This is a genomic window from Cellulomonas sp. PhB143 (genome assembly GCF_003752595.1).
Classification (GTDB): Bacteria; Actinomycetota; Actinomycetes; order Actinomycetales; family Cellulomonadaceae; genus Paraoerskovia.
This window is the reverse complement of record NZ_RKIJ01000012.1, coordinates 171,227-227,069: the sequence shown is the minus strand read 5'-3', so window position 1 is coordinate 227,069 and position 55,843 is coordinate 171,227. Positions and strand designations below refer to the sequence as shown.

Below are 55,843 nucleotides of genomic sequence, written 5' to 3'. Positions count from 1 at the left end.
TCGATCGCGGCGAGCTCGGCGACGGTGAGCTCGAAGTCGAAGACGTCGAAGTTCTCCGCGATGCGGTGCGGCGTGACGGACTTGGGGATGGCGGAGCGCCCCTGCTGCAGGTGCCAGCGGAGCATGACCTGCGCCGCGCTCTTGCCGTGCTCCTCGGCGATCGCGACGATCGTCGGGTCCTTCAGGGTGCTGGTGTGCTCGCCGTCGCGGTAGAATGTGATGCCGCCGATCGGCGACCAGGCCTGCGTCAGGATCCCGTTGCGCTCGTTCGCCGCGAGGACGTCGGGCTGGCGGAAGTAGGGGTGCACCTCGACCTGGTTGACCGCGGGGACGGTCGCGGTGGACTCGAGCAGGCGGTCGAGGTGGTCGGGCATGAAGTTGCTGACGCCGATGGCGCGGACCTTCCCGTCGGCGACGAGCGTCTCCAGGGCCCGGTAGGCCTCGATGGTGAGGTCGAACCGGCTGGGCAGCGCCTGGTGCAGGATGAGCAGGTCGATCGTCTCGACGCCGAGCTTGGCGGCGGACTTGTCGAAGGCGTGCCGGGTCGCGTCGAAGCCGTAGTCGCTGATCCACACCTTGGTCTCGAGGAAGACGTCGTCGCGGTCGAGCCCGGAGCGGCGCAGCGCCTCGCCGACGCCGGCCTCGTTGCCGTAGGCGGCGGCCGTGTCGATGTGCCGGTAGCCGGCCTCGAGCGCCGCCTCGACGGCGGGCACCGTCTCGTCCGGCGGCGTCTGGAAGACGCCGTACCCGAGGGCGGGCAGCTCGACGCCGTTGTTCAGGGTCAGGAAGGGGATCTCGTGTGTGGTCATGCCCTCCACGCTAGGCACGGTCCGCGGAACTCGGGAGGTTCTGCTGGTACCCCGCTGGGCGGTAACGCCAGTACCTCCCGCCGCGACCGGCTCGGACGTACCGTCACAGGCATGGACATGAAGGCCGAGACCCGCGAGTTCCTCGCCACGCGTCGTGCCCGGATCACGCCGGACAAGGCGGGTCTGCCCGCCTACGGGGGCAACGGCCGCGTTCCGGGCCTGCGTCGCGAGGAGGTCGCGATGCTCGCGGGGGTGAGCGTCGACTACTACACGCGCCTGGAGCGCGGGAACCTCGGCGGGGTGTCCGAGGAGGTGCTCGAGGCGCTGGCCGAGGCGCTGCAGCTCGACGAGGCGGAGCGCGGCCACCTGTTCGACCTGGCCCGCGCCGCGAACGCCTCCGGTGCCGCGCGGTCCCGGGCCCGGCGCGCCGCCGCCCCGGCGCTGCGCCCGGTGGTCCAGCGGATCCGGGACTCGATGGACGCCATGCCGGCGTTCGTGCGCAACGGCCGGCTCGACGTCCTCGGCGCGAACGCGCTCGGCCACGCCCTGTACGCGCCGCTGTACGACTCGCCCGAGCGGATAGCGAAGAAGCCGGTGAACACGGCCCGGTTCCAGTTCCTCGACCCGGCGGCGGCGCGGGCGTTCTGGGGCGCGAAGACGGACCGCCTGGCACACGATGCCGTCGCGATCCTGCGCGCCGAGGCGGGCAGGAACCCGTACGACAAGCAGCTCACCGCCCTCGTCGGCGAGCTGTCCACGCGCAGCGAGGACTTCCGCCGGCTGTGGGCGTCGCACGACGTGCGCTACCACCGCACCGGGACGAAGGTCTTCCACCATCCCGTCGTCGGCACCCTCGAGCTCGACTACGAGGCGCTGCTCCTGCCTGCCGACGCCGGGCTCCAGCTCAACGTCTACACGGCCGTGCCCGGGTCGCCGTCGGAGGACGGGCTGAAGGTGCTCGCGTCCTGGGCCGCGACTGCGGCCGCCGAAGCGCTCGAGCTATGACCTGCTGCGGGCCACGCGCCGTCGTCGGTCCAGCCGGGCCCATTCGCGAGCGGCGAGCACCTGGAACGCCACAGTGATCAGAATCAGCAGGACCAGCACGATGGTCGGCGGGGCCGGGGTCACCAGAGTGATCACCACGGACCCGAGCACCATCGCCTGGTGCGCGACTGCGCGGCCGAGCGCTGGTGCAGGGTGCGCGTTCGCCATGATCGCACCGTAGGACGTCAAGGCTTCGATCTCCAGTACGTCGGGGCGTCGATCGGCACCACTGATCCAGCGGTTGCCCGCCGGCCGTGCGCTGCTACCGTCGCCGTGACAACGCTGTCAGCCGCGCGACCGGCCCCGGGCCTGGTCGGCGCGGCGAACGAGAGGACCAGAGGTGTGCCGATGACGCCGCATCATGCTCGCCGGGCGCTGCTCGCGCTCCTGACCACCGCGTGCCTGGTGGCGGGGCTCGGAGCGACCGCCGCCCTTGGCGACCCGCCCGAGCGCGACGGCTGGCACACGAGCTGGTCGCAGTCGCAGCAGCGCGTCTCGACGAAGAGCTTCGACGACCAGTCGATGCGGATGGTCACGCACCTGACCCAGGGCGGGGACGCCGTCCGGATCCGGCTGCAGAACCAGTTCGGGACCGGCCCGGTGATCATCGACCAGACGTCGCTCGCCAGGAGCGCCGGGGGTCCGGCGATCGTCGCCGGGACCGACCGGGTGCTGACCTTCGGCGGCAAGGAGAGCGTCACGATCCCGGTGGGCGGCGAGGTCTGGAGCGACCCGACGTCCCTGGCGACCGGCGCGCAGGACGACGTCGCGGTCACCTTCTACCTGGCCAGGCCGACGGTCACGAGCCTGCACGACCGGGCCGGGCGCACCAACTACGGGGCGCCGGCCCGCTCGGGGAACCGCAACGCGGAGGTCTCGGGCGCGTCGTTCACGGAGGCGCTCCCGTGGACGTACTTCGTCAGCGCCGTCGACGTGATGAATGCCGACCTCGCGGGCACGATCGTTGCCTACGGCAGCTCGGTGGTCGACGGCGTCGGCAGCGAGAACTGCGGTCCCGGCTGCGACGCGTTCGGCAAGGACCGGCGCTGGACGGACGACCTCGCGCGGCGCGTGGCCACGGAGCTGCCCGCGTCGCAGCAGGTCGCCGTCGTGAACGAGGGGATCAGCGGGACGACCAGCGCGCCGGAGTGCAACCGTGACGGGCTCGACGGCGTCTCCCGGCTCGACCGTGACGTCCTCGCGCTGCACGGCGTGACCGGGGTGATCTTCTACTACGGCACCAACGACATCGCGAACGGCTGCTCCGACGCGACGATCCTGGCCAGCTACCGCACGATCTTCCAGCGGCTGCACGACGCGGGCATCAAGGTCTTCGTCACGCCGATCACGCCGCGTCCTGGGTACACGGCCCGGATGAACGACTACCGCGACGCGGTGAACGCGTTCGTCCGGACGGGCGGCGACTGCAGCGGGACCTGCGACGGCGTCCTCGACCTCGACGCCGTGCTCCAGGACCCGGCGAACCCGGACTCGATCGACCCGCGGTACGACAACGGCGACGGCATCCACGCCAACGTCGCCGGCCAGCAGGCGATCGCCGACTCGATCCCGCTGGAGCTGCTCGCCGCCGCGGGCGCGCCGGCGGACCCCGCGATCACCGCGCAGGTGGTTCCGCGCTGCGTCGGGGACCGGCCCTACCTCGCCGTCCGGGCGCTGAACGGCTCGGGCGGACCGCGCGACGTCGAGATCGTCACCGCGTACGGGTCGAAGAGCTTCTCCTCGGTGGCGCCGGGCACGAGCGCCTACCAGTCGTTCGCCGTCCGTGGCACGACGGTCGGTGGCACCGTGCAGGTCCGCAGCGGCGCGCCCGGCGACGTCCACGACGGTGCGACGTCGACGCTCCCCTACGAGGCGCCCGACTGCTGAGGAGGCGTCGACGCGCAACCGGGCGCCGCGTCAGTCCCGCGAGACGACGACGCTCGCGCTGTGGCCGCCGAACCCGAACGCGTCGACGAGGGCGTGCCGCGCCGTCGTCGGCCGCGCGGACCCGGTGACGACGTCGAGGTCGATCGCCGCGTCCTGCGCGTCGAGGTTGAGCGTCGGCGGGACGAGGCCCTCGCGCAGCGCGTGCAGGGCGACGAGCACGCCCAGCGCCCCGGACGCGCCGAGCAGGTGCCCGGTGGCGCCCTTGGTCGCGGTGACGGCCGGCGGGTCGCCGAGCGCCGCCCGGAGGGCCAGCGCCTCGTTGCGGTCGCCCACGGGGGTCGAGGTCGCGTGCGCGTGCACGAGGCCGACGTCGGCGGGGGAGAGTCCCGCGTCGCGCAGGGCGAGGCCGATGGTGCGCGCCTGGTTCACGGGGTCCCCGGCGACGATGTCGAAGGCGTCCGACGTGACGGCCGCGCCCGCCACCGCGCCGTAGACGGTGGCCCCGCGCGCACGGGCGTGCTCCTCGGACTCCAGCACCAGGAGCGCCGCGCCCTCGCCCATGACGAATCCGTCGCGGCCGGCGTCGAACGGGCGCGACGCGCGGTGCGGCTCGGCGTTGCGCCGCGACAGCGCCCGCGCCTGACCGAACGCGGCGAGCGGGAACCGCGCCACGCCCGCCTCGGCGCCCCCGCAGACGACGACGTCCGCCCGCCCGTCGAGGATCATCGCCCGCCCGGCCGCGATCGCCTCCGATCCGGCGGCGCACGCGCTGACCGGGGCGAGGGCGCCCGCCCGCGCGCCGAGGGCGATCGACAGCCAGGCCGCGGGGCCGTTGGCCATGAGCATGGTCACCGCGTGCGGCGAGACGCCGCGGTGCCCGCCCTCGTCGAGGGCGCGGGCCTGCGCGAGCGTGCTGGTGATGCCGGCGTTCGCGGAGCCGACGGCGACCGCGAGGCGGTCCCGGTCGACGTCGGGCGCGCCGGCGTGCTGCCACGCCTCGCGCCCGGCGACGAGCGCCAGCTGCTCGGCGCGGTCGGTGCGGCGCAGCTCGCGCACGGGCAGCGACTCCGCGAACGCGTCGTCGACGCGCGCCGCGATGCGCACCGGCAGGTCGCGGGCCCACGCGTCCTCGATGCCGCGGCCGCCACCCTCGCCGCGCACGAGCGCCCGGCAGGTCGCGCTTGCGGTCAGCCCCGTCGGCGTCACCGCGCCGTACCCCGTCACGACCGCCCGTGTCATGGGCACCCCTCGCGATCGGTCCCGCCGTCGTGCGCGGGAGACCTGCCAAAGGACCATCCCACCCGAATGATGGTGCTTTGTCCTGCGCACGGCGGCTACCCGCCGAGACGTCGAATTCCGCCCCGGTTTTTCCGGTTCCAGGGGCGGAACTCGACATCTCGGCGGACGCGGGACGGCGAGCGGCGGGCGCGGGTCGGAGGACCCGGCATCGATGCCCCATGATGTGCTGGCCGCACACCTGGAGAACCCGGAGAGATGATGATCGTCGCGTACTGGATCCTTGCCGTCCTGCTCTGCGTGTTCTACCTGTATGCCGGCGGGAAGAAGCTCACCCAGAGCCGCGACCGGCTGCGCCCGATGATGGGCTGGGTCGACGACCTGCCGCTCGGGCTCACGCGCACGATCGGGGCCCTCGAGGTGCTCGGCGCGATCGGTCTCGTGCTGCCGCCGCTCGTCGGCGTGCTGCCGCGGCTCGCGGTCGCCGCCGCGGTCGGGTTCGCGCTCCTGCAGGTCGCCGCCGCGACGCTGCACCTCTCGCGCGGCGAGCGGCAGGACGTCTGGCTCAACGTGGTGCTCCTCGTGCTCGCCGCCGCGGCGGCCTGGACGGGCACGGCGGTCTAGCGGCGGACACCGGGAGCCGGCCGGGACCAGGCGCTCCTGCGCCTGTCGCCCGTGCTGTCCCGCAGCGCCACGCCGGCGCATGATGGCCCGATGGAGCTCGAGGTCACCGGGGCGGTCTGGTACTGGCGCGGACCGTCCCCGTACCACTTCGTCACGGTGCCCGACGACGCGGCCGAGCGCATCGGCGAGGTCGCCGGCCTGGTCTCGTACGGCTGGGGCGTGATCCCGGTGACCGCTCGGTGCGGCGGTGCGACGTTCACCACGTCGCTGTTCCCGAAGGACGGTGGGTATGCCGTCCCGCTCAAGGCCGCGGTGCGGCGCGCCGAGGGGATCGAGCTCGACGACGTCGTGACCTTGCGCCTGGAGATCGCGGGCCCCTGACCGCGCTGGCGATCCTGACCGCCGAGAAGTCGATTTCGGCCCCCGATTCTTCGAATCTGGGGGCCGAAATCGACTTCTCGGCGGGTGCGGCGGGTGCCGGGGGACCGCCGGGGACTCAGCCGGCGAGCGCGGCCTCCTCGAGGGAAGCCACGTCGTCGTGCGCCCGGTCCGGGGTGCCCTGGCTGCCCGCCCGGCGGGGGATGAGCAGCACGATCACCGCGCCGACGGCGGCCGCGGCCGCCCCGATGACGAAGCAGAGCGAGAACGCGCCCTCCGTCGGCACGGCGGGCGTGCCCGGCGCGAGGGTCATGGTGCGGCTCGTGAGCACGACCGCCATCACGGCCCCCGCGACCGTCGTCCCGACGGACCGCATGAGGGTGTTCACGCCGACGCTCGACGCGCCCTCGCGCGCGGGCACGTTCGTGAGGATCAGCGTGGGCATGGCGGCGTAGCCGATCCCGACGCCCGCGGACGCGACGCACGAGGCGACCATGAGCTGCCAGGGCGCGCTCATCATGAACAGCGCCACCACGTAGCCGAGCGAGATGACGAAGGCGCCGAGCGCGAGGGTGACCCGGCCGCCGAACCCGGTGAGCAGACGGGCGGAGACCGGCGCGAAGGCCATCATCATGAGGCCGGCGGGCGCCATCCACAGGCCTGCGGCGAGGATGCTCTGGCCCAGACCGTAGCCCGTGGCCTCGGGCAGCTGCAGCAGCTGGGGGACCACGATCGACTGCGCCATCATCCCGAAGCCGATGAGCACGGCGGCGAGGTTGGTGAGCAGCACGGGCCGGCGGGCCGTCGTGCGCAGGTCGACGAGGGGGTCGTGGTGGCGCAGCTCGTACCAGCCCCAGACCAGGAGCACGACGACGCCGCCGGCGATCATCGCGACCGTCGAGGCCGCGCCCCAGCCCCAGTCGTTGCCCTTCGAGACGCCGACGAGCAGGGAGACGAGCCCGACGGCGAGCCCGAGGGCGCCGAGCCAGTCGATGCGTGCCGGGTGGGCGTCGTGCACGTTCGGCAGCACGGTGGCGGACAGGACCGTCACGACCGCGGCGAGGACGACGGAGACCCAGAAGAGCAGGTGCCAGTCGAAGTCCTGCGCGAGCCAGGCCGCGAGCGGCAGGCCGAGCGCGCCGCCCACGCCGAGCGTCGCGCTGACCCCGGCGACCGCCGTGTTGCGCATGTTCTCGGGCGCGATCTCGCGGACCATGCTGATGGCGACCGGGATGTAGCCCATCGCGACGCCCTGCAGCGCGCGGCCGACGAGCACCGGCCCCGCCGTGTCCGAGACCGCGCAGACCAGCGAGCCGACGAGGAGGATCGCGGCGGAGGCGACCAGCACGGGCTTCTTGCCGAGCACGTCGGCGAGCCGGCCGGTGACCGGCATCGCGACCGCGCCGCCGAGCAGCGTGGCCGTGACGACCCACGAGGCGGTGCTGATCGAGGTGTTCAGCAGCTCGGGCAGCTCGCTCTGGATCGGGATGACGAGGGACTGCATGAGGGCGGCGCAGAGGCTCGCGAAGCAGAGCACCGCGATGACGGGCACGGCCCGCGTCGCGGCGACGACCCCCGAGGGCGGGGTCGGCTGGCTGGTGTTCATCGTGGTCCTGTCCGGTGGGAGATGTGTAACCTACACAAGTACCTGTGTATACTACACACTCGGGGACGGCTGCGTCCAGGTCGACGAGGAGGATGACGGTGACGAGCACCCAGCCGAGGGGCGAGGCCGGCACGGACGGGACGGGCGCGGACGAGGCGTGGACCGCTCCGGGCACCGGGAGGGACCGCGCCGTCGCGGGGATGCTCATGGTCCTCGGCCAGCATCAGCGGGTCTCCGAGCAGAACGCCGCGCTCGGGACGGCCGACCTGCGGCTGCTGTGGATGTTCGCCGACCGCCGGCCCCGCACGCTGCGCGAGATCTCCGAGACGCTCCGGCTCGAGCAGTCGACCGTGAACCGGCAGGTGCACGTCGCGCTGGCCGAGGGGATCCTGCGCCGCTACCGGGAGCCGGGCCGCGCGGCCTGGCTGATCGAGCCCACCGACGACGGGCTGCGCACCTTCGAGACGGACATCGTCAGCGCGCTCGGGGCCTTCGAGCAGGGCCTCGCGGCGCTGGGCGACGACGGCGCCGGGCAGTTCCTCGAGCTCCTCGAGGGGTTCGTGACGGCCTACGGCGCGGCGGTGCAGGAGCGTCGGCCGGGGACGGCGTCGTCGGCCGACGCCTGACGCCCGCCCTCGCCCGCCCTCGCCCGCGCTCGCCCGCCGAGACGTCGAATTCCGCCCCGAGATCTGCCAGTTCAGGGGCATAGCTCGACGTCTCGGCGGATCTCCCGGTGGGAGACTGGTGCCGTGCGCATCACCGCGAAGGTCGACTACGCCGTCCGGCTCTGCGTCGAGCTCGCCGCCCGCGGCGAGGGCGGCTACGTCAAGGCCGACGAGCTCTCGAGCGCCCAGGGCGTCTCCCTCGCGTACGTGCTGGGCATCCTCAACACCCTCAAGCAGGCGGGCATCGTGGAGAGCCGGCGCGGGGCCGACGGCGGCACCCGGCTCGCGGCCCCGGCGTCCGAGATCGTGGTGGCGGACGTGATCCGGGCGATCGACGGGCCGCTCGCCACGGTCGGCGGCCGGCTGGTGGAGTCCGTCGAGTACGAGGGTCGCGCCACCGCCGTCCGGGACGTGTGGGTCGCGCTGCGCGCGTCCCTGCGCAGCGTCCTGGACACCGTCACCCTCGAGGACGTCGCGTCCGGCCGGCTCCCCGAGCCCGCCGCGTCGCTCCTGGCGGACGACGGCGCGTGGGCCACCCGGCCGCACGGGCGCGACACGGAGCGGGCGGGCGTGCGCCGCCCCTCCTGACCTCGCCGGCGCCCCGCTAGCCCCCGCTGACCCCCCGCTGACACCTCACGCGTTACATCGGGTCGCTGGACGGAACGCTTCTTGAGCAAAGCACTCAACAAACCTACAGTCGAGCCATGACACCGATCACGGACACCTCGCCGACCTCCCGGACCCCCCGCACGGCGCCCGCCGCCGGCGTCCGCACCCTGCGCGCCGTCGCGGCCTCCGCGGCCGCCGTCGCCCTCGCCGCCGGCCTCTCCGCCTGCGGGACGGCCGACGCCGCGACCACCTCCGGCTCCGGCGCCGACGGGACCACCACCCTGCGCTACCAGGGCTCCGCCGGCTCCGTGACCTACCCCGAGCTCGCCCAGGACCTCGGCTACTTCACCGACGTCGACCTCGAATGGGTCGGGGACTCGACGAGCGGGCCGGCGTCCATCCAGGCCGCCGTCACGGGGGACACCGACTACGGCAACGCGTTCAACGGCGCGATCGCCAACCTCGCGGCCTCGGGCGCCAAGATCACGTCCGTCGTCTCCTACTACGGCGCCGACGACAAGACGGCGACCGGCTACTACACGCTCGCCGGCAGCCCGATCACGGAGCCGAAGGACCTCATCGGCACGAAGGTCGGCGTCAACACCCTCGGCGGGGAGTACGAGTTCGTCCTGCGCGAGTGGCTCGCCCGCGGCGGCCTGACCCGCGACGAGATCGACAAGGTCCAGCTCGTCGTCGTCCCGCCCGCCAACACCGAGCAGGCGCTGCGCCAGAAGCAGATCGACGTGGCCGCGCTGCCCAACGTCCTGCAGGACATCGCCGTCGACCACGGTGGCGTGACCCCGCTGTTCACGGAGGACGAGCTCTTCGACTCGTTCGCTCTCGGCTCGATCGTCTTCCGGGACGACTTCGTCGCGGAGCACGAGGACGCGGTGCGCGACTTCGTGCAAGGCACGGCGCGCGCGATCCGCTGGGCCCAGACCACACCGGTCGACGAGGTCCAGGACCGCTTCCGCACGATCCTCACCGAGCGCGGTCGCGGCGAGCCGACCACGTACGTCGACTACTGGAAGTCCTCCTCGATCCCCGCCGCGGGTGGTGTCATCGACCCGGACGAGATCAGCATCTGGGTCGACTGGCTCGTCAAGGACGGCCAGCTCACGAAGGGGCAGATCGACCCGGACGACCTCTTCACGAACGACTTCAACCCGTACGCGAACGGCACCTATCCGGCGGACTCCGGGCCCGACGGCGAGAAGGTCGCCTCGTGAGCGCGCTCGCGCCCACCACGTCCGGGCTCCGGTTCGCCTCGGTCACCAAGGAGTTCCCCGTCCGGGGCGGGGGAACGCTGACCGCGCTGAGCGAGCTGGACCTCGACGTCGGTGCCGGAGAGCTGCTGACCGTCGTCGGGCCCTCGGGGTGCGGCAAGTCGACCCTGCTCGACATGGTCGCGGGACTCAGCACCCCGACCAGCGGCACGATCGAGGTGCACGGGCGCGAGATCCGCGGCCCCGGTCTCGATCGCGGCATCGTCTTCCAGCAGTACGCGCTCCTGCCGTGGCGCACCGCGCAGGCGAACGTCGAGCTCGGGCTGGAGGCCAAGGGCGTCCCGCGCAGGCGGCGGGGCGCGATCGCCCGGGAGCACCTGGACCTGGTCGGCCTGACCGGCTTCGAGAGCCGCTACCCCCACGAGCTCTCGGGCGGCATGAAGCAGCGGGTCGCGATCGCCCGCAGCCTCGCGTACGACCCGGAGGTCCTGCTGATGGACGAGCCGTTCGCCGCGCTCGACGCCCAGACCCGCGAGTCGCTGCAGGACGAGCTCCTGCGCATCTGGCGCGCGACCGACAAGACGATCGTCTTCATCACGCACGGCATCGACGAGGCCGTCTACCTCGGTCAGCGCGTCGTCGTGCTCACCCCGCGGCCGGGCCGGATCCGCGCCGTCGTCGACGCGGACCTCCCGGCGCCCGACGGCGTCACGGACCTGCGCTCGACGCCCGAGTTCGTCGCGCTGCGCCACCGCGTGTGGGAGGCGCTGCACGCCGCGGACCCGGCGGACCAGGTCCCGGACCCCGCTCCCGCCGGCCCGGCCGCACCGACCCGCACCCTGGAGGTGGCCCATGTCTAGCGCCCTCGAGACCCGCCCGGCCGTCGCGCCGCCCGATGCCCCCGCCTTCGCCGACCCGCCCACGCTGGGGCGGCGCTCGGTGCACGACGTGGCGCGGCTGGCCCCGGCCGGCCGGCGGCTGCGCTCCGGGGCGGCGCGGGCGGCACGCGCCTCCGTCGCGCTCCTCGCGTTCCTGGTCCTGTGGGAGCTCGCGCCCCGCCTCGGGTGGGTCGACCCCGTGTTCCTCCCGCCGTTCACCCAGGTCGCGCAGACCTTCGCCGGTCTCGTGGCCGACGGGACGCTCGCGACGAACGCCGGCGCCAGCCTGGTGCGGGCTGGCGCGGGGTTCTCGATCGCGCTCGCGGTCGGCATCCCGCTCGGCCTGGTCATCGGCTGGTCGAGCCGCGCGGCGCAGTACCTCAGCCCGTTCTTCGAGGTGTTCCGCAACACGGCCGCGCTCGCGCTGCTGCCCGTGTTCATCCTGATCCTCGGGATCGGGGAGTCGTCGAAGATCGCGATCGTCGCCTTCGCCTGCACCTTCCCCGTCCTGCTCAGCACCATCGCCGGCGTGCGGTCGGTGGACGGGCTCCTCGTCCGCTCGGCCCGGTCGCTCGGGCTGCGCGGCACCCAGCTCTTCCGCAAGGTCGTCCTGCCCGCGGCCGTCCCGACCATGTTCACCGGCATCCGGATGGCGGCCACGGGCTCGATCCTCGTGCTCATCGCCGCGGAGATGGTCGGGGCGCGCAGCGGGCTCGGCTACTACATCACCGCGATGCAGTTCAACTTCCAGATCTCCCAGATGTACGCGGGGATCCTCGCCATCGCGATCGTCGGCGTCGCCATCAACGGCGGCCTCGTGCTCGTCGAGCGCCGCCTCATGCGCTGGCGGCCCTGAAGGCCGCCGCGCCGCCGCCCGACCTGCCGACCGTCGTCGTCCGTCCCGAGCCCGAGAGGCCACCATGACCGTCCAGCCCTCCCTGCACCTGAACCTCTTCATCTACCCGTCCGGCCACCACGCGGCCGCGTGGCGCCACCCCTCGACCCGGCCCGAGCGCCTGTTCGACGCCGAGTACTACGTCGAGCTCGCGCAGCGGGCCGAGGCCGCCCGGTTCGACTCCGTGTTCTTCGCGGACTGGCCCGCCCTGGGCAGCCCCGAGCACACCTCGGCGGGCACGCTCGACCCGATCCTCACGCTCGCCGCCATCGCCTCGCGCACCGAGCGGGTCGGGCTCGTGGCGACCGCGTCGACCACCTACGGCGACCCGTACACGCTCGCCCGGTCGTTCGCCTCGCTGGACCACCTCAGCAACGGTCGCGCGGGCTGGAACGTGGTGACGACGTCGGCGCCCGACGCCGCGGGGAACTTCGGGCTCGCGGCCCACCCCGACCCGGAGGTCCGCTACGCACGCGCGGACGAGGTGCTCACCGCCGTGACGCGGCTGTGGGACTCGTGGGACGAGGACGCGATCCTGCTCGACCGTGAGTCCGGCCGCTACGCCGACCCGGCACGGATCCACCCGGCCGCGTTCGTCGGCGAGCACGTCCGGGTCGCGGGCGCGCTGACGGTTCCCCGCACCCCGCAGGGCCGGCCCGTGCTCGTGCAGGCCGGCGCGTCCAACACCGGGCGGGCGTTCGCCGCGCGCTGGGCGGAGGCGATCTTCACCGCGCACCAGCGGATCGAGGACGCCCAGGCGTTCTACGCCGACGTCAAGCGCAGCGTGCTGCGCGAGGGGCGCGACCCGGCGCGCGTCGCGATCCTGCCGGGCATCAGCCCCGTGATCGGCTCGACGGAGGAGGAGGCGAGGTCGCTCGAGAAGGAGATCGACGATCTCGTCGTGCTCGGCGCGGCCGCGGCCCAGCTCGGGTCGTTCCACGTCGACCTCGGTTCCCTCGACCTCGACGACCCCGTGCCCCTCGAGGCGTTCGCGGACGCCGGCACGGTCACGGACAACCGGGCGAGCCGGCTCCAGGTCGTCGCGGACATCGTCCGGCGGGAGCGTCCGACGGTGCGCGAGCTGCTGCGCCGCCTCGCCGGGGCGCGCGGGCACCGCGTCGTGGTCGGGACCCCGGTGCAGGTGGCCGACACCATCGAGGAGTGGTTCCGCTCGGGCGCTGCCGACGGGTTCAACGTCATGCCCCCGCTGCTGCCGAGCGGGTTCGAGGTGTTCGCCGACGAGGTCGTGCCGATCCTGCAGCGGCGCGGGCTGTTCCGCACCGAGTACGAGGGCTCGACGCTGCGCGAGCACCTCGGGCTGGAGGTCCCGGACGCGCGGGCCGAGCGCGCCGAGCGGGCCGAGAGCGCTGCGCCCGCCGGGCGCCCGACGCCGGAGGACGTCCGATGAGTGGGGGCGTGGTCGTGCTGGTCGGGAACCCGCGGCGGCCGTCGCGGACCGCCGCCCTCGCCCTCGACGCGGCGCGGCGCATCGCCCGCCACGACGAGATCGGGGGCGAGGTCACGGTCGTCGAGCTCGCGGACCTCGCGGCCGGGCTGCTGCCCGGGCCGAGCAGGGCTGCCGACGACGCTCGCCGCGTCGCCGCGTCGGCCGAGCTGCTGGTCGTCGCGACGCCCGTCTACAAGGGCGCGTACACCGGACTGCTCAAGGTCTTTCTCGACGGGTTCGGACCCGCGGCGCTCGACGGCGTCCGGGCCGTCCCGGTGGTCGTCGCCGCCGGCCACGGGCACCTCACCGCGGGGGACCGGTTCCTCGCCCCCGTGCTCGAGGAGCTCGGGGCGAGCGTGGCGCCGGCCCTGACGGTCCTCGAGGCGGACCTGCCCGCCTCCGGCTACATCATCGAGGGCTGGCTGGCGTCCGGGGCGCTCGCGCGGCGGGAGCTCGTGCGATGACCGCCGTCGACGTCCGGGAGGTCCTGGTGGGGGTGCCCGTGCCCGCTCCCGCGGGCGTCGCGCCGGACCGGTTCCGCGACGTGTTCCGCGGCCATCCCGCGGGCGTCGCCGTGGTCACGACGCGGGTCGGCGGGCAGGTCGCGGGCTTCACGGCGACGTCGGTGATCTCGGTCTCCGCCGAGCCGCCGCTGGTGGCGTTCTCCCTCGCCCGGGGCTCGAGCTCGTGGCCGCTGGTCGCGCGGGCGAGCACGGTGGCGATCAGCCTCCTCGCCGAGGGGCAGGAGGAGATCTCCACCCGGTTCGCGACGAGCGGCATCGACCGGTTCGCGGCGGGCGGGTGGCGGCCTCTGGCGAGCGGGGAGCCGGTGATCGACGGCGCTGCGGCCTGGCTGCACGCCGACGTCGTCGACCGGGTCGCGGCCGGGTCGAGCCGGCTCGTCGTCGTGCGCGTCGTCGGCTGCGAGAGCTGGCCCGGGCGGGCCCCGCTCGTGTTCCACGACCGGGGCTACCGCCGGCTCGCGGGGTTCTGACGCCCGCTGCGCGGCTCGCCCCGCGCACCCCTGCCCCGTCCGCCGAGATGTCGAACTCTGCCCCTGATCCTTCGGATCCAGGGGCAGAGTTCGACGTCTCGGCGGTCAGGGGCGGCGGGCATCGAGGACGCGGCGCAGCGTCTCGAGGTCGGCTCGGACCGCGGCGACGTCCCGCGCGAAGTCCTCGTCGCTCGCGCCGGCCCGCCGGACGGTGAAGATCACCTCGGAGCCCCCGGGCGCCGCGACGGCCCGCAGCGGGTTCGACGTGACGCGCCCGTCCGGCATCGTCACGTCGTGGTCGAGCACGCCGAGATCGTTCCCGGGTGCGAACGCGATCTCCACGCGGCCCATCGGCGAGTCGGCGAACCAGCGGCCGCCCTCCTGCACGACGCCCGCCGCGAGCCCGGCGGCCCACTCGGGCAGGTGCGCGGGGTCGACGACGTACGTGTACACCTCGGCAGGGGAGCATTGTACAAAGACGCTGACGTGCCGTGACTCCTCGTGCCGTGACTCCTCAGGCGGCACCGGTCGTCCCGTCGTCGGGCACGGTGGCGATCGCGTCGATCTCGACGAGCGCGCCCTCCCGTGCCGGCGCGACGCCCAGCACGGTCACGGCGGTGCGGCGCCCGCCCCACACGGTCGCCGTCGCGGCGTAGCCGTCCGTGGGGTCGACGCCGGGGTCGAGGTAGATCGTCATGCGCACGACGTGGTCGGCGTCGGTGCCCGCCGCCTCGAGCACGGTGAGCAGGTTGCGCAGCGCGAGCTCGGTCTGCGGACCGAGGCCCTCGACGAGGGCGCCGTCGGCGTCCACCCCGTTCTGCCCGCCCACGTAGAGGGTCCGCGCGGCGGGCGCGAGCATCCCCTGCGTGAAGGCGGGGCTGCGGTAGAGCGCCGGCGGGTCGACCGGCGTCGGGCGAACGTCCATGGCTGTCTCCGTCCCTGGGTGCGCGGCACGCCTGCGCGACGTGCCTGCCGCTCCGATCGTCCCACCGGGCCCGCCACCCCACCATCCGCCGCGGAGCGGCCCCCTTCCCACCGCCGAACGCGTCATGAGTCGGCCCAAACCGCCCGGCGGGCCGACTCATGACGCGTTCGGCGGTGGACCGGGTGGTCTCTCTCACGGTCCCCGGCGCCGGGGTCGCCCCGGCCCGCGGGTAGCATCGACAGGTCGCGCAGGACCGTCATCGGCCCGGACTCCGCGTGACCGAGCACACCACCGGATCGAGCCGCACCGCGTATGACGACGTCCCTCAGCCACGGCCCTGCGGCGGAGCCGCGTCCGCTCGGTGCCCTCGACCCCCGGCGCCTCGCCCACCCGGCCTCGCCCGTGCGCCTGAGCCACCCCCTCGTCCGCACGGCGGTCGAGGTCGCGCTCGTCGTCGGGTTCTTCCTCGTCTACGAGCTCGGCCGGCGGCTGGCCCGCGGGCGCCAGGCCGAGGCGTTCGAGCACGCCTCGGCCGTCCACCACCTCGAGCGCATGCTGCACCTGCCGTCCGAGGCGGCGATCCAGGGCGCGATCCACTCGGCCCAGGTCTTCCGCCTGGCCAACCACTACTACGTCTCGATGCACTTCACGGTCGCGGTCGCGTTCGTGGCCTGGGGGTTCCTGCGCCGGTCGAACGACGAGTACCGGTGGGCGCGGAACCTGCTCGCCGTCCAGACCGGCGCGGCCCTGGCGATCCACGTGGTGTTCCCGCTGGCGCCGCCGCGCATGTTCCCGCAGTGGGGCTTCGTGGACACGATGCAGGTCTACGGCCCGTCCGCCTACGGCGGCGCGAACGACGCGATCGCCAACCAGTTCGCCGCCATGCCGAGCCTCCACATCGGCTGGGCCGTGCTGATCGCCTACGTCGTGGCGCGGACGTCGTCGCGCCTGATGGCGGTGCTGGCCGCGCTCTACGCGGCCACCACGACAGTCGTCGTGATCATCACGGCCAACCACTGGCTGGTCGACGGCGTCGTCGCGGTGGCGCTGCTCGCGGTCGCCGCGTGGATCGTCCCCGGTCCGCGGCAGCGCGTGTCAGACGACGGCGGCACGCCTCGCTGACGCGGCGGTGAGCCCGTCGAGCGCGGCCAGAGCCTCGCGGACGTGCTCGGCCATCGGTGTCGGCGCGGCGGCGTCCTGTGCGACCCAGCGCGCGAACGCCGCGGAGAACGCCGCGACCCCCGTCGCGGCGGCCAGGCGTGCGGGCAGATCGTCGACCCCACGGCCGCGCAGCGCCTCGGCGGCGGCCTCGGTGAGGGCGGCCATCTTGAGCAGCTCGCGCTCCTGCAGGCTCTGGTTGGCCGCCACCACCGTCGCTCGGCGGCGCGCGTGCTCGCGCCGCTCGTCGAGCACCGCGCCGGCGCGCACCACCGCTGGGCCGACGGCGTCGAGCGGACCGGCGTCGTCGGGCGCGGCGCCGATCGACTCGACCACCGTTCGCTCGAGGAGCGAGGAGCCGTCGAAGAGCACCTCGCGCTTGTCGGCGAAGTAGCGGAAGAAGGTGCGCTCGGTCAGGCCAGCGCGCTCGGCGATCTCCGCCACCGTCGTGCGTTCGAACCCGTGCTCGATGTACAGGTCGAGCGCGGCGCGCGCGAGGCGCCCGCCCGCGTCCGGTTCCCAGCGTGCCATGGCGCGAGTCTACCGATCCGCCGGACCCTGATGACAGACGCTGACATCGGGTCTATCCTGATGACAGGCGCTGACATCAACGGCGCGACATCCTCACGAACGAGAAGGAGACCACCATGCGCGTGTTCGTCACCGGAGCATCCGGCTGGATCGGCTCGGCCGTCGTCGACGAGCTGCTCGCCCACGGCCACGAGGTCCTCGGCCTGGCGCGCTCGGACGCGTCCGCCGCGGCGCTGGAGGCGAAGGGCGCGCAGGTCGCGCGCGGAGACCTGGAGGACCCGGGCTCGCTTGGGGCCGGGGCCGCGGCGGCCGACGCCGTCGTCCACCTGGCCTTCAAGCACGACTTCTCCGACTACGCCGCCGCCGGCCGCACCGAGCGCGCCGCCGTCGACGCGATCGGCGAGGCGCTGGCCGGTACCGGTCGCCCGCTCCTGCTCGCCTCCGGGGTCGCCCTGCCCGGTCTGGGGCGCCCGGTGACGGAGGACGACCCCTCGCCGTTCGTCGGACCGGACGCGATGCGCGGCGGCTCCGAGGCTCAGGCCCTGGGTCTCGCCGAGCGGGGCGTGCACCCGGTAGCGCTGCGGTTCTCGCCGACCGTGCACGGTGACGGCGACCACGGGTTCGTCTCCGCCCTCGTCGCGGTCGCCCGGAAGAAGGGTGTCTCCGGCTACGTCGGCGACGGCGCCCACCGCTGGCCCGCGGTGCACCGGCTCGACGCGGCGACGATGGTCCGGCTCGCCCTGGAGAAGGCACCGGCCGGGGCCGTCGTGCACGGCGTGGCCGAGGAGGGCGTGCCGACGCGGGACATCGCCGAGGCGATCGGCCGGGGGCTGGGCGTTCCCACCGTCTCGGTCACGCCCGACGACGCGGCGGAGCACTTCGGCTGGCTCGGCGCCTTCTTCTCGCTCGACGTCCCCGCGTCGAACGCGAAGACGCGCGAGCTGCTCGGCTGGGAGCCCGTGCACCCGACGCTGCTGGAGGACCTCGCCTCCGGCTCGTACTTCCGCGAGGCCTGAGGCGCGCCGACCGCCGTCGGCGACCCGACCGCCGTCGGCCATCCACCGCCGAACGCGTCACCTGTGGGTCGAAACCGCTCCGCGGGCCGACTGATGACGCGTTCGGCGGTGGGAGCGACCGGTTGACCTCGAGCGCGCTCGAAGGTGAAGGATCGGGTGCATGAAGCTCGGAGCACACCTCTACCGCTATGACGCGGTCGCCCCGCAGGACCTGCGCCACGAGCTCGCCGACACGGCGGGCGCCGCCGAGGAGGCCGGTCTGTCCTGGCTGTCGGTCATGGACCACTACTTCCAGATGGTGCGGGCGGGCTTCCCGGCGTCCGACCCGATGCTCGAGGCCTACACGACGCTCGGGTACCTGGCCGGGCGCACGGAGACCGTGCAGCTCGGCGTGCTCGTCACGGGCGTGACGTACCGCCACCCGGGGCTGCTGGCGAAGATCGTCGCGACGCTCGACGTGCTGTCGGGCGGCCGGGCGACCTACGGCATCGGCGCGGCCTGGTACGAGGAGGAGCACGAGGCGCTCGGCGTGCCGTTCCCGCCGCTCAAGGAGCGCTTCGAGCGGCTCGAGGAGACCGTGCAGATCGCGCGCCAGATGTACGACCCGGAGAACGACGGCCCGTTCGAGGGCGCCCACTACCGGCTCGCGCAGACCCTCTGCTCGCCGGGGCCGCTGAGCCGCCCGGAGATCATGATCGGCGGGTCGGGCGAGAAGAAGACGCTGCGGCTGGTCGCGCAGTACGCCGACGCCTGCAACCTCTTCGCCGAGACGCCCGACGAGCTCTCGCACAAGCTCGACGTGCTGCACCGGCACTGCGACGACGTCGGCCGCGACCCCGCGGAGATCCGGGTGACCACGCTCGCCGCGGGCGAGGAGCTGATGCGCGACGACGTCGACGCCTTCGTGGACGCGATGCGCCCGTTCGCGGAGCGGGGCGTGGACACCGTGATCCTGCGCCCGCCGGAGACCTCGCCCGCGGCGTGGGTCCGCGACAAGGTCGCGCCGGCGGTGGGCCGGGTCGCCGAGCTCGGCTGACAGGCCGAACGCGTCATCTGTGGGTCGAGACGGCCCAAAGGGCCGACTGATGACGCGTTCGGCGGTGGCGGGGTGGCGCCGGTGGCGGTGGCGTGCGAGCCGCTGTGGGCAAGGTCTCAGGCCCAGTGGGTGCACTCGGTGCACCGATGCACCTAGTGTCGTCGCATGTCCTCCGACGAGCCCACGGAGCCCGACCGGCGCGCGCGCCTGAAGGCCCGCACGCGCCTCGCGATCGTCGACGCCGCCGCCGCGCTCATGGCGGCCGACGGCCCGGACTTCTCCGTCGACGAGCTCGCCGTGCGGGCCGACGTCGCCCGGCGGACCGTCTTCAACCACTTCGACTCGCTCGACGACGTCGTCGCCGCCGTCGGCGCACGGTCGTTCGAGGCGATCGTCGACGCCCTCCTGCAGTCCGAGCCGGACCCCGGCGCGAGCCTGCAGGACGACGCCGCGGGCGCCGTCCGGCGCGCGGACCTCGTCGGCCCCATGGCCGCGCTGAGCCGGGGCTTCGGTCTCGTGCAGCCGGACCTCGCGACGGGCGCGCCGACCTGCGTCGCCGACACGGCGGACGTCCCGCCGCGGGCCGCGATGCTCCTCCTGCGCTCGCTCGCCGAGCTCAACGACCGGTTCGTCGACGAGCTCCTGCTGCGCCACCCCGGCCGGGAGCGCCTCGACGCCGACCTCGCGGTCGCCGCCCTGCTGAGCGACCTCGTCGTCCTGCACCGGTACTGGCTCGCCGCGACCGCCGGGGCCACGGACGCGGCGTCCCGCGCGACGTGGTCCGCGCTCCTGGACCGGCTCCGTCCCCGCACCGCTCCTCCGTCGACCCCTGACTCCTCGACTCCTGACTCCTCGACTCCTCGACCCCGCCCCCACGGCGGGTCCTGATCGGAAGGCTCCCATGGCAGAGCTCCTCTACCGCCTCGGCCGCGGCGCGGCCCGCCACCTGCGGGTGGTCATCGCCGCATGGCTGGCCGTGCTCGTGCTCGCCGGCGTCGGCTACGTCGTCGGCCACGGCACGCTGAGCGACAGCTTCAGCATCCCCGGCACCCCCACCCAGGAGGTGACCGACCAGCTCGCGAAGGAGATGCCCGCGGCCGCGGGCGGGACCGGGACCGTCGTCCTGACCACCGACGACGGCAAGGCGTTCACCGACTCAGAGCAGAAGCAGATCTCGGACGCCGTCACGGAGGTCGGGAAGATCGACGGCGTCGAGGACGTCGTCGACCCGTTCCAGACGCAGGCGCAGCGCGAGCAGCAGGCCGCCAAGCTCGACGACGGCAAGTCGCAGATCGCGGACGGCGAGGACAAGATCGCCGACGGCCGTGCGCAGGTCGAGCAGGGCCAGCAGCAGATCGACGACGCCCGGGAGTCGCTCGCCGCCGCCCCCGCCGCGCAGGCGGAGGAAGGGGCCGCGCAGCTCGACGCGCAGCAGGACGCCCTGGACGAGCAGTCGAAGACCCTCGAGAAGAACGCCGCCGACCTCGACGCGCAGAAGACGCAGCTCGAGCAGGGCGAGAAGCTCCTCGACCTGTCCTCGGGGATCCGCACCGTCTCGGAGGACGGATCGGCGGCCGTGGCGACGGTGGTCTTCTCCGACGCCCAGCTCGACATCCCGCAGGCCACCAAGGACGACGTGATCGACACGTTCACGGACGACGTCGCCTCGATCGACGGCGTGGGTGTGGACTTCGGCTCGGACATCGCCCAGGAGACGCCGGCGTTCATCGGACCCGGTGAGGTCACCGGCCTGGTCGTGGCCGCCGTCGTGCTGCTCGTCATGCTCGGCACCCTGATCGGAGCCGGCCTGCCTCTGCTGACGGCGCTCGTCGGCGTCGGGATCGGCGCGATGGGCGCGCTCGCGCTCTCCGGGATCGTGCAGATGTCGTCCGTGACGCCGGTGCTCGGCCTGATGCTCGGCCTCGCCGTCGGGATCGACTACGCGCTGTTCATCGTCAACCGGCATCGGCGCCAGCTCAAGGAGGGCTACGACGTCGTCGAGTCCATCGGCCTCGCGAACGGCACCTCGGGCAACGCCGTCGTCTTCGCGGGCACGACGGTCGTCATCGCCCTGCTCGCGCTCAACGTCACCGGGATCCCGTTCCTCGGCCTCATGGGCTCGGTCGGCGCCGCGAGCGTCGCCATCGCGGTGCTCGTCGCGATCAGCCTGACTCCGGCGCTGCTGTCCGCGATCGGGATGCGGATCCTCTCGCGCAAGGAACGGGCGGCGCTTCAGCCCGCCCACCCGCACCCCGCCCACGCCGACGACCACCCGCACCCCGCGCACCTGGCGGGGACGGTGCCGTCCGGCCCCGGCACGGCACCCGTCAAGCCCATGCGCACGATCGTCGCCGTCGGGCGCGTGGTCGTCGGGATCGTCCTGCTGGCGGTCGTCGCGATCCCGTCGTTCAGCCTGCGGATCAACCTGCCCGACGGGTCGTCGCAGCCGCCGGACTCCACGTCCTTCCAGGCCTACACGACGGTCGCCGACAAGTTCGGGCCCGGCACCAACGGCCCGCTGCTCGTCGTCGCCGACCTGCCCGCCCCGGTGTCCGACGACGACACGACGGCCGTCGAGCTCGGCATCGCCGAGCAGCTCGGCGCGCAGGACGACGTCGAGGCCGTCGCCCCCGCCGGGACGTCCGACGACGGCTCGGTGATCGCGTTCCAGGTCCTCCCCTCGGGCGGCCCCACGGACCAGTCGACGGAGGACCTCGTGCACACCCTGCGCGACATGTCGCCGCTCGACGTGGACGGGGTCGACGGCGACGTGACGCTCGGGGTCGCGGGAGCGGCCAGCGGCAACATCGACATCTCCGAGAAGCTGTCGGACGCGCTGCCGCTGTACCTGGGCGTCGTCGTCGGGCTGTCGCTGATCATCCTGATCATCGTGTTCCGCTCGATCCTGGTCCCGGTCATCGCGACCGCCGGGTTCGTGCTGTCGTACTACGCCGCGCTCGGCGGCGTCGTCGCGATCTACCAGTGGGGCTGGCTCGCAGGCGTGTTCGGGGTGGACCACCCGGGCCCGATCCTGAACTTCCTGCCCACGATCCTCGTCGGCATCCTGTTCGGGCTGGCGATGGACTACCAGCTCTTCCTCGGCTCCGGCATGCGCGAGGCGTACGCGCACGGGGCACCTGCCAGGGTCGCCGTCGTGCAGGGGTTCCGCGCCGGGCGGTCCGTCGTGACGGCCGCCGCGATCATCATGATCTCGGTGTTCGGCGGGTTCATCTTCTCGGACGACGCGATGATCCAGCCGATCGGCTTCGCGCTGGCCTTCGGCGTGCTCGTCGACGCGTTCGTGGTGCGCATGCTCGTGATCCCCGCGCTCATGCACCTGCTGGGCCGGGGCGCGTGGTGGATCCCGCGCTGGCTCGACCGGATCCTGCCGGACGTCGACGTGGAGGGCGCCAAGCTCGAGCGCAAGCACCCGCACGCGGAGGAGCCCGCGGGGAACGTGGAGACCGCGGGGCGCGCGGGCTGACCGACCCGCGCACCCCTTCGCCGAGAAGTGGGGGGGGGGGGCGGGGGGGGGGGGGGGTGGGGGGGGGCGGGGCGGGGGGGGGGGGGGGGGGGGGGGGGGGGGGCGGCCGGGGGGGGGGGGGGGGGGGCGGGGGGGGGGGGGGGCGCGGGGGGGGGCGGGGCGGCGCCCCCCGCCCCGAGGGGCGGGGGGCGGCCGGCGCCCCCCCCCCCCCCCCCCCCCGCCCCGATAACGCCCCCCCCCCCCCCCCCCCCCCCCCCGCGGCCCCCCACCCCCACTTCTCGGCGGTCAGGCGGTCAGGCGACCGGCCCGTCGAGCTCCTCGAACGTGGCGACGCTCGGCGCGCGCTCGTCCCGCAGCCGGGCCGCGACGTCCTCGGCCCCGCGGAGCGCGCGCAGCACGTTCCCGCTGGTGAGGCGGCCCAGGTCTTCGTCGGACCAGCCGCGCTCCGCCAGCGCCGCGAGCAGCGCCGGGTACCCGGACACGTCCGCCAGCTCGGGCGCGAAGCCCGACGCCCCGTCGTAGTCGCCGCCCAGGCCGACGTGCTCGACGCCGGCGACCTCCCGCACGTGCTCGACGTGCGCGACGACGTCGGCCAGCGTCGTGGTCGGCTGCGGGTGGCGCGCCGTCCACCGCTCCATCCACGGCTCGAACTCCCCGAGGTCCGTGAACCGCACGCCCTCGGCTGCCGCCGCCTCCGCGGCCTCGGTGTGCCACTGCGCGACGGCGGGCGTGACGAACTTGGGGACGAACGTCACCATGCACACGCCGCCGTTGGCGGCGAGGCGCGCGAGGACGTCGTCGGGCACGTCGCGCGGGACGTCGCAGACGGCGCGGGCGGAGCTGTGGGAGAAGATCACCGGCGCCTCGCTGACGTCGAGCGCCGCCCGCATCGTCCCGGCGGAGACGTGCGAGAGGTCGACGAGCATCCCGAGCCGGTTCATCTCGCGGACCACCTCGCGACCGAACGCGGACAGCCCGCCGTGCGCCGACGGCGCGTCGGTCGCGGAGTCCGCCCACGGCACGTTGTCGTTGTGGGTCAGGGTCAGGTACCGCACGCCGAGCCGGTACAGCGCGCGCAGGGCGCCGAGCGAGCAGTCGATCGAGTGACCGCCCTCGGCGCCCATGAGGCTCGCGACCCGGCCCTCCGCCCAGGCGGCGACGACGTCGTCGGCCGTGGTCGCGAGCGCGAGCTCGCCCGGGTGGCGTGCGACGAGGCGGTGCACGAAGTCGACCTGCTCGAGGGTCGCGGTCACCGCCTGCCCGCCGGCGAGCCGCGCGGGCACGTACACCGACCAGAACTGCGCCCCGACGCCGCCCGCGCGCAGGCGCGGCAGGTCCGTGTGGGTGCGCCCGGCGGTGCCGCCGGCCAGGTCCAGGGCGCGCGGCCCGTCGAGGGCGTACGCCCCGAGCTCGCGCGCGGCCCAGGGCAGGTCGTTGTGCCCGTCCCAGACGGGGTGCGCGGCAAGGACCGCGCGGACCCGGTCGTCGGCGGAGTCGGCTGGGGTGGGGGTCGGTCGGGTCTCGTCCATGCGGGCGACGATACGTCCGGCGTAGCATGGACGGGTCTTCAGCACGGGAACGATCGAGGGGCGGGCGGATGCACGGCGTCGTCGCGGGTTGCGGGGTGGCCTTCACGGCCTGCTCGGGCCCTGCCCTGGCCCGCGCCGCTCTCTGACCCTGGACATCCCGTACCTGTGCACCGCCTCCGCGGCGGTCGGCACGGTGCGCGCGCGCCAGGGCGACGGGGCGGTCGTGGGTCGCCGGCGACCCCACCCCCCGACCTGGAGACCGAACCCCGATGAACCCCCTGAACGAGAAGCAGATCCGCGCGTCCTTCGTCAACGCGTCCAAGCGCGAGGCGGCGCAGGCCACCCTCCCCGACCTCGACGCGATCGACTGGGAGAGCCTCGACTACCTCGGCTGGCGCGACCGGAAGGCGCCGCTCGCGGCGTACGCGGTGCTCGAGCTGGACGGCGCGCCCACCGGCGTCCTGCTGCGCGCCGGCGACCCCAGCCCGGACGGGCGCCGCCGCAAGGCCGTGTGCGCGTGGTGCGAGGACGTCGTCGTGACCGACGACGTCTCGCTCTACGTCGCGCGCCGCGGCGGGGCGTCGGGCAAGCGCGGCAACACGATCGGCACGCTGGTCTGCACGCAGTTCGTGTGCTCGGCGAACGTCCGGCGCACGCCGACGCGCACCGAGGCGGGCAACGCCACGGCGGCGGAGGAGATCGTCGAGCGGCGCATCGCCGGGCTGCGCGAGCGCTCCGCGCGGTTCGTGGCCGAGGTGCTGCGCACGCGCTGACCGGGCGGGCCGGCCCAGGTCCGCCCGGGCACGCCCCGCCCCGCCCGCCCCGCCCGTCCCGCCCGTCCGCCGAGACGTCGAATTCCGCCCCTGATTCTTCGAACCCAGGGGCGGAATTCGACGTCTCGGCGAGGGAGTTCCTGCCGCGAAGTGATTAATCCACCATCTTGCGCAACCAGTTGACAGCGGTGTCATCGCGGCCCACACTTTCGCTATCGATCGACCGCACCACGCCGAACCCCGCCCGGATGCCGCGCACCGCAGCGCCGCATCCGGACGGGTGCCCCGCACCGACGCGGGGCCCGCCGACGCCCACCCCGAGGGTGACGGAGGCGGGATCGCACAGCGGGGCGAGGACGAAGGGGTACCACGACGATGTCGGACTCACCTGCGAAGACCGGGCTCACGCGCCGGCACTTCCTCGAGGTCAACGCCACGGTGCTGGCGAGCGTCGCGATCGCGACCGCGGTGCCGGGGGCCGCGCAGGCCCTGGTCCGCGCGCCGCGCGCCGAGGGCGCGCTCGACCTCGCCGCCGACCGCCCGGTCAGCGTCTCCTCGACGGCGCACGCCCCGACGCCGGCGCAGTTCGCCGTCGACGGGCTCGCCGAGGTGGGCGTGCGCGGATCCGGCTGGCGCGCCGCCGACGGCGCCGAGCAGTGGATCGCCGTCGACCTCGAAGGGTCATGCACGATCACCGGCGTCCGCCTGGTCTTCGAGGCCAAGGAGGGCGACAAGGCCTTCGTCGGCGCCTCGGGGGACAACCCGCGCGCGGGGACCGACGGCTCGGAGATCCTCTCCAGCTACGCCAGCTCCTTCCGGATCGAGACCTCGACGGACGGGAAGGCCTGGACGCCGGTGTACAGCACCACCTCGTCGACGGGCGGCGCGGTCGACGTCACGCTCGACGCCGCGGTGACCGCCCGGCACGTCCGGCTGACCAGCCTGCAGCTCTCGACGACCAACCCCCTCGGCCTCAACGGCTTCCAGGTCTTCGGCACGAGCGGCGCCGAGCGCCCCGACGCGACCGGCTGGACCCGCTGGGGCAGCGACGACACCCCCGCCCCGGCCCTCGAGGTGGCCGACGACGGCACCGTCCCCGTGGAGTCCGGGTGGCGGCTCACGCTCGACGACTGGGCCGGGCCGGACGACGGCGCGGCCCTCGCCACCGTCGGCGTCGACACCAGCGCGTGGCTGCCCGCGACCGTCCCGGGGACGGTGCTCGCCTCGCTGGTCGAGCAGGGTCACCTGCCCGACCCGGTGTTCGGTCTGGACAACCTCAACGTGCCCGAGGCGCTCTCCCGGCACGCCTGGTGGTACCGGCGCGAGCTCGAGGTCCCGGCCGCGCTGGACCGCAGCAGCGGGCGCCACGTCTGGCTGGAGCTCGACGGGATCAACCACCAGGCCGACGTCTGGCTGAACGGCACCAGCCTCGGCACCCTGGTTCACCCGTTCTCGCGCGCGGCCTACGACGTCACTCAGGCGCTCGCGGCCGCCGGCCCGCAGGCGCTCGCCGCGAAGATCAGCCCCATGCCGAAGCCCGGGAGCCCCGGGGACAAGGGGGAGGACGGCGCCTCGTACACCGACGCCGGCTCGGGCACGGTCAACCAGGCCTCGCCGACGTGGCTCTCGGTCACCGGCTGGGACTGGATGCCCGCCGTCCGCGACCGCGCGAGCGGCATCTGGAACCACGTCCGCCTGCGGTCCACCGGCGCGGCGCGGATCGGCGACACCCGCATCGACACCGCGCTGCCCGACCTGCCGGCGACGTCCACCGCCGAGCTGACGGTGACCGTTCCCGTGCACAACGCGGAGAGCGGGAGCCGCCAGGTCGAGGTGCAGATCGCCGTCGGCGGCGCGACCGCGAAGCGGACCGTCACGGTCCCGGGCGGCGGGACCGCGGACGCGACGTTCGCCCCGGCGGACTTCGCCGCCCTGCGCCTGCAGGACCCCGAGCTGTGGTGGCCCCACGGCTACGGCGAGGCGGCGCTGCACGATCTCGACGTGACGCTGCGCGTCGGCGGCACCACGAGCGACGAGCGCACGGTGCGGTTCGGCATGCGCCAGATCGACTACGACTACGACCCTCCCTTCGCGGTCGAGAACGGCAAGGACCGCGCCGAGCAGACCGTCGAGCTCGACCGGCAGACGGCGCGGTACCTGCGAATCGTGGGCGACAAGCGCTCGTCCAGCTGGGGCATCTCGATGTGGAGCCTCGCGGTCCGCGACAGCGCGGACGCGGCGACGGACCTGGCGCGGGGGGCGACGGCGACGGCGTCGTCCGTCGACCAGCCGGGGCACGAGGCGCCGCTCGCGGTCGACGGCGACCCGAAGACCCGCTGGTCCTCCGCCTACAAGGACGGGGAGTGGATCCAGCTCGACCTGGGCGCGGCGACGACGTTCGACCGGGTCGAGATCGCCTGGGAGTCGGCGCTCGCGTCGCAGTTCCGGGTGCAGGTCTCGAGCGACGGGAAGTCCTGGACGGACGTCACGAGCGTCGACAACGGGGCGACGCCGCTGCAGATCAGCGTCAACGGCGTGCGCGTCCTGTGCCGCGGCGGGAACTGGGGCTGGGACGAGCTCCTCAAGCGCGGTGCGGACGGCCGCATCGACGCGATGGTGCGCATGCACCGCGACATGAACTTCACGATGATCCGGGTGTGGCTCGGCACGAGCGACCGCGAGGAGTTCTACGACGCCTGCGACCGCTACGGGATCCTCGTGTGGAACGACTTCCCGCTCGCCTGGACCCTCGACCCGCCGGACCACGCGGTGTTCGTCGAGCAGTCGCGCGACACCGTCCTGCGCTACCGCTCGCACCCGTGCCTCGCGGTGTGGTGCGGCGCCAACGAGGGCACGCCGCCCAAGGAGGTCGACGACGGGCTGCGCAAGGCCGTGACCGATCTGACGCCGCTGCTGTACCACCCGAACTCGCGCGAGGGCATCGTCTCGGGCGGCGGGGCGTACTGGTACACCTCGCCCGAGGGCTACTACACCGGCGCCGGGTCGTGGAACAGCTTCGGCTTCCACACCGAGGTCGGGCTGCCGACGGTCTCCGTGGCGGCGAGCATGCGCAACCTTGTCGGCACGGGCCAGGAGTGGCCCCCCGGTGACGCGTGGTGGCTGCACGACTGGAGCACCAAGGGCGCGGCCAACCCGAACGGGTACAAGGACGCCATCGAGAGGCGCCTCGGCGCCGGGACGAGCCTGGACGACTTCTGCGCCAAGGCGCAGTTCGTCAACTACGAGAGCATGCGCGCCCTGTTCGAGGCGTGGAACTCGAAGATGTGGAACCCGTCGTCGGGCCTGCTGCTGTGGATGTCCAGCCCGGCCTGGCACAGCACGGTCTGGCAGACGTACGACTACGACCTCGACGTCAACGGCAGCTACCACGGGGCACGCAAGGCCTGCGAGCTGCTGCACGTCCAGGCGGACGCGACGGACTGGACGGTGCGCGCCGTGAACCAGACGAGCACCGCGCTGGAGGGCGCCTCGGTGACCACCGAGCTGTTCGGGTTCGACGGCACGCGCCTCGCCGACCCCCGGACGGACGACGGCGTCGACGTCGCCCCGTCGTCCTTCACCGCCCTGGCGAAGGTCGCGTTCGGCGCGAGCCTGCCGGCCGCCCACCTGCTGCGCCTGCGCCTGCACGACGCCGACGGCACCCTGCTCTCCGAGAACGTGTACTGGCGCTACCGCAAGGACACGGACATGCAGTCGCTCAACGACGTGGGCCGCACGACGGTATCCGCGGAGGCGACCTGGGACCGCGCGGACGGGACCGGGGCGGTCACGGTCCGCAACACGGGTGCCAGGATCGCCTCGATGGTGCGCGTGTCGCTGCGCGACCGTGCGTCCGGCGAGCGCGCCCTGCCGGCGTTCGCGAGCGACAACTACGTCTGGCTGCTGCCGGGCGAGGAGCGCACGCTCACGCTCGAGCACGCCGCCTGGACCGGTCGCGGCGGGGCGATGGACGTCGTCGTGGAGGGCTACAACCTGGCCACGACGACGACACCGGTCGTCACGGTCGACGTCGACCCGCGCAAGGTCGGCGCCCTCGCCTACCTCGCGGTGCGCGTGCTCAACGGGGGCGACGCCCCCGTCGACGTGACGGTGACGACGCCCTTCGGGAAGAAGTCCTTCTCCTCCGTCGCGCCGGGCAAGAGCGCCTACCAGTCGTTCAACACGCGCGGGGGCTCGTTCGAGGCCGGCAGCGTCACCGTGACCACGAAGGTCGCCTCCGGAGCGGCCGCCTCGATCACCGAGCAGGTCGCCTACCCGGCGTCCGACGCCTGACCGGCACCCGTCCGCCGAGACGTCGAACTCGGCCCCTGATTCTTCGAATCCAGGGGCCGAGCTCGACGTCTCGGCGGGTGCGTCTCGGGCGGCGCGTCCTCGTCGACGACCGCCGCCGCGAGCCGCGCGAGCTCGGCGCGACCGTCGTCGTCCAGCGCGGTGGTCAGCGCGCGGACCCGCCGCTCGATCTCGGCCTCGCCGGCACGCGCGATCTCGCGACCGGCGTCGGTGAGCGCGACCTGGACCGCCCGTCCGTCGCGGGTGGAGGGGGAGCGCCGCACGAGACCGCGGCGCTCGGCGCGGTCGACCAGCCCGGACGTGCTCGACCGGTCGAGGCCGAGGTGCTCGGCGAGCTCGCGCATGAGGGGCTCGCGGTCGCGCAGGATGCCGAGCATCCGGGTCTGGACGACGGACAGGCCGTGCTCCGCGGCGACGTCCGCCAGCTCAGCCTGCACGCGGAAGGAGAGCTGCACGAGCCCGTCCACCAGGCCGGTCGGGTCGGTCGCGTCGGTCATGACACCCAGGGTACTTGATCTAGTACGTGGCACGAACTATAGTAGTTCGTATCGCGTACTACTTCGTCTCCGAGGAGAGGCCCGTGACCACCATGCACGCCGCCGTCGTCAGCTCGTTCGACCGCCCGCCGCGCTACGAGGAGCACCCCGCGCCCGTGCCGGGCGACGGTGAGGAGCTCGTCACGATGCTCGCGGCCGGTCTGCACCCGCGCGTGCGCTCCGGCGCCGACGGCAGCCACTACACGAGCCGCGGCGCGCTGCCGATGGTCCCGGGGGTCGACGGCGTCGGTCGCCTCGCGGACGGGCGGCACGTCTACTTCGTCGCGGACGACTCGGCGGGCGGCACGATGGCCGAGCAGGCCGTCGTGGACCTGCGCCGCTCGGTCCCGCTGCCCGACGAGGCGGACCCCGTCGTGGTCGCCGCGGCGATGAACCCCGCGATGTCGTCGTGGGTGGCGCTGCGCCGTCGCGCCGGCTTCCGGGCCGGGCAGAGCGTGCTGGTCCTGGGCGCGACCGGCAGCGCGGGCCGGATGGCCGTGCAGGTCGCCCGCCACCTCGGCGCGGCGCGCGTCGTGGCCGCCGGCCGCGACGCGGAGCGCCTCGCGCTCCTGCCGGGCCTCGGCGCCACGGAGGTCGTCTCGCTCGTCGGTGACCCCGCGGAGGTCGCCGAGCGCCTCGGCGCGGCCGCCGGCGACGTCGACGTCGTCCTCGACTACACGTGGGGCGCCCCGACGGAGGCGGCGCTGCCCGCCGTCCTGACCCACCGCACCGACCGCGGCGCGCCCCTGGACTGGATCCAGATCGGGTCGACGGCCGGCGCCGACATCACGCTCCCGTCGTACGTCCTGCGCGCCGCGAACCTGCGGATCTTGGGCAGCGGCCAGGGCTCGGTCACCGCCGCCGGGATCGTCGCGGAGCTCCCCGCCCTGGTCGACGCGCTCGTCGCCGGCGCGCTGACGGTCGAGGCGGAGCCCGTGCCGCTGGAGCACGTGGAGGCCGCGTTCACGGCGCCCGCCGAGGGTGCCCGTCGCGTGGTGGTCACGATGTAGCGCTGCGTGGTGGGCGTGGCGCAGCGGCGGCGTCCGGACATGCCGCGGTGCTGGCGCAGGAGCTTCTTGACGGGTCTGCCCGCGGTCCCTACGCTCCTCGATATGACAGCGTTGTCGCCCCAGGCTGACGCCCCCAGGTCTCTCCGACCCGCCCGTGCCGCCCGGTTCCGCCGCGCGGCTCTGCCCACGGTGCTCGCGATGCTGGTGTCGGCCGTCGTGGTGCCGCTCGCCGCGCCGGCGAGCGCTGCCGAGGCCGCCGCTCCCAGCGACTACACGCAGTACGTCAACCCGTTCATCGGGACGGACGGCGACCACGGGCAGGACGGGCCGGGCGCCTTCGCTCCGTACGGGCTCGCCACCGTCACGCCGACGACGACGCCCGGCAACCACGTGGGGTACGAGTACACCGCGAGCGACCTCCAGGGCTTCACCAACCTCGCCCTCGACGGCGTCGGCGGCGGGGGTGGCGCCGGCGACGTCCTCGTCGTACCGACGTACCAGAGCTACACCGCGCGCCCCTCGACCAGCAGCTACGGCAAGACCATCCGGACCAGCGGGGGTGCCAAGGACGAGTCGGCCACGGCGGGCTACTACCAGGTCGGCCTCGACGAGTCCGGCAAGGACATCGACGCGCAGGTGACCGCAGCGACGCGGACAGGCGTCCACGACTACACCTTCGGATCCGCGGGCCACGCCGCCCTCGTCGTCGACCTCCAGCACACGGGGAACGGGCGCAAGGCGACCGACCTCGAGGTCGGGACGAGCCCGGACGGCAACACGACGCTCTCGGGTTCCTTCACCGGGTACTTCTACCGGTCGTCGTACAAGCTCTACTACTACGCGGAGACGACGGCCCCTGCCTCGTCGGTGCAGACCTGGGGCGCGGGCGGCCTCAGCTCCACCGCGACCACGCAGGACGGCACGGACATCGGTGCCGTGCTCAACTTCGACGCCGCGGCGGACGAGCACGTCGGCCTCCGCGTGACGCTCTCGCCCATCAGCACCCGGCAGGCGCGACGCGACGCGGCCGTCGAGGTCGGCGGGAAGTCGTTCGACCAGGTCCGCGCGGCGACGAAGGCGGAGTGGAACGACCGGCTGGGCAAGGTGGACGTCGACGCGACCACGACGAACGACCCGACGGGTGACCTCAAGACCCAGCTCTACTCGCACCTCTACCGGCTCGCCGACTCGCCGATGAACGCCACGTCGACCGACGGGACGTACCGCGGCGCGGACGGCGCCGTCTATCGGGCGGACGGGTACACGCACTACGACTCGTGGTCGCTGTGGGACGACTTCCACAAGTACGCGGCCGTCGCGTCCGTCTACCCGGACGTCTACCGCGACGTCGTGCAGTCGCTCGTCGACCTGTACGCGGAGGTCACGACGAGCGGCAAGGGCTCCGTCGCGAGCCTGCTGCAGTCGGTGCCGACGGTCCGCTGGGAGCGTGCCCCGGTCGTCGTGGCGGACGCGGTCTCGAAGGGGGTCCGGCTGCAGGGCCTCGAGAAGGCGTATCCCGCGCTCGTCGCGCAGACCGGAAGCCCGGCGAGCCTGACGAACCTCGACTCCGTCGACGGCGGTCTCCTCGGCTACTCCTACGACGCGTACGGCCTGTCGGTCATCGCCGGCGCGATCGGCAAGAAGGGCGAGGCCGTGCACTACCGCGACGAGGCCGCCCGCTGGGCGAAGGACTTCGACGCGGACGCCCTGAAGGACGACCCCCACGCGACCGCGGCCACCGGGGTCGCCGCCGGCGTCGACGACGTCGGCATGCTCATGCCGCGCTCGAGCAACAGCGACACGGCGAGCTTCACGACGAAGGACCCGGAGAACTACCCGAACAGCGGGCTCTACCAGGGCACGCCCTGGCAGTACAACTGGTACGACGCCCAGGACCTCGGCGGCATGGTCGACCTGATGGGCGGCCAGGAGAACGCCGCGAAGGCCGTGAACTTCTTCTTCGGCAACCAGGCCCCGGACGACTGCTCGCGCAACCTGCACCTGTACGCGAACGAGATCTCCGTGCACGCGCCGTTCCTCTTCAACGTCGTCGGACAGCCCGCGCAGACCCAGGACTGGACGTACCGCACGGTCACCGAGCCGGTGTGCGTGCGCTACAAGGCGGACGGCAACGGCGAGACGAGCCCGGCGAAGCGCAGCGTCTTCCAGAACGCCCCCGACGGGATGCTCGAGACGATGGACAACGACGCCGGCACGATGTCCGGGTACTTCGTGTCCAGCGCGATCGGCCTGTACCCCGTGATGGCGGGCGGCGACTCGTTCCAGATCACCACGCCGATCTTCGACAGGACGACGATCCACTACCCCGGTGGCAAGGACCTTGCCGTCGAGGCGCCCGGCGTCAGCGCGGAGAACCACTACATCCAGGACGCGACGCTCGACGGTCGGCCGCTGAACCGCACGTGGCTCACCGCCGCCGAGATGAACGCGGGCGGCGTGCTGCACTTCACGATGGGTTCGAGCCCCTCGTCGTGGGGCGCCGACGGCATCGACGCCGACTCGGTGAACGACCACGTCTCCAGCGCGCTCTACCACCCGTCGGACGACGTCGCGACGAGCACGCAGGTGTTCGACGAGGCCGCCGCGAACGACGGTTCGATCGACGACCCGGTCTCCGTGTCCGTGACCGGGGCGACGGTCGCCGGGGCGGTCGGCTCCGACCTGACCTCGCAGGTCACGGCCACAGGCGTGCCCGAGGGCCTCGCGCTCGAGGCGACCAAGACCGGCGCGAGCACCCTCGACCTCACGCTCGCCGGCAGGGCCGAGCGGCACCTCGTGGACGACTCGACCGACGACCTCGAGGTCACGCTCGGTGCGGGCGCCTTCTCCGGCAGCGCCCCGAGCGCCGACGACCGCGCGCTCGCGCTCAAGGTGCGCTTCGCCGGCTACGACATCACGCCGAGCACGACCGACGTCACGGCGGGGTCGGACGGGGCGGTGCGCAGCACCGTCGACCTCACCCTCAGCGGTGGTGTCACGTTCGCCGGCGCGACGGGCTCGGTGCTCGGCGCGAGCGCGGTCGCCTTCCCCGGGCTCGACCCCGGTGTCACCGCGCAGGTGAAGACGACCGGGCCGACCACCGCCGCGGTCACCTTCCAGGGGACTCTCGAGAGCACGTCGAGGACGCACTTCACGCTCCGGCTCGCCGACGCTGCGCTGGCCGGCGCCACGGCAGCCCAGGTGACGGGCGCCGGCACGACGGCGCTCGTCCCGTTCGTCCTGTCGCCCGCGTCCACGTCGCGCGCAGACCTCCAGGCGCTGTACGACGATGCGCGTCTGGTGACGGCGGACCACTACTCGGCGGCATCGTTCGCGGTCCTCGAGTCCGCGGTCGAGGCCGCGCAGGCGGTCCTTGCCGACGTCGCCTCGTCGGAGTACGAGCTCTCCACGGCGCTCGCGGTCCTGCAGGCCGCGAGCGACGGTCTCGAGATCGGCGGCGACGGCTACCGGCGTCTGGAGGCCGAGGACCACGACCAGTGGTCCGGTGGCACGCTGAAGACCGAGAGCGGTGGCAGCGGGACCGACGTCGGCGGCGTCGCTCCCGGGTCGTGGCTCGCCTACCGCGGGCTCGACTTCTCCCGGTCGACGCTCGCGTCGTTCGTGATCGACTACGCGCACAACCCCGGCACCGCGTCGGCGAGCTCCGCCGTCGAGATCCGCACCGGCTCACCGACGGGCCCGCTGGTCACCACGATCTCGCTGCCGACGACCGGCGGCTGGTCGAGCTACACCGCGCTCACCCATGACTTCACCGCCGACGAGGTCGCCGCGCTCGCGGGCAGCAACGACGTCTACCTCGTGTTCACCGGCAGGCTCGCCGCGGGCCAGAGCTGGGTGGCGAACGTGGACTGGGTGCAGTTCCAGGCGGAGGCGGACACTGCCGAGACCTCGAAGACCGTCCAGTTCGAGTCGATCCGCACCGGCTACGGCATGCTGAACGCCGCCGGCTCCGGCCTCGTCCCCGGTACCGACTACTCGGGTGCGGACCTCAAGACCGAGGCCGGGAGCGTGGGCGGTCAGCTCGCCGGCACGAAGGACGGCGCATGGGTCCGGTACCGGGACGTGGACCTCGGTTCGCGGGACGCCACGTCGCTCAGCGTGCGCTACGACGCCCCGACGACGAAGGTGGTCGACGGCCGGCTCGCCGTCCACGTGGACTCGCGGTCGGGCGACCCGCTCGTCGTCGTCCCCCTCCCGTCCACCGGTTCGGGCTGGGGCACGTACGGCACGACCACCGTCGCGCTCCCGGCGGAGCTCACCGGCCGCCACACGATCTACGTCGACCTGCAGAGCACGCCGACGGCGAGCCAGCCGTACGTCGGCAACCTGGACTGGTTCGCGCTGGGCTACGCCGTCGACAAGACGGCGCTCCGGGCGGCGATCGCCGAGTACAGCGACCGCACCTCCGACGGCGACCTGTACCTCGCGACGGACTTCGCGGTCTTCACCCGGGCGTTCTCCGCTGCTCAGGCGGTCGCCGCGGACCCGTCCGCCACGGCGGAGCGGGTCTCGACGGCGCTGCGCCGGCTGACCCTGTCGGCCGACCAGCTGCGGTGGAAGGTCGTCAAGCAGGTCGAGGTCACCGCGGTGAGCCGGTGCGTGGGTGCCAACGCCTACGTGGCGGTCCGCGCGAGCAACGGCGGCTCGACGCCGGTCGACGTCGTGCTGAGCACGCCGTTCGGCACGAAGACGGTCGCGGGCGTGAAGCCTGGAACGAGCGCCTACCAGTCGTTCAACACCCGCACCGGCACGCTCGAGGGGGGTACGGCCACTGTCACGGTGACCGCCTCGTCGGTCGGCACGGGAACCCAGCAGGCCACCTACGCCCCGGCGGGCTGCTGAGCGCGGCTCGCTACGGCGCGGCGCGCCTCGACCGTCGTGCGCGCATCCTCGGCCACGAGGTCGGCGTTGAGCCCGGCGCCCGCCATGAGCCCTTCGCCGGCGGAGACGACGACCATCGCGCTCAGGTCGCGCGCGTTGCCCGCGGCCCACACGCCGGGCACGTCGGTGCGACCCGTCGGGTCCGTCGGGATCATCCGGCCCATGGGGTGCTCGGTGAGCTGCCCACCGAGGCGCCCGTAGAGCTCGCCGCGCACGACGAACCGCGGTGCGACGACGAGCGCGTCGACCGCGAAGTCCTCCGCGGCGAGCCGGACGCTCAGCCCGGCGCCGTCCCCCTCGCCGGCCGAGCCGACCTGCTCGACCCGCCCGTCGACGACCCGCACGCCCAGCGCGGCGAGCTGCTCCCAGGTCTCGGGCTCCGGGTCGTCCATGCCGTCGAGGAACAGCGTCACGTCGTCGCTGAGCTGGCGGAACAGGAGCGTCTGGTGGACGCTCGCCGGCCCGGCGCCGAGCACGCCGATGCGCCGGCCGCGCACCTCCCAGCCGTGGCAGTACGGGCAGTGCAGCACGTCGTGCCCCCAGTGCTGGGCCAGCCCCGGGACGTCGGGCAGCTCGTCGACCAGTCCGGTCGCGAGGAGCAGGCGCCGGGCGCGCAGGACGGCGCCGTCCGCGAGCTGCGCCTCGAAGGTGCCGTCGGCGCCGCGGCGCGCGTCGACGACCTCCCCGGCGCGGACCTCGACGCCGTAGGCCTCCGCCTCGCGGCGGCCGGCCGCGAGCAGGTCCCGGGGCGCGACGCCCTCGTGCCCCAGCACGTTGTGCGCGCCCTCGGCGGGTGCGTTGCGCGGCTCGCCGGCGTCGACCACGACGACGGACCGCAGCGAGCGGGCCAGCGTGACGGCGGCCGCGAGACCGGCGGGGCCGCCCCCGACGACGACGACGTCGTAGCGGTCGGGGGGCGCCGTCGGGCCAGGGACAGCGTCGGCGGGGGAGGGCGTGGTCAGAGGTCCGCGGTTCATGGTCATGGCTCCACGCTAGACCGGTATTGCGTACATGACATAGACTCTTGCGTATGACGCAAGAGATGGACCTCGACGCCGTGATCCGCCAGCGCATCCGCGGTCTCCGCCAGGCCCGCGGCTGGTCGCTGGAGGCGCTCGCGTCCCGCTGCTTCCTCAGCCCGTCGAGCCTCAGCCGGATCGAGACGGGCGGGCGCCGCATCGCCCTCGACCAGCTCGTCCCGATCGCGCGGGCGCTCGGCACCACCCTCGACCAGCTCGTCGAGTCCACGGAGGACGAGGACGTCGTCATCCGTCCCGAGGCGGAGCACACGCCCGGGATGACGACGTGGCTGCTCTCGCGCGAGCGCGCCGTGCAGGGCGTGACCGTGGCCAAGATGCGGATCACCACCACGCGCCCGCGCCCCGACGCGCTCGGCGTGCACCCGGGGCACGAGTGGTTCACCGTGCTGTCCGGCGTCGCGCGCCTGCAGCTGGGGGAGCGGGTGCTGCTGGTCCGCGAGGGGCAGGCCGCGGAGTTCTCCACGATGGTGCCGCACGCCATCGACGCCCACGAGGGCCCGGTGGAGATCCTCACGATCTTCGACCACGACGGCGAGCGCGCCCACCTGCGGGGCGTCAAGGGCGAGGCGCCCGCTCACTCCCAGGAGAATGCGGGCGGGAGCACGACGACGACCACGGCGGCCCAGGCGGCGAGCACCGGCAGGTAGTCGGTCTGCCACCGCTCGAGCGCGGCGAACGCCCGCCGTCCGCGGACGAACCCGAGCGCGAGCCGGGCGGCCCGGGCGAGGTTCACCAGCAGCACCACGTTGAGCCCGATCGCCGCGACCTTGTTGGGGCTCGGCCCGAACTCGGCGATGCGGCCCGCCATGGACGCGAGCATGAGGACGTCGACCGCCAGGGCGCCGACGACCAGCGCGAGCTGGAGCCGGTCGAACGCCCCCGGCGGGTCGGCCGGCTCGCGCGCCGAGAGCGCGTAGAGGACCAGCCCGAGCACGAGCACGAGCATCACGTCGACGAGGATGAGGAGCTGGCGCTCGACGTCGACCCCCGGCCGCACGACCACGACGGTGACGAGGAAGACGAGCAGCATGAGCGTCGTCAGCGGGGTGAAGACGCGGGTGAGGACCGGCGCGATGTTCTCGACGACGCTCTGCTTGGCCTCCACGAGCCAGGCCGCGACGAGGACGGCGCCCGCCGCGCCGCAGGGCACCACCCACTCGGCCAGCACGGGGAACGCGTCCATGCCCATCGCCTCGAACCCTGCGCCGGTGAGGCCGACGAGCAGTCCGCCACCCAGCGCGATGAGCGTGAGGTAGACGACCCACTCGCCGGTGAACCGGACGAAGTCCATGCGTCGCCGGTCCGAGCGCCACTCGCCGCCCACGTAGGCGAGGCCGACCGCGAACCACAAGGCGACGGGCAGGTGGATCGCGACCAGCACGAGGGTCGCGCTGTCGGACGCCATCGGGTAGGCGTTGACGAGCACCGCGGCGAGCACGAACGGCGGCGCGAGCAGCCGCAGCCCGCGCGCGACGCCGAGCCCGCGGCTCCAGGCGAACCACCCGGCGAGGAACGGCCACACGAGCAGCGAGGTGTTGCGCAGGTAGAAGCCGGCCAGGGTGTCGCCGTCGAGGGGGAGCAGGGACGGCAGCTTCACGGCGAGGCCGGCGAGCACCGCCAGGACGAGGGCGACCCCGAGGCCGCGGCGCCCCTGGGGGCCGGACGGCTCGTCGCGCACGAGGACGAGCTGCTTCCACAGCCGGTCGGCGTGCTCGCGGGCGAACTCCCGGGAGACGTCGTCGAGCCGCCCCATGCGCCGCACGGCGACGAGGAACGCCTCGTCGTCCGAGAGCCCGGACGCCTCGAGGCCGTCGACCAGGCCCCGCAGGTGGTCCTCGAGCTCGTCGACGTCGGCGTCGCCGATCGCGCTGCGGCGCTCGACGTAGCGGCGCCAGCGGGCGATCTGCCCGTCGAGGTCGACGGGTCCGGCCGTGCGCTCCTCGGCGGCGCCCATCAGAGCGCCCCCGCCGGCGCCGGGCCCGCGAGGGTGCCGCCCGCGCCGTCGGCCGGGGAGGCCAGCTCCTGCCAGACCCGGCCCAGCGCGGCGGAGACGACCTCCCACTGGCGGCGGCGCTCGGCGAGCGCCTCGAGGCCCGCGGGCGTGACGGCGTAGTGCTTGCGGCGGCGGCCGGTGGGCGCCGCGCCCCACGACGACGTCACGTAGCCGAGACGGTCGAGGCGGTGCAGGAGGGGGTAGAGCATCCCGTCCGTCCAGGTCATGCGGCCGGCGGAGAGCTCCTCGACCCGGCGCAGGATCGCGTAGCCGTAGGACTCGCCCTCCGCGAGGATCGCGAGGACCAGGGGGGTGGCGGACGCTGCGACCAGGTCCTTGTCGACGTGCACGGGGGCCTCCGGAGGTGCGGTCTTGCGGGGGATCTATACATAGCACAACAAGGCATAGCGCCTCAAGGTACTGCGGCCTATCGTGAGCCGCATGGACATCGAGATCGTGGACGAGCCCACCCTGGCGGTCGCCGTGCGCCGCGCGACCCTGCCGATGGACCAGCTCCGGGGGTTCTTCGACTCCGCGTTCGGGGCCGTGGCCGCGGCGGTCGGCAGCAGCGACGGGCAGATCGCCGGCCCTGCGCTGTCCTGGCACGCCCGCATGCCCGCCGAGACCGTCGAGCTCGCGGGAGGCTTTCCCGTGTCGGGCCTGGCCCCGGGCCCCCTCGCCGACGGCGTGGAGGTCATCGAGATCGCGGGCGGGCGCGCCGCGATGGCCACGTACGTCGGGCCGTACGAGGGCCTCGGTGCCGCCTGGGAGACCGTGATCGGCTGGGCGGCCGCGCGCTCCGAGACGCGGCGCGGGGACCTCACCGAGATCTACCTGACCCAGCCGGTCCCCGGCGGCGACCCGGCGGCGAACGAGACGTGCCTGGTCCTGCCCCTCGCGTGAGACCTTGCGCGACGCCGGCCGAGGGGCCGGGGCGTTCGAGCAGCCGCCCGCACGGCTAGGCTCGGCGTCGTCCCGCTCCGTCCCCGGAAGGCCCCGCCGTGCGCACCTCCCGTCTCCTGTCCACCGCCGTCGTGCCCGCCGCGGCGGTCGTCGCCCTCCTGCTGGCCGGATGCTCGTCGGACGACGGCACGGGTGCCGCCGCCACGTCGTCGGGCACCGCGAGCGCGAGCTGCGCCCCGGGCGACCTGCCGACGCTGACGGGCGGCACCCTGACCGTCGGCGCGAGCGACCCCTACGAGCCCTGGTACGTGGGCGACCCGAGCAGCGGCAAGGGCTTCGAGTCCGCCCTCGTCTACGCGGTCGCGGACGAGCTCGGGTACGCGAAGGACGACGTGAGGTGGACGTCGGTGACGTTCGAGCAGATCGTCAGCCCCGCGATCAAACCGTTCGACCTCGCGGCCTACCAGACCACCATCACCGACGACCGCAAGAAGGCCGTCGACTTCTCCAGCCCCTACCTGACCACCCGGCAGGGCGTCATCGTGGCCGACGACGGGACGTACGCCGACGCGACGACGCTCGCCGACCTCAAGGGCGCCAAGGTCGGGGTGACGGCGTCGCAGACGTCGCTCGACGCGGCGAAGGCGGCGTGGGGGGACGACGTCGACGTGGTGCCGTTCAACGCCGCGGGCGACGGGATGACGGCGCTCAGCTCCGGCACGGTCGACGCGATGGTGATGGACGTCGACCAGGGCGTCGCCGCCTCGACCGTGTACTTCCCGGGCACCGCCGTGATCGGCACGCTGCCGCGGGTGGGCGAGCCGGAGCAGCTCGGCCTCGTGCTCGACAAGGACTCGGACCTGACGGCGTGCGTCTCGCAGGCCGTGGACACCCTCGACGAGAACGGCACGCTCGACGACCTGCGCACGACGTGGCTGCACTCCGACGACGTCCCCGAGCTCTCCTGAACGGGCGGGCCGGGCGGTGAGCGAGCAGGGCGGCGCGCCGCCGGGTCGGCAGGGCGGCGCGCCGCCGGGTCGGCAGGGCGGCGCGTGGGTCCCGTCGGAGCGCGCCGCCGCCCGCACGGCGTTCCGCCGGGCCCAGCGGCGCCGGGCGCTGCTCGTCGCGGGGGTGGCGACCGTCGTCGTCCTCGCCGCGGTGGTCTACGTCGTGACCACCGCCCCGGGCTGGGAGCGGGCGCGCGAGGCGTTCTTCTCCCCGGGGCGCGCGGTCGAGGTGCTGCCCGAGGTCGCGCAGGGGCTGTGGCTGAACCTGCGGGTGTGGGTCGTGGCGAGCGCCGTGGGGCTCGTCGTCGGGCTCCTGCTCGCGGTGGTGCGCACCTCCCGGATCCCGGCGCTGTTCCCCCTGCGGATGCTCGCGGTCGCCTACGTGGACGTGTTCCGCGGGGTGCCGCTGCTGCTCGTGCTGCTCCTGGTGGGGTTCGGCCTGCCGGCGCTGCGGCTGCCGTGGCTGCCCGTCAGCGCGGCGGTCCTCGGCGGGCTCGCGATCGTCCTGACGTACACGGCGTTCCTGGCGGAGATCTTCCGCGCCGGGATCGAGTCGGTGCACCCGTCGCAGGTGGCCGCCGCCCGCTCGCTCGGGCTGAGCCGCGGCCAGGCGGTGCGCCACGTCGTCCTCCCGCAGGCGGTGCGCCACGTGGCCGCGCCCGTGGCCGGGATGCTCGTCTCGTTGCAGAAGGACTCGGGGCTGATCTCGATCCTCGGTGCGGTCGACGCGATCCGCGCGGCGCAGATCGCGACGACGGGCGACTACAACTTCACGCCCTACGTCGTCGCCGGCCTGCTCTTCGTCGCGATCTCGGTGCCGCTGACCCGGCTGGTGGACGCCTGGTCGGCCCGCCAGGGCTGGCGCGGGCAGCTGAGCGGCGTCGCCGGTGCGGGAGCGCTGCGGTGAGCGCCGGGGTGAGCGCGCCCCTGCTGTCCCTGCGCGGGGTGCGCAAGACCTTCGGGACGGGCGCCGAGCAGCGCGCGGTGCTGGACGGGATCGACCTCGACGTCGCCGAGCACCGCTGCGTCGTGCTGATCGGGGCGTCGGGGTCCGGCAAGTCGACGCTGCTGCGCGTCGTCGACCTCCTCGAGGACGTCGACGACGGCCAGGTGCTGCTCGACGGGCAGGACGTCGCGGACCCGTGGGTCGACGCCGACGCCGTGCGCGCGCGGCTCGCGCTCGTCTTCCAGCAGTACAACCTGTTCCCGCACCTGCGGGTGCTGGACAACCTCACGCTCGCGCCGCGGGTGGCGCACGGGCGCCCGCGCGCCGAGGCGGAGGCGGAGGCGCGGCAGATGCTCGAGCGGGTCGGCCTCGCGCACAAGGCGCGCGCCTACCCGGACCAGCTCTCCGGTGGTGAGCAGCAGCGCGCCGCGATCGCGCGGGCGCTCGTCGGGCGGCCCGAGCTCCTGCTCCTGGACGAGGTCACGTCGGCGCTCGACCCGGCGCTCGTCGGTGAGGTGCTCGACCTGCTGCTCTCGCTGCGCTCCGAGGGGACGACGATGCTCGTCGCGACCCACGAGATGGGGTTCGCGCGCGACGTGGCCGACGAGGTGGTCTTCCTGCACGACGGCCGCATCCACGAGCGCGGCACGCCGCAGCAGGTGCTCGACGACCCGCAGCGCGAGCGGACCCGGGAGTTCCTGCGCCGGCTGCGCTGACGCCGGGTCAGCGCCGCGTGAGCTCGAGCACCGGGATGACGCGCGAGGTCTTGGCCTCGTAGCCCTTGAACCCCTCGGACATGGCGGTGAACCGCGCCCAGCCCGCGTCGCGGGCGTCGCCCTCGAGCTCGGTCACGTGCACGTCCACCGCGCCGTCCTCGGGCGTCTCGATGACCGTCTCCGGGTGCGCGAGGAGGTTGTGGTACCAGTCCGGGTTCTTGTCGCTCCCGGCTGCCGACGCCGCGAGCAGCCAGGTGTCCGGCGAGGTGCGGACGGCGGCGAGCGGGTTGACGCGCTCCGTGCCGCTGCGCGCGCCGCGGTGGTGCACGAGCACGAGACCGCGGCCGAACCCGGCTGTCTCGACGCTGCCCCCGTTCGCCCGGAACTCGTCGATGATCTGCTGGTTGAAGTCCGGCACGGTGGTTCTCCTGTCGCGGGTGATGAAGCCTCTCGCGGGGGGAACGCATCCGGTGGAACGGTATTCCGCGCGCCGCCTTCCGTCGGCGGTGCCTCGAACCCGTGTTCCACTGATCGGCACACGCGGTGCCGCTCGGCGGCAGTTCTTCCTAGCCTGGAGAGACTGACCAGGAAAGAAGGAACGATGATACCCACCGGGTTGATCGACGTCCACGCCCACTTCGTCACCGACCGCTACGTCGCGGCGGCCCGCGCCGCCGGGATCGAGCACCCCGACGGCATGCCGGCGTGGGCGACGTGGTCGCTCGAGGAGCAGCTCGAGCTCATGGAGCGGGGCGGCATCGCCAAGGCCTACCTGTCGATCTCGTCCCCCGGGGTGCACCTCGGTGACGACGCCGCCGCGCGGGACCTCGCGCGCGAGGTCAACGAGTTCGGTGCCGGCCTGCGCCGCGAGCGCCCCGACCGGTTCGGCCACTTCGCCTCCCTGCCGCTGCCCGACGTCGACGGTGCGCTGGCCGAGGCCGTGCACGCGCTCGACGTCCTCGGCTCCGACGGCGTCGCGATCGAGACGAACGCGCACGGCTCCTATCTGGGGGACCCGGCGAACGAGCCGCTGTGGGAAGAGCTCGACCGCCGCGGCGCGCTCGTCTTCGTGCACCCCACCTCGCACCCCGGGGTCGAGGACGTCTCGCTCGGCCGGCCCCGCCCGCTCATGGAGTTCCTCTTCGACACCGCCCGGGCCGCGAGCGACCTCGTGTTCGCGCGGGTCCTGCTGCGCTACCCGAACATCCGGTGGGTGCTGACGCACACCGCCGGCGTCCTGCCTTTGCTCGTCGACCGGATGGACACGTTCCGACCCATCCTTCTGCCGGACTTCGTCGACGACCCGTCGGTGCGCGAGCAGCTCGGCGGGATCTGGTACGACATCGCCGGTGCGCCGTTCCCCCGCGCGGTCCCCGCGTTCGAGGCCGCGTTCGGCACCGACCGCCTCGTGTACGGCAGCGACTACTGCTGGACCCCGCTCGAGGCGACGCTCGCCCAGGTGCGCTCGATCGACGCGGCCGAGCCGCCGTCGGACGGCGACACCTGGCGCGACCTGACCGGGCGCAACGCGACGCGCCTGCTGGGTCGATGACCGCGGCCGTGCGCCAGGCCGGCGCGATGGACGAGATCACGGCGTGGCACCTCGACCGCCGGGGCTACCCGGTGAGCACCGACATGCTCGGCGACGACCGTCCCGAGGAGCGCGACGCCTACTCCGCGCGCACGCTGGAGTGGCTCGACGAAGGGAGCACCCGATGACCACCACGCTCTTCACCGACGTCCGCGTCTTCGACGGCGACGGGCTCACCGAGCCGGCCACCGTCCTCGTGCGCGACGGCGTGATCGCGGCCGTGACGCCGGGCGGCTCGCCCGCAGACCTGCCCGACGGCGCCGTCCCCGAGGACGCGGAGAAGGTCGCCGGCGAGGGGGGCACCCTCCTGCCGGGCCTGATCGACGCGCACCTGCACGTCAACGGCCGCAAGGACCTCGACGCGCTCGTGCAGCACGGCGTGACCACCGGGTTCGACATGGCCTCCTGGCCGGCGGAGCTCACCGCGGCGATGCGCGCCGAGCAGCACACGGCGGGCATGATCAGCGCGGGTTTGCCGTTCATCGGGCCGGCCGGGCCGCACTCCCACTTCGGGATGCCCGACGGCGCGGTCGTCACCGACCCGGCCGACGTCCCGGCAGGCGTCGCCCGTCGCGTCGGGGAGGGCTCGGACTGGATCAAGGTCGTCACCGAGGACCCGGGCCAGGGCGGCCCGGAGCCGGAGGTCGTCGCCGCCGTGGTCCAGGCCGCGCACGCGGCGGGCCGACGGGTCGTGGCGCACGCCAGCCACCTCGGGGCGTTCACGATGTCGCTCGACGCTGGCGTGGACGTCCTCACGCACGTGCCCACCGAGGCGGCCGTGGACGCCGACGTCGCCGCGCGCATGGTCGAGGGCGCCCGGATCGCGATCCCGACGCTCAGCGTCTCGAAGACCCTGACGTCGATGCGACCGGCGCCGGGGGTGAGCTACGACAACGCCCGGGCGTCCGTCGCCGCCATGCACGAGGCCGGGGTACCGGTCCTGGCCGGCACGGACTCCGTCGACCAGCCCGGCGTACCGTTCTCGATCCCGCTGGGCTCCACGCTGCACCAGGAGCTCGTGCTGCTCGTCGACGCCGGCATGACGCCGGTCGAGGCGCTCCGGGCGGCCACGAGCCTGCCGGCCGAGCACTTCGGTCTCGCCGACCGGGGGGCCGTGCGCGAGGGCCTGCGCGCCGACCTCCTGCTGGTCGGCGGGGACCCGACGAGCGACATCACCGCGACGCAGGACGTGCGCGGGGTATGGGTCGGGGGGGAGCGGCTGCGCTGAGCGCGCCGGGGGCGCCGGGCGTCAGAGGGTGACCGACGTGCCCACGAGCACCAGCTCGGAGGTGTGCGTGCCCGCGACCCCGACGCCGCCCGGGCGCGGGACGAACCCGGGCAGGTCCTCGAGGCCCTCGCCACCGCCGAAGAGCCGCAGGTCGAGCGGCGCGGCGGCGTGCGTCGTCAGCACGACCTCGACGCCGTCGGCCGGCGGCGCGTAGAACCGGGCGTCGAGGTGCCCGCCCTCGACGGGGACCTCGCGCCCCGCGACCGTGGCGGTGTCCACGCCGCCGCCCACCACGTCGACGTACCGCACCTCGCGGCCCGGGCGCAGCCGGAAGGTGACGGTGCGCTCTCCGGCTGCGGTCTCGTCGGAGACCACGCGTGCGCTCGGGACGGGCAGGTCCGCCGCCGTCGCGGGGCCGGTCCACACGTCGCCGGAGACCATCGGGAACTCGGCCGAGACGTCGGTCTGCTCCGTGACGTAGCGCGACGTCCAGGGGCTCGGGCTCCCCTCGGCGGAGATCCACCGCGCCTGGCCCGTGTCGGCGTCCAGCGCGTACATGAGCTGGGTCGGCTCCGGGTGGGCATCGTCGAAGCGGTCGACGACGAGGCCCGTCGCCGTCGCCGCGACGGCCAGGGCCGCGCACGCGCCCACGAGCGCCGCCCCCGCCCGGCGCGCGCCGGGCAGGACGAGGGCGAGCACGGGCACCACGGCGACGCCCAGCAGCGCCGCGCACACGGCCGGTGCCGCGCCCGTCGCGAGGCCGAGCGCGGGGAAGAAGAGCAGGGTGACGGGCACGAGGACGAGGACTGCGACGCCGGCGCCGACCGTGACGGCCGCGACCCGCCCGCGGGCGTCGCGCACCCGCGCGGCGACGAGCCCGGCGGCGGCCCCGGCGAGGGCCGGCAGCGTCGCGAGGTACGCCCCGCCCGGGGTGAACGCCGCGAGCGCGACGCCGACGAGCGCGAGCCAGGCGAGCCCGCCGACCGCGAGCGCGGGCGCGCCCAGGCGCCGGCGCAGCGCGACGAACCAGCCGGCGACGACGGTGGCGACGACGCCCAGCAGCGCGACCCGGAACCACCCGGGACGCCACGGGTCGAGCATCTCGCCGTAACCGGGCCGGACCGCGACGAGCAGCATCCAGAACAGCTGGGCGGCGACCGCCGAGCCGAGGATCGGCACCAGCGCGGACGCGAAGCCCCAGGCGAGGCGGCCCGGCGTCGTCCCCCCGCGGCGCAGCGTGACCGCGCCGAGCGCGGCGACCCCGAGCACGGCCAGCGCGGCGAGCGGCCACACGAGCCAGCCGGGGTAGCGGGCGAGGAGGTCGCCGGGCAGCGGGAAGTAGGTGGAGTCGGTGGACGACGGCGTGGCGAGGGCCGCGGCGTCGGCGTCGCCGAGGCTGCGGACCAGGGCGAGGGCGTTGGACCCCTCGTGCTGCAGGCTGGCGAGGTCCATGGTCCCGGGGCGGTCCTGCGGTGCGTGGTAGACCGCGGACCCGTCGATGTAGGCGGTGTTCAGGCCGGTGAACCGGTCGGCGTCGAGGAACGGGGAGAAGTCCGTGTCGTTCGGCAGGATCCGGTAGACCTCGACGGCCATGGACGTGCCGACGGGGTAGGGCACCTTCGCGTACTCGGACACGAGCGCGGCGTTGCCCCGCGAGGTCTCGAACATGATGGCGGGGCCGGAGGAGCCGCGGGCCTCGAAGTTGAGCACGATCCCGCCGTCCGACGCGCGCGGGTCCGAGTGCTCGAACGCCTCGGCGCCGCACAGGCAGGCCTCCTCCGCGTCGGTGAAGACGAGGACGACGTCGTTGCGCAGGGCCGGGCCCGTGGTGAGCGCGCGCACGGTCTCCAGGAGCGTGGAGACGCCCGCGCCGTCGTCGTTCGCGCCGTGCGAGACCTCGGCGGAGTCGTAGTGCGCGACGAGGAAGACCGGGGCGGTCGGGTGCGTGCCGGGCAGGGTCGCGACGACGTTCTCCACCCGGGCGACGCGGCTCTGGTCGCCGAGGCTGCCGTCCTCGCCGACGGAGTCGGTGACCTCGGGGTCGAGGCCCAGCCCGGTGAGGGTGGCCACGACGTGGTCGCGCACCGCGGTGAGCGCTGCGGAGCCGTGCGGGTGGACCTCCTGGCCGATCTCGCGCACGTGCGCGAAGGCACGCTCGGCGCTGAACTCGTCCGCCGGGGCGTCGGCGGCCACCGGCGCCGGCGGGCGGACCGCGAGGACGGCGAGGAGCGTGAGGACGGCGAGCAGGAGGAGGCCGGCGAGCGTCGTCGCTCGCGTGCGGGGCTGTGTCACCGGCGAAGGGTACCCGTCCCCGGGTACGACGCCGGACAGCGCTGTACGTTGGCCGGGTGCCCAGCAGCCCGGGACGTCCGCAGGACGCCCCTCTCACGTCGTCGGCGAGAGCGTTCCTGCGCCGGCTGACCGCCGCGACCGGCGGGGGCATGTTCCTCGACGGCTTCGTGTTCGCCGCGATCGCCGCGGTCATCGCCAGCGGGACCTTCGTCGCCGACCTCGACCTCTCGGCCTCCCAGCTCGGCCTCATCTCCGCGTCGACGCTGGTCGGGACGATCATCGGCGGACCGTTGATCGGCTACCTGACGGACCGCATCGGGCGCAAGCCGATGTTCATCGCCGACCTGCTGATCTTCCTGACGTGCGCGCTGCTGATGCTCGCCGTGACCGAACCGTGGCACATCATGGTCCTGGGCCTGTTCCTCGGTGCCGCGATCGGCGGCGACTACTCGATCGGCTCGCCCCTGCTCGGCGAGTTCACCCCGGCGCGCAAGCGCGGCCACTACCTCGGGCTGCTCGAGATCCTCTGGAACGTGGGCTACGTCGTCTCGTTTCTCGTCGGGTTCCTGATCCTGCGGTCGGTGCCGACGGCGTGGCACGTCGTGCTCGCGAGCGCGGCCGTCCCCGCCGCCGTCATCCTGCTGCTGAGGCACGGGCTCCCGGAGTCCCCGCGGTGGCTGATCTCCCGGGGGCGCGCGGACGAGGCGCGCGCGATCCTCGCCGAGGTCGGCGAGCGCCCCGAGAGCGACGAGTTCAAGGACGAGCAGCAGGACACCAGCACCCGGTGGACGCTGCTGTTCGACAAGGAGTACCTGTCGCGCACGGTCTTCGCGTGCGTGTTCTGGATCTGCATCGTCGTGCCCTACTTCGGGCTCACGTTCTTCCAGTCCGAGGTCCTGCACCTCATGGGCCTCGAGAGCCCCGTCGTGGGCGCGCTGATCGGCACGTGCGTCGCGCTGGTCGGCGCCTCGGTCGGCTGGTTCCTCGTCGACCGGATCGGGCGTCGGGCGATCCTGCTGACCCCGATGTTCGCCACCGGCGTGTTCCTCGCGATCGTGGCGCTCGGCGACATGCTCGACCTCCCGGTGGCGATCACGGCGGTCTGCTTCTTCGGCTACCTGCTGTTCTACGGGGTGATGAGCATCCTGCCCGGCGTGTACCCGCTCGAGCTGTTCCCCACCCCGGTCAGGACCTCTGGCATGGGCTTCGCCTCCGCCGCCTCGCGGGTCGGTGCGGCGGCGGGGACGTTCCTGCTCCCCGTCTGCCTGGACGCCTTCGGGCTGCCGCCCGTGCTGATCGCCCTCGCGGTGGTGTGCTTCGTCGGGGGCGTCGTCTCGCTCGTCCTGGCGCCGGAGACGGCGGGCAAGTCGCTCACCGAGACGGGCAGCCGCGCCGGGACGGGGCGCGACATGGCCCGCCCGGGCGCCCGCCCGGGCGCGGGCCGGGGCAGGGCGCTAGGTTCGACCCGGTCCTGACCACCCCACCGAGGAGGAGACATGGCGACGTTCACCGTGTGGAAGTTCGACGACCCGGAGGGCGCGACGCGCGCGGCCGCGACCCTGAAGGAGACGGGGTCGGAGCACCTCGTGACGGTTGTCGACCACGCGACCGTGAGCTGGCCCGCGGGCGCGGACAAGCCCAGCACCCACCACAGCCACGAGGACGAGAAGCGCGGCACCGGGTGGGGCGCGTTCTGGGGGCTGCTGTTCGGCGTCCTGTTCTTCGTGCCGCTCCTCGGGGCGGCCGTCGGTGCCGCGGTCGGGGGGATCACCCGCGCCACGGCGGGCGTCGGGATCGACGCCGACCAGATCGAGCGCATCCGCGCGGGCATCACGCCCGGCACGTCGGCGCTGTTCGCGGTGACGGAGAACGGCGACCTCGACCGGGTGGGTGAACGCTTCCACGGCTTCCAGGGCACGCTCGTGGCCACGAACCTCACGCCGGCGGAGCGCGCGACGCTGCTCGAGACGTTCGGCTGAGCCGGGCGGTGTCCGACGACCTCCTCCTGCGCATCCACAGCCCCGAGTTCCGCGCGATGTCCGAGCGCGTGCTGCGCGCCACCGAGCTGACCTCGCGGCTGAACGTGCTGCCGTTCGAGGACGAGGAGGGCAAGGCGCGGCTCTTCGAGCTGATCCTCGGCCGGCCGCTCCCCCCACGCGTGACGATCTACCCGCCCTTCTACACGGACCACGGCCTGAACCTCGAGCTCGGTGAGCGGGTGTTCGTCAACCAGGGCTGCACGTTCCTCGACTACGCGGGCATCCGGCTCGCCGAGCGCGTCATGGTCGCGCCGAAGGTCACCTTCATCACCGTCGGCCATCCGGTGGACACCGAGGACCGCCGGGTGTGGCTGACCGGCGGGCCGATCGACGTGGCCGAGAACGTCTGGATCGGCGCCGGCGCGACGATCCTGCCGGGCGTGAGCATCGGCCGTGACTCCGTCATCGCCGCAGGATCGGTCGTGGCCGACGACGTCCCGGCCCGCAGTCTCGTGGCCGGCACCAAGGCCACGACGCGTCGCACGTGGTGATCCGCCGCGCCGGCGCCGGCGCCATGCAGCTCTCGTGGAGGTCTCGCGCACATCGTGCACATGCCGGGCGCCCGCGGGGAGCGGTGCCGCTAGGTTGACGGCAGAGCTGGCGACCCTGGGAACCGGGAGGCGACGTGACCGTCCGACGCAGCATCGGCCTCGGCGCCGCAGCCGTCGGTGCCGTCCTCGTCCTGGCTCTCCTCGCGCTCGTGGTCGCCCTCGTCGTCCGCGCGGTCGTCGCAGGCCATCCGGGCGACCTGAACATCACCAACGACAGCGACGAGGCCGTGACCGTCTCGACGGGGGACGACGAGGTCGAGGTCACCGCCCAGGGAGCGGTCTCGATCCTCGACCACGGCTGCACCGCCGGGGACGTCACCCTCACCTTCCCCGACCGCGACCCGGTGGTCGTCGACGGCCCGGTGTGCCCGGCGGACACGATCGTCGTCCACGAGGACGGGCGCGTCGGCCTTGACCCCGGCCCGGCGGCCCGGACGCCCGGCCCGTCGGGCGGCTGAGCGCGCCCGCTTCCGATCAGGACTTGCCGGGCTCAGCCGCGGCGCAGCTGCTTGGTGATCGAGCGCTGCTTCTTCGCGGTCAGGCGACGCTCCTGCGAGCCCCGGGTCGGTCGCGTGGGCCGGCGCTTCTTCGGCGGCGGCGCCAGGGCGTCCGCGACGATCGCGACGAGCCGGTCCGCGGCGGCGGAGCGGTTGCGCCGCTGCTCGCGGTGCTCGGCGGCCGTCACGGTCAGCGCCCCGCCCACGAGCCGCGGGCCGAGCCGCTCGGTCAGCCGCTCGCGCTGCGCAGCCCCGAGCACCGCCGAGCCGGCGACGTCCCACGACAGCTCGACCCGTGAGTCGGTCGTGTTCACGCCCTGACCGCCGGGGCCGGAGGCGCGCGAGAAGCACCAGGTGAGCTCGGCCCGCGGGATCGTCAGGGCGGAGGTCACCGGCAGTCCGGCGCGGACGGGGGCGGGCACGGCGTCAGACCCAGCCCGCCACGTCGACGCCGCCCGGCACGTCCGCGCCGGGGTCGTAGGGCGTGCGCGTGAACCGGAACGAGGCGAGGTCCAGGTGCGAGACGGTCCCGTCCGCGCGCCGCACCACGCGCAGCGGCTCGCCCGTGTGGTAGCCGTCGAGGCCGACGAACGCGTCGTCCGACACGCGCGCGAAGCGTGAGCCCCGGCCCTTGCCGGGCTCGCCGAGCACGAGGTGCTCGCCCGCGAGCCGCGCCGTCGTCGTCGACGGTCCCCAGTGCCAGGTGCCGACCAGGTCGAGCAGCTCCCCGTGCCCGCCCACGGACGCGGTCCACGCCTCGACGGGTGCCGGCTCGAGCTCGGCCAGCCGGTCGAGCAGGTCCGAGCGCAGGGGCCCCACGGCCGGGCTCGTGGTCGTGTTCGTCAGGACGACGGCGCCGTCGCCGCGCGCCCCGCCGTCGTCGGGACCGCCCGCGTCGAGCCGCACCCGCAGGCCTGCGAGGAACCCCGGCATGGACCCGCCGTGCCCCGCGTACCGGACGCCGTCGACGTTCCACACCTGCCAGCCGAGCCCGTGCGCCCCCGTCCACGGCGCGCCCGGCTCGTCGACGACGTGGTGCGGCTCGCACATCTCGGCCAGCGTGTCTGCGTCGAGCAGCCCGGCGGTGTCGCCGCCGAGGAAGGTCGCCCAGCGCGCGAGGTCGCGCACCGTCGTCCACAGCTGGCCGGCGGGGGCCATCGCTCCCGCGTCGTGCTCCGGCTCGGGGAGCAGCACGTCCGCGAACGGGTGCACCGCGAGGCCCTGCGCCGCGCGTCCGGCGGGCCGCGTCGTCGTCCGTCCCATCTCGAGGGGGAGCAGCAGGTCCTCGCGGACGACCTCGGACCACGACCGCCCGTGGTGCGACTCCAGGACGCGGCCGAGGGCCGCGAACCCGACGTTGGAGTAGTGGAACCGCCGCCCGCCGCGGAAGCGCTGCTCGACCGGCGTCGCGGCCAGCGCGTCCCAGTCGCCGCCGGGCGTGCGCTCCCACCAGGGGCCCGGGGTCTCGGCCTGCACGCCGGCGGCGTGGGAGAGGAGCTGCTCGATCGACGCCGCACCGAGGCGCGAGCCGGGGACGTGGTCCTCGAGGCGGTCCGACAGATCGAGGCGGCCGGCGTCGCGCAGGCGCAGGACGGCGACGGCCACGAAGGTCTTGGTGATGGAGCCCATGCGGTACTGGGTGTCAGCGCCTGCGCTCCCACCGCCGCCCCGCCCGTCGAGCGTGCCGAGGGCACCGCTCCACGAGAGCGCGCCCCCCCGCACGACGCCGGCCGCGACCGACGGGAGGCGCCCGTCCCGCTGGGCGACGGCGAGCAGGTGGTCGAGGGCGGCGGACGTCCGTGGGTCGAGAGGCACGTCCGCCACCCTAGCGACGCGCGGTCGGGCGGTCAGGCCGCCGCCGGGTGGTCCGCCCGTCGCGCCGCCCGGCCCGCGGGGGCCCGACGCACGGTCGCCCCGGCGGGGACGATCGCGTCGTCGTCCACCACGGCCCCGGGCTCGACGTGGGCGTCCGGCCCGAGCCGGGCGTGGTTGCCGACCCGTGCTCGTGGGCCGACGGCGCTGCCCGGCCCGAGGTGGACGTACTCGCCGACCGTCGCCGCAGCGCCGACGACGGCGCCGTGGTCGACCCAGCTGCCGCGCCCGACCCGGGCGCCCGGGCGCACGGCCGCGCCCGCCTCGACGTACGCGCCGGTGGCGACCGTGGCGTCGTCGGGCACGCTGGCCTGCGGCGAGACCAGGCCGCCGCCGGGCTGGTGGCGGACGTAGCGGACGATCTCCCCGCGGTCGTTCTCGAGCTCGACGCGTCGTGGTGCGCGTGCCATGGCAGACCTCCTCGCCGGTGGTGGTGCCCCGGGGACCGTCCGGCGGTCCGCGCCGGGGCGTGTCGTGCTGACGTCTGACATAACGCGTCCCGGGTCCGCGAGATTCCGGTGCGTGGGTCTCACGGGAGTGACGCCCCCGAGGCACCGTGCTCACGCAGGTACTCGCGAAGATAGGGGATGGCGAAGTCGACGTACCCGTGCGAGACGGACCCGATGATTCCTGCACCGATCAGGCGTGACCGGTAGGTGCTGACGTAGGACGAGGTCTCAGCGAGCCTGGAGGCCAGGTCGGATGCCTTGGAGGGGCCGTCGTCGACAGCCATCGCGAGCAGGAAGGTGCGGTCGACCGCAGAAAGGTCCGCGAGCGCCGTCTCGTGCACGGTCGCTCCGAGCCGTCTGCGGGCTGCGTCGACACCGGCGGCTGCGCTCGCCATGTCGATCCGGTCGGCGACTGCCTTGCGCCAGAGGTGATAGCCGACGAGCTGGACCAGGAACGGATAGCCGTTCGTCGCCCTCGCCGCCAGCTGCAGCGCGTCGTCCGTGATGCTTCGACCATTCGTCTCGATCGTGGCCCGCAGCGCCGCCGCGACCTCGGGGACGGGGACGTCGGCGAGGATGATCGGCATCGCCCGGCGGACGAACGTGACGCCGCGGTCGTTGAGCAGCTCGGACACGGCCGAGGGGAGACCGGCGAAGGCGACGGCGATCTGGCGGTCCTCGCGGACGAGATGCTGGGTCACGATCGAGAGTGCGCGGAGCTCGTCGAGCGCACCGTGATGCATCTCGTCGACCGTGATGAGCAGCCCCGTCTCGTGCTGAGCGAGAACGTCGAGCAGCAGTCCCGCTTCCCGACGCAGGTCGGACTGGACCGCAGGCCGCTCGGAGAAGGCGATGCCTCCGGCGCCGACGGGCAGGTCGATCGCCGTGATGCTTCGGTGGCGCTCCGGGACGCGGTCGAGCCGGTCGCGATGATCGGAGATCGCCGTCACGAGCCGTGCTGCCATGCCGGTGCTGGCGGTGTCGGCGACCGTGACCCAGCCTTCGCGCAGCGCCGCATCAGCAAGCTCGTTCAGCATGACGGTCTTGCCGACACCACGAGCGCCCGTCACGCGGACGAGTCGCCCGGGCGCGCCCGGGCCGTCCCGGAGAGAGTCGGAGAACTCCTCGAGGTCGGCGTCGCGCCCGATCAGGACCGGGGGTGTCGCGCCTGCTGTCGGTTTGAACGGATTTCTGGGGGCGGGCATGGTGGCCTCCGGGTCTTTGGATCTCTATGCAACTTTAGGATCTTTTGGAAATCGCTGCATCTGGCGATCCGGCGGGCCGCTGCGGGCTAGCCCGCAGCGTGTCCCGGCGTGCCGGTCGCGGCGCGGACCGGTACCACGGGGGGATGGACACCGACTCGCAGAACGCCGGCACCGACGCACCCGTCGCCGTGCTCCTCGACGTCGACGGCACGCTCGTCGACTCCAACTACCTGCACGTGGAGGCGTGGACGCGCGCGCTGCAGGACGTCGGGCGCGACGTCGCCGCGTGGCGCGTGCACCGCGCCATCGGCATGGGCTCCTCCGAGCTGCTCGAGGCCGTGCTCGGGGACGACGCCGACGCGGTCGCCGAGCAGGTCAAGGACGCGCACTCGCACTACTACGCGGGCGCCGCGGGCCGGCTGCGGGCGGTCGACGGTGCCCGGGACCTCGTGCGCACCCTCGCCGCCCGCGGGATCCGGCCCGTGCTCGCCACGTCCGCCGCGCCCGACGAGCTCGAGCGGCTGCGGGACGTGCTCGACGTCGAGCAGGAGCTGCACGCCGTGACCGGGGCGGGCGACGTGGACGCGGCGAAGCCCGCCCCGGACCTGGTGCAGGTCGCCCTCGAGGCCGCGGACGTCCCGGCCGGGCGCGCGGTGCTCGTCGGCGACACGGTGTGGGACGTCGAGGCCGCGGGCCGCGCGGGGGTGGCGTGCGTCGCCGTGCGCAGCGGCGGCATCGGGGTGGACGAGCTGCGCGAGGCCGGCGCCGTCGCGGTGTACGACGACGTCGCGGACCTCCTCGCGCACCTGGACGAGAGCCCGCTCGTGCGCCTGGGCGGGTGACCGGTCAGGGCACGATGTGCCCGCCGGCGCGGAACAGCTCGTACCACTCGGCGCGCGTCAGGGGGACCTCGGAGCCCTGCGCGGCGGCCGTCACGCGCTCCGGCGTCGTCGTCCCGAGGACGACCTGCATCCGCGCCGGGTGACGGGTGATCCACGCGGTCGCGATCGCCATCGAGGGGACGTCGTACTTCGCGGCGAGCCGGTCGATCACGGCGTTGAGCTCGGGGTGCTTGTCGGACCCGAGGAACACGCCGTCGAAGAAGCCTGCCTGGAACGGCGACCACGCCTGGACGGTGATGTCGTTCAGGCGGCAGTAGTCGAGGATGCCGCGGTCGCGGTCGATCGACTGGTCCTCGCCGAGCATGTTCGCGGAGACGCCCTGCGCGACGATCGGCGAGTGCGTGATCGACAGCTGCAGCTGGTTGGCGACGAGCGGCTGCTCGACGAACTTCTTCAGCAGGTCGATCTGGCCGGGGGTGTGGTTCGAGACGCCGAAGGAGCGGACCTTGCCGGAGGCCTCGAGCGCGTCGAACGCGCGGGCGACCTCCTCGGGCTCGACGAGCGCGTCGGGGCGGTGCAGCAGCAGCAGGTCGAGGTACTCGGTGCGCAGCGCCTCGAGCGAGCCCTCGACGGACTCGACGATGTGCTCGTAGGAGAAGTCGAAGCCGTCGGGCGGGACGATCCCGCACTTCGTCTGGATCGTCCACGTCTCGCGCTCGGCGCTGGACAGCTGCATCGCCTCGGCCCAGCGGCGCTCGCAGGCGTGCATCGAGCCGCCGTAGATGTCCGCGTGGTCGACGAAGTCGATCCCCGCGTCCCGCGCGGTCCGGGCGAGCTCACGGACCTCGTCGTCGGACTTGTCGGCGATGCGCATGAGGCCGAGCACGACGTTCGGGGCGGTGATCTCGGTTCCGGGCAGGGTGAAGGTCTTCACGGGGGTCCTCTCGCGGGGTGTCGGCGTACCGCGTCGATCCTGCCACCGCGGCGCGGGAGGCGTCGGGCGGGGGCGCTCCGCGGACCCGGGCCGGCACAAAGTGCATCAAGCGTCCGGCAGGACATGCATCAGGGGCTCGGCAAGACAGACATGCATCAGAGCGGTGCGAGAGGGCGCTCGAGCGAGGTCTGCGGTGTGGAGATCAGGGCCTCCAGCAGCGTCGGCCGTG

The 55,843-nt window shown here is 74.0% G+C and carries 53 protein-coding genes (1 of these 53 only partly in view); 34 read left to right on the top strand and 19 right to left on the bottom strand.

Annotated elements, in window-relative coordinates; all coding sequences use genetic code 11:
* Positions 1 to 809: the 5' portion of an aldo/keto reductase gene (locus EDF32_RS09285; protein ID WP_123308248.1), read on the bottom strand. It extends 85 nt beyond the left edge of the window; only the first 809 of its 894 coding nucleotides appear in the window; the start codon lies at positions 807 to 809; its stop codon lies off the left edge, out of view.
* Between the two features lie 111 nt (positions 810 to 920).
* Here EDF32_RS09285 and EDF32_RS09280 point away from each other — a divergent pair, with 111 nt between their 5' ends.
* Entirely contained in the window at positions 921 to 1,814 is an 894-nt protein-coding gene (locus EDF32_RS09280; protein WP_123308247.1) for a helix-turn-helix transcriptional regulator, read from the top strand.
* Here EDF32_RS09280 and EDF32_RS09275 read toward each other — a convergent pair.
* Positions 1,809 to 2,021: a hypothetical protein gene (locus tag EDF32_RS09275; RefSeq protein ID WP_123308246.1), complete on the bottom strand. Its 213-nt coding sequence runs from the start codon at positions 2,019 to 2,021 to the stop codon at positions 1,809 to 1,811. The genes EDF32_RS09280 and EDF32_RS09275 overlap by 6 nt on opposite strands.
* A gap of 180 nt (positions 2,022 to 2,201) precedes the next feature.
* Here EDF32_RS09275 and EDF32_RS09270 point away from each other — a divergent pair, with 180 nt between their 5' ends.
* Positions 2,202 to 3,740 carry a GDSL-type esterase/lipase family protein gene (locus tag EDF32_RS09270; RefSeq protein ID WP_123308245.1) on the top strand — a complete coding sequence of 513 codons (1,539 nt, stop codon included), beginning with the start codon at positions 2,202 to 2,204 and terminating at the stop codon, positions 3,738 to 3,740.
* 30 nt (positions 3,741 to 3,770) lie between these two features.
* Here the strand turns inward: EDF32_RS09270 and EDF32_RS09265 are convergent, their stop codons facing one another.
* A complete protein-coding gene (locus EDF32_RS09265) occupies positions 3,771 to 4,979 on the bottom strand; it encodes a beta-ketoacyl synthase (RefSeq protein ID WP_123308244.1) in 1,209 nt (402 codons plus the stop codon).
* A gap of 255 nt (positions 4,980 to 5,234) precedes the next feature.
* Here EDF32_RS09265 and EDF32_RS09260 point away from each other — a divergent pair, with 255 nt between their 5' ends.
* Together EDF32_RS09260 and EDF32_RS09255 are read left to right on the top strand one after the other, a co-directional pair.
* Positions 5,235 to 5,600 (top strand): DoxX family protein, encoded by a 366-nt coding sequence (locus tag EDF32_RS09260; protein WP_233565830.1) that lies wholly within the window; start codon positions 5,235 to 5,237, stop codon positions 5,598 to 5,600.
* A gap of 90 nt (positions 5,601 to 5,690) precedes the next feature.
* Positions 5,691 to 5,981, top strand: a complete 291-nt coding sequence (locus EDF32_RS09255) for a DUF1905 domain-containing protein (protein WP_123308243.1) — start codon at positions 5,691 to 5,693, stop codon at positions 5,979 to 5,981.
* A gap of 115 nt (positions 5,982 to 6,096) precedes the next feature.
* Here EDF32_RS09255 and EDF32_RS09250 read toward each other — a convergent pair whose 3' ends face one another.
* Positions 6,097 to 7,584 carry an MFS transporter gene (locus EDF32_RS09250; protein WP_123308242.1) on the bottom strand — a complete coding sequence of 496 codons (1,488 nt, stop codon included), beginning with the start codon at positions 7,582 to 7,584 and terminating at the stop codon, positions 6,097 to 6,099.
* 98 nt (positions 7,585 to 7,682) lie between these two features.
* Between EDF32_RS09250 and EDF32_RS09245 the strand changes: the two genes are divergently transcribed.
* The 8 genes from EDF32_RS09245 (at position 7,683) to EDF32_RS09210 (ending at position 14,298) form a co-directional block, all read left to right on the top strand.
* Positions 7,683 to 8,210, top strand: a complete 528-nt coding sequence (locus EDF32_RS09245) for a MarR family winged helix-turn-helix transcriptional regulator (protein WP_199734882.1) — start codon at positions 7,683 to 7,685, stop codon at positions 8,208 to 8,210.
* Positions 8,211 to 8,333: 123 nt separating this feature from the next.
* Positions 8,334 to 8,837 (top strand): Rrf2 family transcriptional regulator, encoded by a 504-nt coding sequence (locus EDF32_RS09240; protein WP_123308241.1) that lies wholly within the window; start codon positions 8,334 to 8,336, stop codon positions 8,835 to 8,837.
* A gap of 116 nt (positions 8,838 to 8,953) precedes the next feature.
* On the top strand, positions 8,954 to 10,087 hold the full coding sequence (locus EDF32_RS09235; RefSeq protein WP_123308240.1) for an ABC transporter substrate-binding protein: 1,134 nt from the start codon (positions 8,954 to 8,956) through the stop codon (positions 10,085 to 10,087).
* Positions 10,084 to 10,944 (top strand): ABC transporter ATP-binding protein, encoded by an 861-nt coding sequence (locus tag EDF32_RS09230; protein ID WP_123308239.1) that lies wholly within the window; start codon positions 10,084 to 10,086, stop codon positions 10,942 to 10,944. The genes EDF32_RS09235 and EDF32_RS09230 overlap by 4 nt, the downstream gene beginning before the upstream one ends.
* The gene (locus EDF32_RS09225; protein ID WP_123308238.1) at positions 10,937 to 11,818 is read left to right on the top strand and encodes an ABC transporter permease; all 882 of its coding nucleotides are present in this window, start codon (positions 10,937 to 10,939) and stop codon (positions 11,816 to 11,818) included. The genes EDF32_RS09230 and EDF32_RS09225 overlap by 8 nt, the downstream gene beginning before the upstream one ends.
* Before the next feature lie 64 nt (positions 11,819 to 11,882).
* Positions 11,883 to 13,265, top strand: coding sequence for an LLM class flavin-dependent oxidoreductase (locus EDF32_RS09220; protein ID WP_123308237.1), 1,383 nt, complete (start codon positions 11,883 to 11,885; stop codon positions 13,263 to 13,265).
* Complete coding sequence (locus EDF32_RS09215; protein ID WP_123308236.1) at positions 13,262 to 13,768, top strand: NADPH-dependent FMN reductase; 507 nt, start codon at positions 13,262 to 13,264, stop codon at positions 13,766 to 13,768. The genes EDF32_RS09220 and EDF32_RS09215 overlap by 4 nt, the downstream gene beginning before the upstream one ends.
* Positions 13,765 to 14,298 (top strand): flavin reductase family protein, encoded by a 534-nt coding sequence (locus tag EDF32_RS09210; protein WP_123308235.1) that lies wholly within the window; start codon positions 13,765 to 13,767, stop codon positions 14,296 to 14,298. Before EDF32_RS09215 ends, EDF32_RS09210 begins: the two co-directional genes overlap by 4 nt.
* A 105-nt stretch (positions 14,299 to 14,403) precedes the next feature.
* On the opposite strand, the gene EDF32_RS09205 is transcribed toward EDF32_RS09210, so the two are convergent.
* Together EDF32_RS09205 and EDF32_RS09200 are read right to left on the bottom strand one after the other, a co-directional pair.
* Positions 14,404 to 14,751, bottom strand: coding sequence for an SRPBCC family protein (locus EDF32_RS09205; protein WP_199734881.1), 348 nt, complete (start codon positions 14,749 to 14,751; stop codon positions 14,404 to 14,406).
* Between the two features lie 61 nt (positions 14,752 to 14,812).
* Positions 14,813 to 15,223: a RidA family protein gene (locus EDF32_RS09200; protein ID WP_123308233.1), complete on the bottom strand. Its 411-nt coding sequence runs from the start codon at positions 15,221 to 15,223 to the stop codon at positions 14,813 to 14,815.
* Between the two features lie 312 nt (positions 15,224 to 15,535).
* Between EDF32_RS09200 and EDF32_RS09195 the strand changes: the two genes are divergently transcribed.
* The gene (locus EDF32_RS09195) at positions 15,536 to 16,345 is read left to right on the top strand and encodes a phosphatase PAP2 family protein (RefSeq protein ID WP_123308232.1); all 810 of its coding nucleotides are present in this window, start codon (positions 15,536 to 15,538) and stop codon (positions 16,343 to 16,345) included.
* On the opposite strand, the gene EDF32_RS09190 is transcribed toward EDF32_RS09195, so the two are convergent.
* Positions 16,319 to 16,912, bottom strand: a complete 594-nt coding sequence (locus EDF32_RS09190; RefSeq protein ID WP_123308231.1) for a TetR family transcriptional regulator — start codon at positions 16,910 to 16,912, stop codon at positions 16,319 to 16,321. The genes EDF32_RS09195 and EDF32_RS09190 overlap by 27 nt on opposite strands.
* Positions 16,913 to 17,028: 116 nt before the next feature.
* On the opposite strand from EDF32_RS09190, the gene EDF32_RS09185 reads away from it, so the two are divergent.
* The 4 genes from EDF32_RS09185 to EDF32_RS09170 all read left to right on the top strand — a co-directional run bounded on the left by EDF32_RS09185 (position 17,029) and on the right by EDF32_RS09170 (position 22,448).
* Positions 17,029 to 17,928 (top strand): SDR family oxidoreductase, encoded by a 900-nt coding sequence (locus tag EDF32_RS09185; protein ID WP_123308230.1) that lies wholly within the window; start codon positions 17,029 to 17,031, stop codon positions 17,926 to 17,928.
* Between the two features lie 160 nt (positions 17,929 to 18,088).
* Positions 18,089 to 18,964 (top strand): LLM class F420-dependent oxidoreductase, encoded by an 876-nt coding sequence (locus EDF32_RS09180; protein WP_123308229.1) that lies wholly within the window; start codon positions 18,089 to 18,091, stop codon positions 18,962 to 18,964.
* Between the two features lie 165 nt (positions 18,965 to 19,129).
* On the top strand, positions 19,130 to 19,852 hold the full coding sequence (locus tag EDF32_RS09175) for a TetR/AcrR family transcriptional regulator (protein ID WP_123308228.1): 723 nt from the start codon (positions 19,130 to 19,132) through the stop codon (positions 19,850 to 19,852).
* A gap of 13 nt (positions 19,853 to 19,865) precedes the next feature.
* Entirely contained in the window at positions 19,866 to 22,448 is a 2,583-nt protein-coding gene (locus tag EDF32_RS09170; protein ID WP_123308227.1) for an MMPL family transporter, read from the top strand.
* A 293-nt stretch (positions 22,449 to 22,741) separates the two neighbouring features.
* Here the strand turns inward: EDF32_RS09170 and EDF32_RS09155 are convergent, their stop codons facing one another.
* Positions 22,742 to 23,977 carry a dipeptidase gene (locus tag EDF32_RS09155; protein ID WP_123308226.1) on the bottom strand — a complete coding sequence of 412 codons (1,236 nt, stop codon included), beginning with the start codon at positions 23,975 to 23,977 and terminating at the stop codon, positions 22,742 to 22,744.
* Positions 23,978 to 24,246: 269 nt separating this feature from the next.
* Here EDF32_RS09155 and EDF32_RS09150 point away from each other — a divergent pair, with 269 nt between their 5' ends.
* Together EDF32_RS09150 and EDF32_RS09140 are read left to right on the top strand one after the other, a co-directional pair.
* Positions 24,247 to 24,750 carry an FBP domain-containing protein gene (locus EDF32_RS09150; RefSeq protein ID WP_123308225.1) on the top strand — a complete coding sequence of 168 codons (504 nt, stop codon included), beginning with the start codon at positions 24,247 to 24,249 and terminating at the stop codon, positions 24,748 to 24,750.
* Positions 24,751 to 25,125: 375 nt separating this feature from the next.
* Entirely contained in the window at positions 25,126 to 29,043 is a 3,918-nt protein-coding gene (locus EDF32_RS09140) for a discoidin domain-containing protein (protein ID WP_123308223.1), read from the top strand.
* Here the strand turns inward: EDF32_RS09140 and EDF32_RS09135 are convergent.
* Positions 29,022 to 29,558, bottom strand: coding sequence for a MarR family winged helix-turn-helix transcriptional regulator (locus EDF32_RS09135; RefSeq protein WP_123308222.1), 537 nt, complete (start codon positions 29,556 to 29,558; stop codon positions 29,022 to 29,024). The genes EDF32_RS09140 and EDF32_RS09135 overlap by 22 nt on opposite strands.
* 92 nt (positions 29,559 to 29,650) lie before the next feature.
* Between EDF32_RS09135 and EDF32_RS09130 the strand changes: the two genes are divergently transcribed.
* Both EDF32_RS09130 and EDF32_RS09125 read left to right on the top strand, forming a co-directional pair.
* A complete protein-coding gene (locus tag EDF32_RS09130; protein ID WP_123308409.1) occupies positions 29,651 to 30,607 on the top strand; it encodes a zinc-binding alcohol dehydrogenase family protein in 957 nt (318 codons plus the stop codon).
* A gap of 198 nt (positions 30,608 to 30,805) precedes the next feature.
* Entirely contained in the window at positions 30,806 to 35,470 is a 4,665-nt protein-coding gene (locus EDF32_RS09125) for a GH92 family glycosyl hydrolase (RefSeq protein WP_158614080.1), read from the top strand.
* On the opposite strand, the gene EDF32_RS09120 is transcribed toward EDF32_RS09125, so the two are convergent.
* Positions 35,449 to 36,492 carry an NAD(P)/FAD-dependent oxidoreductase gene (locus EDF32_RS09120; protein ID WP_233565829.1) on the bottom strand — a complete coding sequence of 348 codons (1,044 nt, stop codon included), beginning with the start codon at positions 36,490 to 36,492 and terminating at the stop codon, positions 35,449 to 35,451. The two genes, EDF32_RS09125 and EDF32_RS09120, sit on opposite strands and share 22 nt — an antisense overlap.
* 47 nt (positions 36,493 to 36,539) lie before the next feature.
* On the opposite strand from EDF32_RS09120, the gene EDF32_RS09115 reads away from it, so the two are divergent.
* A complete protein-coding gene (locus EDF32_RS09115) occupies positions 36,540 to 37,196 on the top strand; it encodes a helix-turn-helix domain-containing protein (RefSeq protein WP_123308220.1) in 657 nt (218 codons plus the stop codon).
* On the opposite strand, the gene EDF32_RS09110 is transcribed toward EDF32_RS09115, so the two are convergent.
* Complete coding sequence (locus EDF32_RS09110) at positions 37,124 to 38,503, bottom strand: permease prefix domain 1-containing protein (protein ID WP_123308219.1); 1,380 nt, start codon at positions 38,501 to 38,503, stop codon at positions 37,124 to 37,126. The two genes, EDF32_RS09115 and EDF32_RS09110, sit on opposite strands and share 73 nt — an antisense overlap.
* Complete coding sequence (locus EDF32_RS09105; protein WP_123308218.1) at positions 38,503 to 38,892, bottom strand: PadR family transcriptional regulator; 390 nt, start codon at positions 38,890 to 38,892, stop codon at positions 38,503 to 38,505. Before EDF32_RS09105 ends, EDF32_RS09110 begins: the two co-directional genes overlap by 1 nt.
* Positions 38,893 to 38,983: 91 nt before the next feature.
* Here EDF32_RS09105 and EDF32_RS09100 point away from each other — a divergent pair, with 91 nt between their 5' ends.
* The 4 genes from EDF32_RS09100 to EDF32_RS09085 all read left to right on the top strand — a co-directional run bounded on the left by EDF32_RS09100 (position 38,984) and on the right by EDF32_RS09085 (position 42,114).
* On the top strand, positions 38,984 to 39,445 hold the full coding sequence (locus tag EDF32_RS09100) for a GyrI-like domain-containing protein (RefSeq protein ID WP_123308217.1): 462 nt from the start codon (positions 38,984 to 38,986) through the stop codon (positions 39,443 to 39,445).
* 98 nt (positions 39,446 to 39,543) lie between these two features.
* A complete protein-coding gene (locus tag EDF32_RS09095; RefSeq protein WP_123308216.1) occupies positions 39,544 to 40,413 on the top strand; it encodes a transporter substrate-binding domain-containing protein in 870 nt (289 codons plus the stop codon).
* Between the two features lie 16 nt (positions 40,414 to 40,429).
* The gene (locus EDF32_RS09090; RefSeq protein WP_123308215.1) at positions 40,430 to 41,359 is read left to right on the top strand and encodes an amino acid ABC transporter permease; all 930 of its coding nucleotides are present in this window, start codon (positions 40,430 to 40,432) and stop codon (positions 41,357 to 41,359) included.
* Positions 41,356 to 42,114 (top strand): amino acid ABC transporter ATP-binding protein, encoded by a 759-nt coding sequence (locus tag EDF32_RS09085; RefSeq protein ID WP_123308214.1) that lies wholly within the window; start codon positions 41,356 to 41,358, stop codon positions 42,112 to 42,114. Before EDF32_RS09090 ends, EDF32_RS09085 begins: the two co-directional genes overlap by 4 nt.
* A gap of 7 nt (positions 42,115 to 42,121) precedes the next feature.
* Here EDF32_RS09085 and EDF32_RS09080 read toward each other — a convergent pair whose 3' ends face one another.
* Entirely contained in the window at positions 42,122 to 42,532 is a 411-nt protein-coding gene (locus EDF32_RS09080; RefSeq protein ID WP_123308213.1) for a nitroreductase family deazaflavin-dependent oxidoreductase, read from the bottom strand.
* Between the two features lie 183 nt (positions 42,533 to 42,715).
* Between EDF32_RS09080 and EDF32_RS09075 the strand changes: the two genes are divergently transcribed.
* From EDF32_RS09075 to EDF32_RS09070, 3 genes are read left to right on the top strand one after another with little or no spacing between them, the layout of a single operon-like run.
* A complete protein-coding gene (locus EDF32_RS09075; protein ID WP_123308212.1) occupies positions 42,716 to 43,666 on the top strand; it encodes an amidohydrolase family protein in 951 nt (316 codons plus the stop codon).
* Entirely contained in the window at positions 43,663 to 43,833 is a 171-nt protein-coding gene (locus tag EDF32_RS14580; RefSeq protein ID WP_158614079.1) for a hypothetical protein, read from the top strand. The genes EDF32_RS09075 and EDF32_RS14580 overlap by 4 nt, the downstream gene beginning before the upstream one ends.
* A complete protein-coding gene (locus EDF32_RS09070) occupies positions 43,830 to 44,933 on the top strand; it encodes an amidohydrolase family protein (RefSeq protein WP_123308211.1) in 1,104 nt (367 codons plus the stop codon). The genes EDF32_RS14580 and EDF32_RS09070 overlap by 4 nt, the downstream gene beginning before the upstream one ends.
* Before the next feature lie 21 nt (positions 44,934 to 44,954).
* Here the strand turns inward: EDF32_RS09070 and EDF32_RS09065 are convergent, their stop codons facing one another.
* Positions 44,955 to 47,225, bottom strand: coding sequence for a M28 family peptidase (locus EDF32_RS09065; protein WP_123308210.1), 2,271 nt, complete (start codon positions 47,223 to 47,225; stop codon positions 44,955 to 44,957).
* Between the two features lie 56 nt (positions 47,226 to 47,281).
* Here EDF32_RS09065 and EDF32_RS09060 point away from each other — a divergent pair, with 56 nt between their 5' ends.
* The 4 genes from EDF32_RS09060 (at position 47,282) to EDF32_RS09045 (ending at position 50,273) form a co-directional block, all read left to right on the top strand.
* Positions 47,282 to 48,700 carry an MFS transporter gene (locus tag EDF32_RS09060; RefSeq protein ID WP_123308209.1) on the top strand — a complete coding sequence of 473 codons (1,419 nt, stop codon included), beginning with the start codon at positions 47,282 to 47,284 and terminating at the stop codon, positions 48,698 to 48,700.
* Between the two features lie 21 nt (positions 48,701 to 48,721).
* Entirely contained in the window at positions 48,722 to 49,204 is a 483-nt protein-coding gene (locus EDF32_RS09055; RefSeq protein WP_123308208.1) for a DUF1269 domain-containing protein, read from the top strand.
* Between the two features lie 8 nt (positions 49,205 to 49,212).
* On the top strand, positions 49,213 to 49,755 hold the full coding sequence (locus tag EDF32_RS09050) for a sugar O-acetyltransferase (RefSeq protein ID WP_199734880.1): 543 nt from the start codon (positions 49,213 to 49,215) through the stop codon (positions 49,753 to 49,755).
* A gap of 134 nt (positions 49,756 to 49,889) precedes the next feature.
* A complete protein-coding gene (locus EDF32_RS09045; RefSeq protein WP_123308207.1) occupies positions 49,890 to 50,273 on the top strand; it encodes a hypothetical protein in 384 nt (127 codons plus the stop codon).
* Between the two features lie 32 nt (positions 50,274 to 50,305).
* Here EDF32_RS09045 and arfB read toward each other — a convergent pair whose 3' ends face one another.
* The 4 genes from arfB to EDF32_RS09025 form a co-directional block, all read right to left on the bottom strand.
* Positions 50,306 to 50,734 (bottom strand): alternative ribosome rescue aminoacyl-tRNA hydrolase ArfB, encoded by a 429-nt coding sequence (gene arfB / locus EDF32_RS09040; RefSeq protein WP_123308206.1) that lies wholly within the window; start codon positions 50,732 to 50,734, stop codon positions 50,306 to 50,308.
* Positions 50,735 to 50,738: 4 nt separating this feature from the next.
* Positions 50,739 to 52,127, bottom strand: a complete 1,389-nt coding sequence (locus tag EDF32_RS09035) for a serine hydrolase (protein WP_233565828.1) — start codon at positions 52,125 to 52,127, stop codon at positions 50,739 to 50,741.
* A gap of 32 nt (positions 52,128 to 52,159) precedes the next feature.
* On the bottom strand, positions 52,160 to 52,594 hold the full coding sequence (locus tag EDF32_RS09030) for a transferase (RefSeq protein WP_123308405.1): 435 nt from the start codon (positions 52,592 to 52,594) through the stop codon (positions 52,160 to 52,162).
* 119 nt (positions 52,595 to 52,713) lie between these two features.
* Positions 52,714 to 53,838, bottom strand: coding sequence for an ATP-binding protein (locus tag EDF32_RS09025; protein WP_123308205.1), 1,125 nt, complete (start codon positions 53,836 to 53,838; stop codon positions 52,714 to 52,716).
* A gap of 143 nt (positions 53,839 to 53,981) precedes the next feature.
* Between EDF32_RS09025 and EDF32_RS09020 the strand changes: the two genes are divergently transcribed.
* Positions 53,982 to 54,680, top strand: coding sequence for an HAD family hydrolase (locus EDF32_RS09020; protein ID WP_123308204.1), 699 nt, complete (start codon positions 53,982 to 53,984; stop codon positions 54,678 to 54,680).
* A gap of 4 nt (positions 54,681 to 54,684) precedes the next feature.
* Here EDF32_RS09020 and EDF32_RS09015 read toward each other — a convergent pair whose 3' ends face one another.
* Complete coding sequence (locus tag EDF32_RS09015) at positions 54,685 to 55,614, bottom strand: aldo/keto reductase family oxidoreductase (protein ID WP_123308203.1); 930 nt, start codon at positions 55,612 to 55,614, stop codon at positions 54,685 to 54,687.
* Positions 55,615 to 55,843: the final 229 nt, after the last annotated feature.

Bases quoted from the DNA above. Each gene is read 5' to 3' on its own strand.
- EDF32_RS09250 (WP_123308242.1), bottom strand. From the start codon at position 7,584: ATGAACACCAGCCAGCCGACCCCGCCCTCGGGGGTCGTCGCCGCGACG.
- EDF32_RS09260 (WP_233565830.1), top strand. From the start codon at position 5,235: ATGATGATCGTCGCGTACTGGATCCTTGCCGTCCTGCTCTGCGTGTTC.
- EDF32_RS09175 (WP_123308228.1), top strand. From the start codon at position 19,130: ATGTCCTCCGACGAGCCCACGGAGCCCGACCGGCGCGCGCGCCTGAAG.
- EDF32_RS09270 (WP_123308245.1), top strand. From the start codon at position 2,202: ATGACGCCGCATCATGCTCGCCGGGCGCTGCTCGCGCTCCTGACCACC.
- EDF32_RS09125 (WP_158614080.1), top strand. From the start codon at position 30,806: ATGCTGGTGTCGGCCGTCGTGGTGCCGCTCGCCGCGCCGGCGAGCGCT.
- EDF32_RS09170 (WP_123308227.1), top strand. From the start codon at position 19,866: ATGGCAGAGCTCCTCTACCGCCTCGGCCGCGGCGCGGCCCGCCACCTG.
- EDF32_RS09225 (WP_123308238.1), top strand. From the start codon at position 10,937: ATGTCTAGCGCCCTCGAGACCCGCCCGGCCGTCGCGCCGCCCGATGCC.
- EDF32_RS09210 (WP_123308235.1), top strand. From the start codon at position 13,765: ATGACCGCCGTCGACGTCCGGGAGGTCCTGGTGGGGGTGCCCGTGCCC.
- EDF32_RS09280 (WP_123308247.1), top strand. From the start codon at position 921: ATGGACATGAAGGCCGAGACCCGCGAGTTCCTCGCCACGCGTCGTGCC.
- EDF32_RS09020 (WP_123308204.1), top strand. From the start codon at position 53,982: ATGGACACCGACTCGCAGAACGCCGGCACCGACGCACCCGTCGCCGTG.
- EDF32_RS09180 (WP_123308229.1), top strand. From the start codon at position 18,089: ATGAAGCTCGGAGCACACCTCTACCGCTATGACGCGGTCGCCCCGCAG.
- EDF32_RS09130 (WP_123308409.1), top strand. From the start codon at position 29,651: ATGCACGCCGCCGTCGTCAGCTCGTTCGACCGCCCGCCGCGCTACGAG.
- EDF32_RS09190 (WP_123308231.1), bottom strand. From the start codon at position 16,912: ATGGCACGCTGGGAACCGGACGCGGGCGGGCGCCTCGCGCGCGCCGCG.
- EDF32_RS14580 (WP_158614079.1), top strand. From the start codon at position 43,663: ATGACCGCGGCCGTGCGCCAGGCCGGCGCGATGGACGAGATCACGGCG.
- EDF32_RS09220 (WP_123308237.1), top strand. From the start codon at position 11,883: ATGACCGTCCAGCCCTCCCTGCACCTGAACCTCTTCATCTACCCGTCC.
- EDF32_RS09100 (WP_123308217.1), top strand. From the start codon at position 38,984: ATGGACATCGAGATCGTGGACGAGCCCACCCTGGCGGTCGCCGTGCGC.
- EDF32_RS09110 (WP_123308219.1), bottom strand. From the start codon at position 38,503: ATGGGCGCCGCCGAGGAGCGCACGGCCGGACCCGTCGACCTCGACGGG.
- EDF32_RS09255 (WP_123308243.1), top strand. From the start codon at position 5,691: ATGGAGCTCGAGGTCACCGGGGCGGTCTGGTACTGGCGCGGACCGTCC.
- EDF32_RS09140 (WP_123308223.1), top strand. From the start codon at position 25,126: ATGTCGGACTCACCTGCGAAGACCGGGCTCACGCGCCGGCACTTCCTC.
- EDF32_RS09115 (WP_123308220.1), top strand. From the start codon at position 36,540: ATGACGCAAGAGATGGACCTCGACGCCGTGATCCGCCAGCGCATCCGC.
- EDF32_RS09070 (WP_123308211.1), top strand. From the start codon at position 43,830: ATGACCACCACGCTCTTCACCGACGTCCGCGTCTTCGACGGCGACGGG.
- EDF32_RS09185 (WP_123308230.1), top strand. From the start codon at position 17,029: ATGCGCGTGTTCGTCACCGGAGCATCCGGCTGGATCGGCTCGGCCGTC.
- EDF32_RS09275 (WP_123308246.1), bottom strand. From the start codon at position 2,021: ATGGCGAACGCGCACCCTGCACCAGCGCTCGGCCGCGCAGTCGCGCAC.
- EDF32_RS09200 (WP_123308233.1), bottom strand. From the start codon at position 15,223: ATGGACGTTCGCCCGACGCCGGTCGACCCGCCGGCGCTCTACCGCAGC.
- EDF32_RS09120 (WP_233565829.1), bottom strand. From the start codon at position 36,492: ATGACCATGAACCGCGGACCTCTGACCACGCCCTCCCCCGCCGACGCT.
- EDF32_RS09075 (WP_123308212.1), top strand. From the start codon at position 42,716: ATGATACCCACCGGGTTGATCGACGTCCACGCCCACTTCGTCACCGAC.
- EDF32_RS09135 (WP_123308222.1), bottom strand. From the start codon at position 29,558: ATGACCGACGCGACCGACCCGACCGGCCTGGTGGACGGGCTCGTGCAG.
- EDF32_RS09235 (WP_123308240.1), top strand. From the start codon at position 8,954: ATGACACCGATCACGGACACCTCGCCGACCTCCCGGACCCCCCGCACG.
- EDF32_RS09265 (WP_123308244.1), bottom strand. From the start codon at position 4,979: ATGACACGGGCGGTCGTGACGGGGTACGGCGCGGTGACGCCGACGGGG.
- EDF32_RS09155 (WP_123308226.1), bottom strand. From the start codon at position 23,977: ATGGACGAGACCCGACCGACCCCCACCCCAGCCGACTCCGCCGACGAC.
- EDF32_RS09195 (WP_123308232.1), top strand. From the start codon at position 15,536: ATGACGACGTCCCTCAGCCACGGCCCTGCGGCGGAGCCGCGTCCGCTC.
- EDF32_RS09025 (WP_123308205.1), bottom strand. From the start codon at position 53,838: ATGCCCGCCCCCAGAAATCCGTTCAAACCGACAGCAGGCGCGACACCC.
- EDF32_RS09030 (WP_123308405.1), bottom strand. From the start codon at position 52,594: ATGGCACGCGCACCACGACGCGTCGAGCTCGAGAACGACCGCGGGGAG.
- EDF32_RS09215 (WP_123308236.1), top strand. From the start codon at position 13,262: ATGAGTGGGGGCGTGGTCGTGCTGGTCGGGAACCCGCGGCGGCCGTCG.
- EDF32_RS09055 (WP_123308208.1), top strand. From the start codon at position 48,722: ATGGCGACGTTCACCGTGTGGAAGTTCGACGACCCGGAGGGCGCGACG.
- EDF32_RS09150 (WP_123308225.1), top strand. From the start codon at position 24,247: ATGAACCCCCTGAACGAGAAGCAGATCCGCGCGTCCTTCGTCAACGCG.